General features: G+C 41.3%; 55 protein-coding genes and 1 tRNA gene (1 of these 56 only partly in view). 45 read left to right on the top strand and 11 right to left on the bottom strand.

Features of this window, described 5'->3' with window-relative positions:
• The 4 genes from K1X66_02465 to K1X66_02450 form a co-directional block, all read left to right on the top strand.
• A partial coding sequence (locus tag K1X66_02465; GenBank protein MBX7157239.1) for a hypothetical protein occupies positions 1-407 on the top strand: 407 nt, incomplete at its 5' end.
• A 3-nt stretch (positions 408-410) separates the two neighbouring features.
• Positions 411-1,166, top strand: coding sequence for a hypothetical protein (locus tag K1X66_02460; protein ID MBX7157238.1), 756 nt, complete (start codon positions 411-413; stop codon positions 1,164-1,166).
• A gap of 7 nt (positions 1,167-1,173) precedes the next feature.
• On the top strand, positions 1,174-1,653 hold the full coding sequence (locus K1X66_02455) for a hypothetical protein (protein MBX7157237.1): 480 nt from the start codon (positions 1,174-1,176) through the stop codon (positions 1,651-1,653).
• Positions 1,644-1,880, top strand: a complete 237-nt coding sequence (locus K1X66_02450; protein MBX7157236.1) for a hypothetical protein — start codon at positions 1,644-1,646, stop codon at positions 1,878-1,880. The genes K1X66_02455 and K1X66_02450 overlap by 10 nt, the downstream gene beginning before the upstream one ends.
• 683 nt (positions 1,881-2,563) lie before the next feature.
• Here the strand turns inward: K1X66_02450 and K1X66_02445 are convergent.
• Complete coding sequence (locus tag K1X66_02445) at positions 2,564-4,069, bottom strand: terminase family protein (protein MBX7157235.1); 1,506 nt, start codon at positions 4,067-4,069, stop codon at positions 2,564-2,566.
• Positions 3,990-4,544, bottom strand: a complete 555-nt coding sequence (locus K1X66_02440; GenBank protein ID MBX7157234.1) for a hypothetical protein — start codon at positions 4,542-4,544, stop codon at positions 3,990-3,992. The genes K1X66_02445 and K1X66_02440 overlap by 80 nt, the downstream gene beginning before the upstream one ends.
• An 82-nt stretch (positions 4,545-4,626) precedes the next feature.
• Between K1X66_02440 and K1X66_02435 the strand changes: the two genes are divergently transcribed.
• The 25 genes from K1X66_02435 (at position 4,627) to K1X66_02315 (ending at position 29,209) form a co-directional block, all read left to right on the top strand.
• Complete coding sequence (locus tag K1X66_02435; GenBank protein ID MBX7157233.1) at positions 4,627-5,058, top strand: hypothetical protein; 432 nt, start codon at positions 4,627-4,629, stop codon at positions 5,056-5,058.
• A gap of 25 nt (positions 5,059-5,083) precedes the next feature.
• A complete protein-coding gene (locus tag K1X66_02430) occupies positions 5,084-5,866 on the top strand; it encodes a hypothetical protein (GenBank protein ID MBX7157232.1) in 783 nt (260 codons plus the stop codon).
• Positions 5,863-6,330 carry a hypothetical protein gene (locus tag K1X66_02425; GenBank protein ID MBX7157231.1) on the top strand — a complete coding sequence of 156 codons (468 nt, stop codon included), beginning with the start codon at positions 5,863-5,865 and terminating at the stop codon, positions 6,328-6,330. Before K1X66_02430 ends, K1X66_02425 begins: the two co-directional genes overlap by 4 nt.
• 111 nt (positions 6,331-6,441) lie before the next feature.
• Positions 6,442-7,578, top strand: coding sequence for a hypothetical protein (locus tag K1X66_02420; protein MBX7157230.1), 1,137 nt, complete (start codon positions 6,442-6,444; stop codon positions 7,576-7,578).
• 3 nt (positions 7,579-7,581) lie between these two features.
• Entirely contained in the window at positions 7,582-7,920 is a 339-nt protein-coding gene (locus tag K1X66_02415; protein MBX7157229.1) for a hypothetical protein, read from the top strand.
• Position 7,921: 1 nt separating this feature from the next.
• Positions 7,922-8,860: an Ig domain-containing protein gene (locus K1X66_02410; GenBank protein ID MBX7157228.1), complete on the top strand. Its 939-nt coding sequence runs from the start codon at positions 7,922-7,924 to the stop codon at positions 8,858-8,860.
• Between the two features lie 6 nt (positions 8,861-8,866).
• Positions 8,867-10,249, top strand: a complete 1,383-nt coding sequence (locus K1X66_02405; protein MBX7157227.1) for a hypothetical protein — start codon at positions 8,867-8,869, stop codon at positions 10,247-10,249.
• Positions 10,246-10,581 (top strand): hypothetical protein, encoded by a 336-nt coding sequence (locus tag K1X66_02400; protein ID MBX7157226.1) that lies wholly within the window; start codon positions 10,246-10,248, stop codon positions 10,579-10,581. Before K1X66_02405 ends, K1X66_02400 begins: the two co-directional genes overlap by 4 nt.
• An 8-nt stretch (positions 10,582-10,589) precedes the next feature.
• A complete protein-coding gene (locus tag K1X66_02395) occupies positions 10,590-10,796 on the top strand; it encodes a hypothetical protein (protein ID MBX7157225.1) in 207 nt (68 codons plus the stop codon).
• Positions 10,793-11,143 carry a hypothetical protein gene (locus tag K1X66_02390; GenBank protein MBX7157224.1) on the top strand — a complete coding sequence of 117 codons (351 nt, stop codon included), beginning with the start codon at positions 10,793-10,795 and terminating at the stop codon, positions 11,141-11,143. The genes K1X66_02395 and K1X66_02390 overlap by 4 nt, the downstream gene beginning before the upstream one ends.
• Positions 11,136-12,086, top strand: a complete 951-nt coding sequence (locus K1X66_02385) for a hypothetical protein (protein ID MBX7157223.1) — start codon at positions 11,136-11,138, stop codon at positions 12,084-12,086. Before K1X66_02390 ends, K1X66_02385 begins: the two co-directional genes overlap by 8 nt.
• Entirely contained in the window at positions 12,067-14,064 is a 1,998-nt protein-coding gene (locus K1X66_02380) for a hypothetical protein (protein ID MBX7157222.1), read from the top strand. Before K1X66_02385 ends, K1X66_02380 begins: the two co-directional genes overlap by 20 nt.
• Before the next feature lie 213 nt (positions 14,065-14,277).
• Positions 14,278-15,108 carry a hypothetical protein gene (locus K1X66_02375; GenBank protein ID MBX7157221.1) on the top strand — a complete coding sequence of 277 codons (831 nt, stop codon included), beginning with the start codon at positions 14,278-14,280 and terminating at the stop codon, positions 15,106-15,108.
• A 20-nt stretch (positions 15,109-15,128) separates the two neighbouring features.
• Positions 15,129-16,487 (top strand): DUF5309 domain-containing protein, encoded by a 1,359-nt coding sequence (locus K1X66_02370; protein ID MBX7157220.1) that lies wholly within the window; start codon positions 15,129-15,131, stop codon positions 16,485-16,487.
• A gap of 3 nt (positions 16,488-16,490) precedes the next feature.
• Positions 16,491-16,817, top strand: coding sequence for a hypothetical protein (locus K1X66_02365; protein MBX7157219.1), 327 nt, complete (start codon positions 16,491-16,493; stop codon positions 16,815-16,817).
• Between the two features lie 5 nt (positions 16,818-16,822).
• Positions 16,823-17,020, top strand: coding sequence for a hypothetical protein (locus K1X66_02360; GenBank protein ID MBX7157218.1), 198 nt, complete (start codon positions 16,823-16,825; stop codon positions 17,018-17,020).
• 45 nt (positions 17,021-17,065) lie between these two features.
• Positions 17,066-17,842: a hypothetical protein gene (locus K1X66_02355; protein MBX7157217.1), complete on the top strand. Its 777-nt coding sequence runs from the start codon at positions 17,066-17,068 to the stop codon at positions 17,840-17,842.
• A gap of 2 nt (positions 17,843-17,844) precedes the next feature.
• Positions 17,845-18,819 carry a hypothetical protein gene (locus tag K1X66_02350; protein MBX7157216.1) on the top strand — a complete coding sequence of 325 codons (975 nt, stop codon included), beginning with the start codon at positions 17,845-17,847 and terminating at the stop codon, positions 18,817-18,819.
• A 1-nt stretch (position 18,820) separates the two neighbouring features.
• A complete protein-coding gene (locus K1X66_02345) occupies positions 18,821-19,006 on the top strand; it encodes a hypothetical protein (GenBank protein ID MBX7157215.1) in 186 nt (61 codons plus the stop codon).
• Position 19,007: 1 nt separating this feature from the next.
• Positions 19,008-20,780, top strand: a complete 1,773-nt coding sequence (locus K1X66_02340) for a hypothetical protein (GenBank protein ID MBX7157214.1) — start codon at positions 19,008-19,010, stop codon at positions 20,778-20,780.
• Positions 20,780-21,244 (top strand): hypothetical protein, encoded by a 465-nt coding sequence (locus K1X66_02335; protein MBX7157213.1) that lies wholly within the window; start codon positions 20,780-20,782, stop codon positions 21,242-21,244. Before K1X66_02340 ends, K1X66_02335 begins: the two co-directional genes overlap by 1 nt.
• A 21-nt stretch (positions 21,245-21,265) precedes the next feature.
• A complete protein-coding gene (locus tag K1X66_02330) occupies positions 21,266-22,201 on the top strand; it encodes a hypothetical protein (protein ID MBX7157212.1) in 936 nt (311 codons plus the stop codon).
• A 2-nt stretch (positions 22,202-22,203) separates the two neighbouring features.
• Positions 22,204-23,265 (top strand): hypothetical protein, encoded by a 1,062-nt coding sequence (locus K1X66_02325; protein ID MBX7157211.1) that lies wholly within the window; start codon positions 22,204-22,206, stop codon positions 23,263-23,265.
• Position 23,266: 1 nt separating this feature from the next.
• Positions 23,267-23,629 carry a hypothetical protein gene (locus tag K1X66_02320; protein MBX7157210.1) on the top strand — a complete coding sequence of 121 codons (363 nt, stop codon included), beginning with the start codon at positions 23,267-23,269 and terminating at the stop codon, positions 23,627-23,629.
• A 3-nt stretch (positions 23,630-23,632) separates the two neighbouring features.
• Positions 23,633-29,209: a PLxRFG domain-containing protein gene (locus tag K1X66_02315; protein ID MBX7157209.1), complete on the top strand. Its 5,577-nt coding sequence runs from the start codon at positions 23,633-23,635 to the stop codon at positions 29,207-29,209.
• A 22-nt stretch (positions 29,210-29,231) separates the two neighbouring features.
• On the opposite strand, the gene K1X66_02310 is transcribed toward K1X66_02315, so the two are convergent.
• A complete protein-coding gene (locus K1X66_02310) occupies positions 29,232-29,696 on the bottom strand; it encodes a hypothetical protein (protein ID MBX7157208.1) in 465 nt (154 codons plus the stop codon).
• Positions 29,697-29,794: 98 nt separating this feature from the next.
• Between K1X66_02310 and K1X66_02305 the strand changes: the two genes are divergently transcribed.
• Entirely contained in the window at positions 29,795-29,968 is a 174-nt protein-coding gene (locus K1X66_02305) for a hypothetical protein (GenBank protein MBX7157207.1), read from the top strand.
• Positions 29,969-30,275: 307 nt separating this feature from the next.
• On the opposite strand, the gene K1X66_02300 is transcribed toward K1X66_02305, so the two are convergent.
• On the bottom strand, positions 30,276-30,707 hold the full coding sequence (locus tag K1X66_02300; protein ID MBX7157206.1) for a hypothetical protein: 432 nt from the start codon (positions 30,705-30,707) through the stop codon (positions 30,276-30,278).
• A 290-nt stretch (positions 30,708-30,997) separates the two neighbouring features.
• Between K1X66_02300 and K1X66_02295 the strand changes: the two genes are divergently transcribed.
• From K1X66_02295 to K1X66_02270, 6 genes are all read left to right on the top strand, one after another.
• Positions 30,998-31,180 carry a hypothetical protein gene (locus tag K1X66_02295; protein ID MBX7157205.1) on the top strand — a complete coding sequence of 61 codons (183 nt, stop codon included), beginning with the start codon at positions 30,998-31,000 and terminating at the stop codon, positions 31,178-31,180.
• A 484-nt stretch (positions 31,181-31,664) separates the two neighbouring features.
• Entirely contained in the window at positions 31,665-31,931 is a 267-nt protein-coding gene (locus tag K1X66_02290; protein MBX7157204.1) for a hypothetical protein, read from the top strand.
• 27 nt (positions 31,932-31,958) lie between these two features.
• Positions 31,959-32,834, top strand: a complete 876-nt coding sequence (locus K1X66_02285; GenBank protein MBX7157203.1) for an ATP-binding protein — start codon at positions 31,959-31,961, stop codon at positions 32,832-32,834.
• Positions 32,835-32,837: 3 nt separating this feature from the next.
• A complete protein-coding gene (locus K1X66_02280) occupies positions 32,838-33,287 on the top strand; it encodes a hypothetical protein (GenBank protein ID MBX7157202.1) in 450 nt (149 codons plus the stop codon).
• A gap of 1 nt (position 33,288) precedes the next feature.
• Entirely contained in the window at positions 33,289-33,657 is a 369-nt protein-coding gene (locus tag K1X66_02275) for a hypothetical protein (protein MBX7157201.1), read from the top strand.
• A 4-nt stretch (positions 33,658-33,661) separates the two neighbouring features.
• On the top strand, positions 33,662-33,883 hold the full coding sequence (locus K1X66_02270; GenBank protein MBX7157200.1) for a hypothetical protein: 222 nt from the start codon (positions 33,662-33,664) through the stop codon (positions 33,881-33,883).
• 2 nt (positions 33,884-33,885) lie between these two features.
• Here K1X66_02270 and K1X66_02265 read toward each other — a convergent pair whose 3' ends face one another.
• Positions 33,886-34,983, bottom strand: coding sequence for a site-specific integrase (locus K1X66_02265; GenBank protein ID MBX7157199.1), 1,098 nt, complete (start codon positions 34,981-34,983; stop codon positions 33,886-33,888).
• An 86-nt stretch (positions 34,984-35,069) separates the two neighbouring features.
• Positions 35,070-35,143 (bottom strand) — tRNA-Arg (locus K1X66_02260).
• A gap of 144 nt (positions 35,144-35,287) precedes the next feature.
• Between K1X66_02260 and K1X66_02255 the strand changes: the two genes are divergently transcribed.
• The 7 genes from K1X66_02255 to serA are packed head-to-tail and all read left to right on the top strand — an operon-like array spanning position 35,288 to position 43,008.
• The gene (locus tag K1X66_02255) at positions 35,288-36,223 is read left to right on the top strand and encodes a TerC family protein (protein ID MBX7157198.1); all 936 of its coding nucleotides are present in this window, start codon (positions 35,288-35,290) and stop codon (positions 36,221-36,223) included.
• A gap of 8 nt (positions 36,224-36,231) precedes the next feature.
• Positions 36,232-36,867 (top strand): exopolysaccharide biosynthesis protein, encoded by a 636-nt coding sequence (locus K1X66_02250; protein ID MBX7157197.1) that lies wholly within the window; start codon positions 36,232-36,234, stop codon positions 36,865-36,867.
• Positions 36,868-36,879: 12 nt separating this feature from the next.
• Entirely contained in the window at positions 36,880-37,986 is a 1,107-nt protein-coding gene (gene dusB, locus K1X66_02245) for a tRNA dihydrouridine synthase DusB (protein MBX7157196.1), read from the top strand.
• 51 nt (positions 37,987-38,037) lie between these two features.
• Complete coding sequence (gene leuS / locus K1X66_02240) at positions 38,038-40,530, top strand: leucine--tRNA ligase (GenBank protein ID MBX7157195.1); 2,493 nt, start codon at positions 38,038-38,040, stop codon at positions 40,528-40,530.
• Between the two features lie 58 nt (positions 40,531-40,588).
• On the top strand, positions 40,589-41,029 hold the full coding sequence (locus tag K1X66_02235) for a universal stress protein (GenBank protein MBX7157194.1): 441 nt from the start codon (positions 40,589-40,591) through the stop codon (positions 41,027-41,029).
• A 4-nt stretch (positions 41,030-41,033) separates the two neighbouring features.
• A complete protein-coding gene (locus tag K1X66_02230) occupies positions 41,034-41,405 on the top strand; it encodes an NADH-quinone oxidoreductase subunit A (protein ID MBX7157193.1) in 372 nt (123 codons plus the stop codon).
• Positions 41,406-41,412: 7 nt separating this feature from the next.
• Positions 41,413-43,008, top strand: coding sequence for a phosphoglycerate dehydrogenase (serA, locus tag K1X66_02225; protein ID MBX7157192.1), 1,596 nt, complete (start codon positions 41,413-41,415; stop codon positions 43,006-43,008).
• On the opposite strand, the gene K1X66_02220 is transcribed toward serA, so the two are convergent.
• The 5 genes from K1X66_02220 to K1X66_02200 all read right to left on the bottom strand — a co-directional run bounded on the left by K1X66_02220 (position 43,003) and on the right by K1X66_02200 (position 47,357).
• Positions 43,003-44,085, bottom strand: a complete 1,083-nt coding sequence (locus K1X66_02220; protein MBX7157191.1) for an ABC transporter ATP-binding protein — start codon at positions 44,083-44,085, stop codon at positions 43,003-43,005. The two genes, serA and K1X66_02220, sit on opposite strands and share 6 nt — an antisense overlap.
• Before the next feature lie 2 nt (positions 44,086-44,087).
• On the bottom strand, positions 44,088-44,846 hold the full coding sequence (locus K1X66_02215) for an ABC transporter permease (GenBank protein MBX7157190.1): 759 nt from the start codon (positions 44,844-44,846) through the stop codon (positions 44,088-44,090).
• The gene (locus tag K1X66_02210; GenBank protein ID MBX7157189.1) at positions 44,843-45,709 is read right to left on the bottom strand and encodes an ABC transporter permease; all 867 of its coding nucleotides are present in this window, start codon (positions 45,707-45,709) and stop codon (positions 44,843-44,845) included. The genes K1X66_02215 and K1X66_02210 overlap by 4 nt, the downstream gene beginning before the upstream one ends.
• 24 nt (positions 45,710-45,733) lie before the next feature.
• On the bottom strand, positions 45,734-46,783 hold the full coding sequence (locus K1X66_02205; protein ID MBX7157188.1) for an ABC transporter substrate-binding protein: 1,050 nt from the start codon (positions 46,781-46,783) through the stop codon (positions 45,734-45,736).
• Positions 46,784-46,931: 148 nt separating this feature from the next.
• On the bottom strand, positions 46,932-47,357 hold the full coding sequence (locus tag K1X66_02200; protein ID MBX7157187.1) for an EamA family transporter: 426 nt from the start codon (positions 47,355-47,357) through the stop codon (positions 46,932-46,934).
• A 119-nt stretch (positions 47,358-47,476) separates the two neighbouring features.
• Between K1X66_02200 and K1X66_02195 the strand changes: the two genes are divergently transcribed.
• Entirely contained in the window at positions 47,477-48,253 is a 777-nt protein-coding gene (locus K1X66_02195; GenBank protein MBX7157186.1) for a dienelactone hydrolase family protein, read from the top strand.
• Positions 48,250-49,076: the start of an ATP-dependent DNA helicase gene (locus K1X66_02190; GenBank protein ID MBX7157185.1), read on the top strand. It continues 1,186 nt past the right edge of the window; only the first 827 of its 2,013 coding nucleotides appear in the window; it begins with the start codon at positions 48,250-48,252; the stop codon falls past the right edge of the window. The genes K1X66_02195 and K1X66_02190 overlap by 4 nt, the downstream gene beginning before the upstream one ends.

Genomic DNA, 49,076 nt, shown 5'->3' with positions numbered 1-49,076 from the left:
CTCCAAAACCCAAAGAAAACCCACAGGAAACCCACGGGTTACCCACGGCTAACCCAGGCGAAACCGATAAGATAGGATATGATAAGGAGGATAAGGAAGATAAGATAAATCCCCCTTACCCCCTTAAAGCCGATGACGTGCCTATCCCGAAGGAGTTGGACGATCCGGTTTTTAAGGATTCTTGGAAAGATTGGCTTGAGTTTCGCAAATCAAAGCGAAAGCCCGTGTCAATCAAGGCCGCACAAGCTCAATTAAACGACTTTGTGCAGTGGGGAAAAACCGCAGCGATTGAATCAATAAAGCATTCGATCAAAAGCGATTATCAAGGTCTATTCCAGCCTGGTTCTAGGAACGGAAACCAACGAAGGAAAGCGGCCACCGCCGAAGAACATGCGAATGGATGGTGACATATGAGCGAAGTAATGGATGAAACAAAAGTGATTTGCGCTTCGGAGAAAGATTTGATTAAACTTTTTAATCGGGTTGAAGAAGTTTGCTCAAACTGCAAGAGCTCTTTCAAAACTTATCGTCTTCCCAACGCAAAAGAGCTTCTGGCTTCGAAATATGAGTCCGACTATGTCATCCCACCAGATTGGTGTTATGATTGCGTAAACGAGCATTTAAAGCGCAAAGAAGAGAAAAGCTTGCTAAATTCAAGATTGCTAGAATTTGATAGGAAGTGCCCTTTTAAAAACACTGACTTTAAAAAGTTGCCAGATCAAGACGCGGCCAGAAAGGCTTTTTCTCATGATTGGAATGGCGATCGTGGCCTAATGCTTCACGGCCCAACGGGGAGCGGCAAGTCTAGGACGGCCTGGCCTTGTTTGGAGAAAGCCATTACGCAAGGATTAGGTTTCTTTTTTGTGGACAATTCGATCCTGAAAATGATTGTCCTGAATCCATACGATAATACACATCTTAAAGACAAATGCTTTACCTCTGATTTACTGTTTTGGGATGACTACGGTAATGACTCCGATAGTCCAGGAGTTGAAGATTTAGTGTGGGACATCACAAAGTATCGCAACGAGCGCGGGAAAAAGATGCTGATCACAACGCAATACACGTCTGATACTTTGGCAGCAAAGTTTCGCTCTCCAGAACGTGGGCTGTCGATAGTTAGGAGATTGAAGGAATCCTGTGTGGAGGTTAATTTTAATAAATAAGGAGCTTATGTTATCGAGATATAGTGAGTCAAATTTCAGAAGATTTGAACCGTGGCTAAAACAAGCCGCTTTTGGCATGCCTGTTAAGATTGTTACGGACCCTTTGAAGCCTGAAAGTTTTGCTTCTGGCCTGCGTTATGCGGTTAAAGGTTATTACAAATATCAATGGGAGACTACACCGGAAGTCAGGTTGCTGTTGGAGCGATGGTCTAAAATCAGGATTCATCCAGACGAGCAAACCGTTACGATAGCTGATTTAAATTATAATAGAGATTCAAGGCCAGTTGGTCGACTGATATCGGATTGGGTAATTGATAATCCAGATAGATTAACCGTCGAGGCCATTATGGCGCTTTCAAGTAAGTGTAATCTTCCTATGAAGGTTAAACTGCGCGGGGCTCAAGTATCACTAATCAATGAATTGGCACAAAATTTCGATGTGAATTTTGCGGAAGAAGAAAATGGTGATGTGGTGATATGGGATTGAATTGGGTTAGGGAAAGTGAGGCAAAGCAAATCTTGAGAGATGCTTTAAAGAGGCCACTAAAATTCAAAAAGAAAAATGGTATTATTAATGTTTTTGCTCAAACCCCGTTGGGGGATTGGCGACAGATTGCTAGAGGCGATTCGTGGTCTACCATTCTTGTTGGATTAAAAGATTTTAGTGATGAAATTTCGGCCGGTCTATTAAGATATTTGGCTGACAAGATATAATTGTTTGTTTGCCAATCGGTTTTTTTGGTGAAAGTTGTTTTAGTTTGGGTTTTTTGGTAAAAATTAATAGGTTTTTAAAATAAAATGAAATTTTAAGGTTGTCTAAAAATCATCAACTTACTGTTCTGAAACCAATTCAAATTTTCAATAAGGACAAACAAATTATCAGATTGCTACAGCGATCGGAATAAGTATGAAGCGTTGACTCGGACGAGGAATGTGATAAGCTATCCTGTGGAATCAGAAAGCTGAACTAAATTTAGAGCTTCGTATAAGTTTTACTAAATTCAGCACGATGATTTTCAGAAGAAAAAAGGTCGATGAAAATTGTGAATAACTTTCATTCGATAAACACTGCAAAATGTCAGTGTTGCAAGTATCTCATTTTCATGTAATTATAAATTTACTTATTATGCCGTCTATTATATAAAGTTATAAACATGATTGTTATAAGTAATTAATTATAAAATACTTATATTTTCCACTTTGCCAACCAACTGTTTTTATTATCACATTTATTTTAAAGTATTGTTTTATAATCATAGTTGAAATTGTTAATCAAAAAGAGGTAAGGTAATGTTGCTTCAAGGGGCTAAAAGGCTGCATAAAATAAGCTTTTTCCAAAAGGGATACCTTCCCCAGCGGTCGGGTTATTAACGCTTATATGAGCATTCCGATTAAAATCAAAATAAGTCGAGGGAAAGCTCCGCCTTCTCAAAAGACATTTCTGGAATATCCACAACCCTATTAGTAGAGGGGTCAATGTAATCAAGGTTTTCAAGACAAAGCCTATAAAAACACTCCATCATGTGATCGTCCTTGTCGACTGGCTTATTATCCTTGTCCCAACAGTAGCGGTTGATCTCCCATATAAATCGTCTCAAGCTTGGTGATATGTAAATGTTATTATCTTTTTTGAGCTCTTCTTTGACTTTTAGGATGCCTCGACCTAAATCCTTCGGTGCTTTACTTACCATAATGTCATTGGCTAAAAATTGTTGGGCCATAGTGGAGCCAGTGATAGGGTCGTTAATGTAAGCCATTGGATCAATCCTTGTTCTTGCGACAAAATAACCATGACAAATTTCTTTAATGATTTTGCAAAGCTCATCTATGGTGCAGTGGAAAAATACCTCATCATAAAAAAACTTTTGACCGAAAGGGCTAACTGCGCAAAACAAAACAGCATGGGGCGTTTGAGGATGTGGGTCTATCGCGCAATAAATTGTGTAATTTTCGGGGGGCTTATTATAATCTTTCCAGTCTTTAGGAATTGATGTTAAAATATGCTTTTGAGAATCAAACTCTTTGTAAATTAAACCCGATAAGTGAAGGGGAATGCCGAGAAGGCGACATTGTTTTTCGTCATCGTTCAAGCCGCTCTCGTATTCAGCAATCGCTGCTGGAGTAAGGTAGGGATTTTCATAAATAGTGGCAGAAATAGCCCAAAGCCTTTCCCTATCGCCGTCTTTAATAATTGCGGATGCAGCTTTCATGTCGTCTGGGAAAAACATGTCGTTTATCCAGAATTCTTCTAATGGCGTTAAAGTAAACCACGCCGAACCGTCACGATCAATCAGTCCGCGACTTGACGCATTCCATTGCTCTTTAGAACACGGCTCATCTACATGGATTGCGTCCCAATCTGAAGATTCAGCGCCTTGAGGATTTGTTTTAAAAGCTTGAACAGTGTCGAAAGTAATAGAGCTTCCATTTTCACATTCGATCCATGTAATAAAACCTGAATGATTCCGTTTATGTTTTTTAATAAAACCACGGGGAAGATATTTATAAAGCTTGCCTGGATTAGCAGGGGAGTCATTTGTGAAAACCTCTCCAACCTTTTCCCATTCCGTAGTGATAACCAAAATCTTAACTGGTCTGCCTTGCGGTATTCCAGCCATCCTTGCTGGGTCACCTTCCTTATACCAAGGTCGATACCCTAAAAGCCATGCGCAATCCTCGGCAACTCCCGCGGTTGATTTGCCGTTTCGATTCGATGCTCTGTATAGCCTTCGTTTAAAATTTCCGGCTCGATGAAAAGCGTCTTGTTTTGCATGTGGCTTGTAAAATAAAAGATTAAACTTTTGAATGAGGCTAAGTTTATCTTCAAGTGCCTTCGCTAGTTCCTGCTTCAAGAGTGAGAGTTCTTCCTCCTGCAGGCTGTTGGTGTCCAATATTTGCTCCATTGCTTAATTCATTAATTCTTTTTGTTATCATCTCGATTTTGGCGTCAACTTTAGTAACCTCTTGGAAAGTGAACTTGTGCTCGTTAGTTTTCTCAACCTTTTGGGCTGCCTTACCAAAATGTCGGTCTATCAAATCCATAGCGCACGACATTTGAACCTTTTCCGAGCTAGCGCTATCTCGTAATTCAACCACTTTCATAATTGAATTAATGGCTTCATTTGCGAGCAACTTCTTTACTTTGGTTGATCCCTCTTCCTTTAATTCATCCAATAGGGCCTTTCGGAACCACTCCTGTCGAGTTACTTGGCTAACCCATGATTCCTTATAGTTCGTTTTTTTGGCGATCTCCTTATTGGATAGTCCTTGGGCTTTTAAATACAGCATAATTCTGTGCTCTGGCTTTTCGGATTTTATTTCAACATTAGGACGTCTTTGATTGTGAAGAGATCGAGGCTCGGTCAAGGAATCTTGCATAATTTACTTTAACATTAAAGTTATTACTTGACAAATGAAAATAATGATTTATCGTTAAAGTAACAACTTTTTAAGGGGGAAAATGAAACAAATTTTTAAATTAAAATTCTTATTTTTATCTATTGTCTTAACTTTAACGAACCATTGCTTTGCCCAAATTACGCCTATCGAGAACGGCAAACTATTGAGTGACCTTGATGCTAATAGCTACAGTATTTCTAGTTTGAGTGGGCTCTCTTTCCAAGAATATATTGGAAAAGTAAATGCCAGTGGGCTTCTCACTTTGCCAAGTCGCGCCGCATTCTTTGTTAACACAACCAATCTCCTGGTAACAGTGACTAATGGCGTGGCTGGCAAGCTTTACGTGATTCGAGCAAATGCAGCGTTCACAATTTCTAACAACCCTCCGTATATTTTAATTACGGATGGATCGACCAACAATTTAGACCTTTCAGTAAATGATGTTGTTTTAGGTTATGCAACGAGTAGCACAAACCTAACCATCATTCGCTAGGGGCTGATTTTTTGGGTGGGAAATTGTGAATCCTGGACTAGAGTATTATCGCGCACTTGGCGAGCCAGCAACTGGCACGATCAAGATGCTAAATATAAAGCCATCGTTGGGCGACACAGTGACAATAGATGGCACTGTGTTTACTTATGGCACTGATTTTAATGGTGATTCTGAAGTCCAGCGCGCCAGGCAATTAACGGTTGCTGTCAATGCCGATAGAAATGAACTTTCGATTGTTAACGCATTAGCCAACCCAATCAAAAAATTCTATGCCATTTATATTGGCAATACGGTTTACCTAATCGCATCAGTGCCAGGCACTGATTACAACGGAACAGTTATCAGCACCAGTAACACTGATTCGTTCTCGGTAACTAATTTTAGTGGTGGAACAAATAAGGTTTTGCAAGCTCAAATTCAAGAGCCAATCAATGTAATAGTTCAAGAGCCATTACAGGTTCAATTTGGTCAACCTATTGACGTTAATGTCTTGCAAGAACCCGTTAATAATTCGACCACGAAGTGTTTATTTACCAGTGGCACCAAGACAATCGCAATGCCTGGAACACCGGAGCCATTATCGGGAATTTCTTTTTTAGTGCAAAGCGTTGAGATTCAAGCTCAGTTTTTCAAAGTAGCCAATGCCAACAATGTTTATATAGGTATAAATGGTGATGTAAAACGAATTGTTGAGCCTGGAGACTCATACACATTGGAGGCCCCTCCTGGTAAAAAAATTGATCTTAATGATATCTACCTCGATGTAGATAACGGTTCAGATGGGGTTTTTTACTTGGCAATTCTATGAATGGGTTTGGGAGAATTTTGGGATTCAGAAAAACGGCTTCTCCAAAACTACTGGTTTTAGCAAGCTACGCTTTTTCTGGCTCATTGTTGAGTGGAGACAACAATCTTATTTTTCCAGATGAAGATTTAGATGTTAATGGAAATTTTGATTCTGTTCTCGGAGTTTTTACGTCGACTAAGGATGCTTATTATAATTTTTCTTCACGACTCACTTTTCAATCGGCAGCCGTTGGAGATCAGGAGGTTTTAAAATTAATTCATCAAGGAACGACAATTTTTGATTATGCGGAAGAACTAGCTGAGGGTGCTTACACTTATTCTTTAACGATTGATCGAACCCTTCGAGTGGGTGTGGGTGGTCGAGTTAATCTGGTTTTTACGCATACTTCGGCAATAGGAGCTCCAACACTAATCGTAGGAAAGCAATATTCATGGCTAGAAATTACACAGATTCCAATTCCGTAAAAAAAGAAAAAGGTTCTGATAAAGAAAACGATTCTTATTGCGGAAATAATTACCAATTCCAGAAAAATTTCATGGAAGACAAAATGAAAGACATGATTAAGGAGGCTAACAATGTGGGGAATCGGACGCAGACCCAAAGCCCGCTCGATTAAAACTGCAAACGGATCGGGATTAAGCGAAGGAGATCTTCTAAGTCGCAACCCAAGTCCCAAGCTAGACATCGACAATTTAGACGCTGCTGCTGCATTAGACCCAGCAGATAAAGTCCCTATTTCTCAGGGAGGACTTGAGAAAGTAACTAACCTTCAAGATTTATCCACACTCTTTAATTTGATGGCCGGCACTACTATTGCGACTAATCGAATTACGTGGGTTGACGATGTAAACGGAAACGATGGCACTGGAACTCCAGGAGTGTTTGGGCAGGCATTTAAAACATTGGGGGCCGCAAGAACAGCAACGTCAGTTGGTGATTTTATTTATGTTTTACCTGGAAATTACGCCGCAACTGGATTAGGCAATAAACAACTCACATGGTATTTTTTTACAGGCGCAACCGTTACAGGTGATGGAATCTTTGATGATGGACCTTACACAGTTCGAGGTCATGGTATATTTGTTCCATCAAATAATGCAAATGCGTCGATTGATATTACAGCAGAAGAAGTTTATTTTCAGGCTAAAGAGATTAGAAATTTTGAAATTTCTGGAAGTGCCCTAGTGTTCTTGGAGTGTCAAACGCTTAATTGTTCCCGTTTTTCTGGTGGCAGTTCATTTATTGATTCACAATTTATTTATTCCAATAGTGGCTTTGGCGGGCCTATTGCATTTCCTAATAATGCCGGAGGCAAGCATTATATTCGTGCGAATGTTATTGATGGCAGCGGTGGAACATCGATTGTTTCAGGAACCGGTGGAACTTACTTGGCAACAATCGACGCCTTGGTTCTTTCTGGTGATTTGGCAGGAAGTAATATTGCTTTTTCTTCAATCACGCATGCCTCTGGCACGTTAACTGTTAGGAATGCTCGCATAGAGTCCTTGGACAATGACGCAATTACAGTTAATGGAGATGGGTTGCGACTTCAAAATATAACTGTTGTGGCAGATGCTGGCTTTAATTCAATCAATTCAGCTGCCCCTCAAGATGTCCTGATTTTAACCGATTGTGTTCAAAACCTGGCTGAAGGCGCCGATATCACTTTCATCGGTCCAGGAACCATGAGCACAGAGCCACTACTTACATAATCTATGGCCACCTACCTAAAAAAACCTGCTGTTGATGTTTTGGATGTTCCAATTATAGGTTACGTCGAAACTCCTACTGTTGACATTTTCCCAATCAATATTAATCCTAATAATATTCCATCTGATCTTGTTTCTTTGCGTGCTCAGATTATTGGAGCTGGTGATGTAACTTTGACACTTCTTTTAACCGGTTTTCCTGTGGCTGGCGCAACCAATATTGTTATTAACGATACAGAGCAAGTTTTTCCAATTAACGTAACGCTAGGCGCTTTGGATACGCTCGATTTAGATATTACCGTGGTTAATGCGCCAGCGGTTAAACTTTTTGTAACGGTGGAATAGTATGGGTAAAGATAATTGCAACTGCTCACCCTCCGGCAAAGGAACGCCGCTTCAATTTAAATTAGGCAAGCACGCGGAAGAACATTTGGCGTGTGGTTGCGATCCGATTCCTTGGGACAAAGTGCATGGATGGGGCGAGAAAAAAGATTTACCAGAACCTTCCAAGTGCAATAAAGGCTACTTTTTCTTGGTTTTAGAAGATGGAAAACTTCCATTACTCTACCTTTCCGATGGCGAGAAATGGATTCCAGTTAACCCACTTAATAATTTAGACCCAAACATTCCAGTTATCACCAGCCCGAATCAAATTTCTGGACCCGTTAATCAAGCTTTAGTTTATCAGATTACGGCGACCAATGATCCTGATAAATTTGGTGCGGTCAATATTCCGCCAGGCATGGCATTCAATGCTGATACTGGAGTTATTTCTGGTGTCCCGAATACTCCAGGTGTCTGGGGTGTTCAGCTCTCAGCCACGAATTCGTATGGAACCGGAGTTGGCGTTGTCTTAATTACTATTACAGGCGGCAACGATGCGCCTGTTATACAGCCTCCTGTTAATGCTGGCGGAAAAGTGGGATCGCCTTTTGGCTTTGGAATGACTGCGACTGGCGGTTCGCCTATTACATTTACTTTCCTTGATCCACTTCCCCCTGGTTTAGCGGGTGATGCCTCTGGACTCATTCTAGGTGTTCCTTCGCAGAAAGGAATTTTCATTGTTAACGTCCAAGCCGATAGCCCATTTGGTAGCGATCAAAAGGCTATCGCTATTACTATCGAGGAGGGGCAACAACTTTTTGGGCTTTGCATTTGGATTTTACCACCACCTCCAGCGGTTAATTCGCCTGGCGATATTGGGATGAGATCATTTGATCCGAACTATTCTTATGAGTGTATTGCACCTAATTTATGGAGGAGAAAACCTCACACCACTTGGTAACGCCTTATGACAGAGAATGATTTTATTTTTAATCAGGCCAATGCTAACGGGCAGCTAATTGAAATTCTTTTAAAAGGGATTCCTAACGGGTTTGTGGCGTTTGACGAAAATGGTAAGTGGAAAATTTTCCCAACCGTTCCTTTCAATATTCATCTCCTTGATCCTTATTCTTCTCCACTTGAAGATCAAGATGAGTTTGCGGTGTGGGATTTTTCCAACACAGAAATGCGCAAGATTACGTGGGCGCAACTCAAACTTGAAATTTTGGATTTGATTGAAGACGGCCCAGGCTTTCGCGCATTCAAATCTGACCAAGTAGCTGTTCCACCAGAGACATCGACAAAGATTATTTTTGATACTCAAGTTTTTGACACAAAAGACAATTACGATCCCGTTACGGGTAGGTTTACTGCCCCTTTTCCTGGGGTATTCAGATTTCGTGCGCAACTTATTTACGAGGGCTTAAATATTCCAAACGTTGCTCAGCTTACTCTCGTTAAGAACGGCACGACTGATATGGCAGTTCAGATTGGAGGAATTTTAAATTCAAATGCGCAAAATACCACAATCGAAGTTGAGGGCACATTTGAATTGGACGCCTTAGATTATATTGAAGTTTTCACAGAGCATTTGGCAAACGTGGATCAAACGGCTGGCGATGGGCTTGGCGGGGTTACGTGTGTTTTTGAAGGCAATATTATTACCAGCGTTGTCATGCCACCCGTAGGCTATGCTTTTATTCAGAAGGATGGTGAACCAGTTGATCCGCCTCGCCATACCTTTAATGTTTTTCACCCTATTCAAGCTGTTGACGATAATGTTAATAATCGAACTGATATCAAAATGCACGAGCCGTTTGTGGCGGGAGGGGTGGCTGGTGCTTACGATCAAATTCAATATGATAAATTTGGTCGAATAACCGGGGTGGTTCCTGGAGCTCCACCTGCTATTGGAGGATGCTCTTTTATAGCGGTTAGTGGATCGGTTCCTAATCTACAAATAGCACCTGCAGGCTCTTCTTCATTTTTTAGGAATTTTACTATTACTCATCAAAGTCCGGCCAATGTTTTTATTTCTAATCCCAACGGGGATTATTTCTTGGCTCCGTTTACCGGCGTTTATTTATTAAATGCAGAGGCTGACGATTCAAGTAATAACGACCAGCGTTATCAAATCGAGCTGGTTTCAAGTAACGGAATTTCTTACGGCCCAAGAGGGCAAGAGGCCAATTCAAATACAAAATTTGCTGGCGCCATTGGTATTTTAGTGGTGCTTTTAGCGGCTGGTCAAACATGCCAAGTTCGAATTGTTAATCGCACTGGCCAACCCATTCAGCAATCAGTCATCACTATGCGCCAGTTTTCGGGGGCATTATTGCATCAATTATGAAAATTTTAACGTCTCTTAAAGATCATAAGGCAGCGCTAGGTTTTATAGGTGAGCTTGTGTGGCGATCGATCAATACTATTCTGCTATTAATTATAACTTCTGCGATATTTTGGCTGGATAGTCGATACGTTAAAGTTGAGGCATTAAACGAATTTAAAAAACAAATAGCCATCTACCAAGAAGATTACAAAAAAGAAAATAATCGACGTTTCGAAAAAATTGACGAAGTCATGGTCAACTTAAGTAAGCTTTTATCGATCGCTGAACTTCGTTTGCAATACCTGGAAAAGAACAATGAAAAAATGGAAAGAAAACTAGAACAGAGAAAGTGAGTTAAATTATGAAAGCGTTTATAGCAAGACTTATACGTCATGGACTAACGGTGCTTTGCGGTTGGTTCATGGCTCATGGAGTTATCGATCAAGCAGGGGCTTTAAAAATAACTGATGGCTCTGAAGTTTTGGCCGGAATAGCATGTGGATTATTTGCCTTACTTTTATCTTATTTAAAAGACAAAGGTATTTTTAACTTTTTCAAAACTAAATGAGCAGCATAAGTGCCGGACTAAGTCTTGCTGATACAGTCGCAAAAATTGGTTTAGAGGTCATTAACAAAAACAAATATGAACTCGTTGAGGAAGAGCGAAAAAAAGCCCAAGCAGAAATTCTTAAATTTGCTGAAGCTTTGGATGGTAATGATAATGACGGGGCTAGGCTTATGGCTGACAGCTTGCGCCAAATCCGTGTCGACTTACCCCTCGATCTGGCCAAGCGATTACGAGATGGGAAAATCATCCTCGGAGACAAATTCAGTTTGCTCGGGGCCTATGCCGCATCAAGAGAAAGAGAATTTTATCAGCGCGCACTAGAAATAGTTTTATTGAAAGATGAATAACTCAACCGCTCAATACCAAGGCATGGGGCAACCCGCTTCGCCCGATTTTATTGAGCGACTTTTTGGCGCCGGTGTAGAACCCAGAAAAAGAATCCCGCGTCCCGATCTTTCATCAGAGCAGGCTTACATAGAACAAAATTTTTCAAATCCTAATAATCCATTAGGCGAAGATTCTTCTGCGCCTAGAGCGCTTCCATCGGTTCCTGTGTTCAAATCAGTTCCATTACCAAAACCCGAAACTCAGCCTGAAATTCAAAAGCAAGTTAGGCCAGAAGGCGCAGAGGTTTTTGTGTCGCAAACCAATCCTGTCAAAAAAGAGGCCGCACAACTTTTTATGCCAGGAGACAATGTTCTTTCAAGCTATACCAATCAACTAAATAAAGTTTCTCTCAGGCCGAGCGAAAATCAGGCGTCGGAATTAGAGGGATTTAAAAAGTTTTATCAGAAAAATAAAAGTCGCTATGAGGCAGTGGCTGAGAAAGCCAATATGCCACCAGAATTAATTGCGGCGCTTCATTGGCGAGAAAGTAACGGAAATTTTGGAACTTATCTTCACCAAGGCGATCCTTTAGGGAGACCTGCAGTTCATATCCCAAACAACATTCCAATCTTTAATGAATGGGAGCCGGCCGCAGTGCACGCATTAAACTTAAAGCAAGCGCTGCGCGATAAATTTGGAATCGAACGAGGAACAAAAGACCTAGATAAACTGGCTGCTTTTGCTGAATATTACAATGGCCTTGGCTATAGGAAAAAGGGGTTGCCTAGTCCTTACGTTTTATCGGGAACCAATCTTTATCAAAAAGGCAAATACGTGGCCGATGGAAAGTTTGATCCAAACGCAGTTGATAAGCAACTTGGTGTTTTACTGATGATTAAAGCTTTACAAGAAATGTCACAACAAAATCAGGGAGGAGAAAGCTATGCTGGATTACGTAAGTGATGATCTCTCAAAAAAGGAAGTCTCTGATTTTCATAACGCGATTCTCAAAAAGTGCACAGACTTGGTAAGGCTTTCTCGCAACCACATGTGCCGTTATTATAACACATGGGAAGCGAGAGATTGTGCTTATCGAGGAGAGCGAGTTCCAGACAAGGAAGACAAGAAGGCGGCAGATCGAGGCGAGCCAACTAAAATGGTTGTGCCAATGGTTTATGCTCAGGTCCAAACTTTTGTCGCTTTTATGCTTTCGCTTTACAACCAAAAACGATACTTGTTTGAGTTGACGGGATTTGGCCCAGATGATGATCGAGCTGCGAAAATTGGCGAGGCGCTACTTTCTCGCGATCTTAATTATAATTTATTTTTCGCGAAACTTTACCAATTTCTTTTGGACTTATCAAAATACGGTGTTGCTGTTTTTAAGCATTATTGGGACAAGGAAACCCAGACCACATACAAAAAGGTAACAGAGCCAGGAATAGGGCTTTTAGGTCTTCAAATTACCAAGGATAAAGAAACTTTGAAAAAGGTGGAAGGCACCCGTTACTTGGGCAATAAGATTTTAAATATTTCGCCATTTCATTTTTTTCCCGATCCCAGACTTCCATTAACCCGATTTAAAGAAGGTGAATTTGTGGCAAGTGAGGATGAATTTTCTCGAACCTATCTTCATCAAAAAGAGAAGGACGGATTTTACAAAGGCGTAAAATATATTCCTGAATTTCAGGCTAATGACGCAGATCAATCTTTTTATCGTAACAGCTTTCAAAAAAATATTAACACAGGATTAAGTCAGGCTCCACAAAAGCAAAATATTATTTTAACAGAAGTGCAACTCGATTTAATTCCTTCCGAATTTAATGTTAATGGGAAGCCTTTGGGTGAAGAAAATTATCCGGTTAGATATTTAGTTGTCTACGCAAATGGAAGTCGCGTGATCCGATGTGAGCCATTGGAATATATGCATGGCGAATTCACCTACGAAGTCGCTCAGTTTTCTCCCGATCAACACAATTTAGTGAATGAATGTATTACCGAGATGATAACTCATTTACAGGATGTTGTTACATGGTTTTACAATTCTCATATCACTAACGTCAGAAAATCAATTCAAAACCAGTTTCTTATTGATCCCTCTGGAATTGAAATGGAGGATGTTAAAAATAGAAAACATTACATTCGGCTTAAGCCGGCCGCCAGAGGAATTGGTGTTGAAAATTTCATAAAACAGCTGGAGGTTAGGGATGTTACAGGAAGGCACATTCAGGATGCCTCCCAGTTGCAGGGGCTTTCTCAGTTTGTTACTGGCATTAACGAAAATATGCTTGGTCAATTTTCTGGGGGAAGGCGCTCAGCACAAGAAGCCAGAGCAGTTAACTCCTCTGCCGCAAATCGCATGAAGATGATTGCTCGCCTAATTTATGATACTTGCCTGATGCCACTTGCTCGCAACATGCTCTCTAATCTTCGCGATGGATTAGATGAAAAAACTTATGTAAGAATTTTCAGGGGCATTGCCGGGGTTCCAACTCCTAACCTACAAGAATACAATCGTTTTGTTCCGGTTGATAAGGCGGATTTAATTGGCAATTTTGATTTTGAAATTTTTGACGGAACTCTTCCAAGTGAGAAATCTTCCACAGCAGAAACCATGTCTGAATTACTGCAAGCTGTTATTTCAAACCCAGAATCCGCCAGCATGCTTGGATTTGATCCTAAAAAGCTTTTGATTGAGATCGCGGAATTGAAAAATATTCGTTATCCAGAAAACTTCATGATTCCGACAACACCGGAAAGTGTGTTGAATCAGCCAGGTATTCTGGATGCTCTCACTCAAATTCCACCAGATCAATTAATTCAAATTATTCAAAACTATGGACAAAATAGAGCTGGACAAACACCTGCGCCAGTCGGCCAGCCGATTGGAGGAACTCAACCCGAAGGAGCGCCTCAGCTCCTTGAAGGGCTTATTACATAATGTTCCATTCAACTATTTATTGGAGATTTTAAAAGAAACCGCTGGACAATTCCAAAATTTATGCGATAATATGAAATTGGGTGATATTGGCTCTCTTCTCGAAAGAGAAAGACTAATTGGCATAATAAAGGGGCTGCAGGCGTTGGATAGACTTTATTGTTCCGAAGTTTCAGGAATTTCCGAGTCAATATCCGAAAAGGAACAAACAACGCCATGAACGATACTGAAAATGCAGCCACAGCATTAGCTGATCCGACCTCTAATTTAGATAACGCCGCTTCTATTTATAATGAAGCTTCCAATGAATCTGTTGAATCAACTTCTAAAACCGATGTTTCTCAGAATGATTCTCAAAATTATCAAGCTCCATTACCAACTGCCAATCCTTCTCCATCTGCTTCTTTTAAAAAGGAAGATGTAAAAGAAATTATTGCTGGAGTTCTGAATGAATTTCAGTCGAAAAATGGATCAACACATGAGCCAGCGCCATTAACCCAAGAAGAGTTTGATAAACTTTTTAAGGTCTACCGACCAGATGCCACAGTCATTCAGCGTATTTTAGGTGGCGGAGAAGAAGCGGTTAAGGCTCTTCACGAAATTGTTCAGGGGACTCATGGTCAATCTTTGGCCATGTCGGAATATTTATTGAATCAAAAACTTAGGGATACTTTTGGACAAGTTGAGCCATTTATTCAATGGGCGCAGGAACAGCAATTAGCTGCCTATAAATCAGAATTTTTTGAAAAATATCCTGATCTGAAAAATCATGAAAATTTACTTCTTCAGATTAAGGACAGCCTTGAAAAACAGGGCTACAGAGGAAACAAAGAACAAGTTTTTGAAAAGCTTTCTACAAAAGCCAGGGAAATCCTGGACTCGGTGAAGAAGAAGATGGGCGAGAGTGGAAATAACAACACCAACCCAACTCCGAACAACCAGTCACGCATGACCCCGCTCATGGGCGGAGGGCGCAGTGCGGCAGCCACGGGAGAAAATAACCATCTTTCTGATACTCAGAAGGTGGCCAAATCACTTTTTGGCTAGGAGGTATTTAATTATGAAAAATGCCTATATTAGGATTGCTCGGCAGCGAGCATTTTGCCAATGAAAGATTCACCAATATTCGACGTGAAGTCTTTTACACTTATCCAAATGGAGCGGCTCCGCTAACAGGGATTCTCTCCTTATTAAAACAAGAAAAGGTCAACGACCCTGAATTCAAATGGTATGAAAAAAGGTTCCGCACTTTCCAAACGAAAACCACGCAAAACAACCAAGCCCCGCCAAACGGTCCTTTCTTGGATGCGGCAGGCGCTGTTGCGTTGCCGGACGGCACTACGCTTTTAACTAATACGCTTTATCGCGTTGAAGTTATTCCAGGCGGCACAGACCAATTTCGTGTTGGTAACGTTATTGACATTCAAAACGTCCCTAACCAAGCTGGCACTGCCTTCTATGATATTAAAGGAATTATCACCTTAATTGATGCGGCAAATAACCAAATTCAATTTAGGCCATTAGAACAATATGACGCAATTTCGAACGACATTGATGCTAATGATAAGGATGTTCTTGATATTGGTTCAGCCCATCAGGAGGCTGCTGTTGGATCATCTCTGGCTCCCTATAATTTGCCGGTGCAATTCTTTAATGCGACGCAAATATTTAGAACCTCGTTCTCAATTTCTGGAACGGCGTTAAAAACTTCTGCCAAATTTGATGAAACAGGCCCTTACAAAGATAAAGCCAAGGAAGCCTCTCTAACTCACTTAGTTGAAATTGAGCGCACTCAGCTGTTTGGTGTTTACTCGAAAACGGTTGATCCAAATACCAGCTTGGTCACTTATACAACTCGAGGTATTTTAGGTTACTTAAGAGACTGGGAGAAGGGAACTGTTTATGGTAATAGCCCAACGCCTATCACGCTAGATTCCGATGACCAGAAACGCATCATTGAAAATGCTGGCGGTCAATTATCGGAAAAAAGCTATGACGGTTATTTGGAGCGCGTGTTCCGATTTGTAAACAATGTAGCTAATGAAAAATTAGTTTTGTGTGGAACAGGATTCTTGAACGTCGTTAACCAGCTTTATAAGAGCAAGTCGGTGCTTAACTCTGATCTTCCTATGGCTGATACCTATGGAATGAATGTTGTTAAACATGTAACGCCATTTGGAACTCTCTATTACAAAACGCATCCTTTATTCAGCGCTGATAGTAAACTTCGATATAGCGCGCTGATTCTGGATGTTAATAACATGGTTTACACCTATCTCGATGGGCGCGACACAAACTTATTAAGAAATCGCCAACCTAACGATGCAGATTATCGAAAAGACGAATGGTTGACAGACTGCGGCTTGGAACTTCGTTTTCCAGAATCGCACATGTTCATTAAAAACGTTATGGATTACGCACCATAATTTATGGCTAACGTTACACAAGATGATGTAGTCGTTAACAATAGCTATGAGCTTGGCACTCGCAGTGAGAAATTTGTTGGCAAATTTATTGAAGCCGCGATTACTCTAAACGGTGCCGGCTCCGGCCTTGTTGATGAAAAAATACCAGCAGAAGTTTTGGGACTGACTAAAATTTGGGAAGTTTCAAATGGGCTTTTGGATGATGGGGGAACCTCGATTATAGTCGCGGCTCCCAATGCTGACGGAAGTGAAATCTTGTTAAGAGACGACAGCACAAATGCCGCGTTTTCTTATACGGGAGAACTTAAAATTAACGTGAGAGGATATTAATATATATGGATAATTACTACACAGATAATTTGCCGGATATGGCGGTAACCACCAAATCAGGCAAAGACGTTAAAGAAACCATGATTTTGACTGGTGAAGCTAGCGACAGCTTACACGGTAAAAATGAGGTTAAAGAATATAAGACAAAAGATTGTCCTAAAGGCCCTGGTAAAACCGGTGGCATGAATAGTTTCAGCGTTTAGCTTATGGCGGGGCATGGCCTAAAAACCATGCCCCTTTAGGAAACCATGACTATTACTCAATTTAAAAAAGTGGTTTCTGGCTATATGCTAAGGCAGAAGGAGTCCTTCATTTATGATGAGGAAGACGTCCTTCTTTTTGCTATTAATAACGCAAAGCTATTTGCACAGAGAACACATAATTTTGAAATGGCTGTTACAACGATTCGAGTTGTAATGACGCCTTCTGGTATTGATTTGAATGCGGCGCCGATTGCATGGACGGCTCCAAATTTTTACAAAAACAGTAAAGTAAAGACAGTTAAAAGGGCTTACTTGAAATGCGGAGCTTCTGTGGTTAAAGACCCGTGCTCTTGTAAGTCAGACCCATTTTATCCTATTGAGGTTATTTCAAAGGCTGCCTTAATTAACAAGTTGAGAAGGATGGATAATCTCAGTCCTATTTATTGGGATGAAAAATGTGATTATAGTAGAACACTTCCGAATTGCCCAACATTAATCTGTCAGGCTTCTCACGCTTTTCTTTATCCTCAGCCAACGCATGAGGTTGATTTGGTTTTAGATATTGTGCAATGGCTTCCCGACTACAACGAAGTAGCACAGGAAAATGAAGAGTGTAATACGGATGCTCACGCAACAGACTTTTTCTTGGAATACTGCAAAGATTTTATGCTTTTTAGAAGCATTTCGGAATTGAACTTTTTTATCAAGGATGATGAACGAGTTGCCATTTCTCAAAAAAAATTAGATGAAGCGTGGCAATCTGTAATTAAGTGGGACGGAGAATTGGTTGATGGGGCATCCTATGATTTGGAGGGTGATTAATTATGGCTTACGATGCGGTTGATAACTTAAACGATTTAGACGCAACAAGGCCCGATGGGGCCACAGAAACAGGCAGTATTCTGGATGATGTAGACCGTGAAACGCGAAGAGTTTTTAAAAGCGTTATTCAAAAATCGCACACCGATGACGGCACAATTAAAGATGACACGATCACCGGAAGCATGGTGAAGGATAATGCTTTAACAACACAAAAATATGCAGACGACTCAGTTAATGCTTCCAAGATTAATGTAGATGTTGCTGGGGTGGGGCTAAAACAGAATCCGAACGGATCACTAAGCCCAGATGTGGATGATGCAACTATTGAAGTATCGGGAAATTCCTTGCAGGTTAAATCCATACCTGGAAGTAAATTGACAGACGCCAGTGTTAATTACACGAAGTTGGCGGCTGCTGGAGGGAATGCTTATTTATTAATTTATAATCAAGCAGCTCTACAGTGGCAGGCTCATGCTTTGTCAGGTGATATATCAGTTAGTGAAACTGGAGCGGTAACAGTTAATAATAGTCCTGCGTTAAATTTACCTACGGCAATTCTAGCCGAGACTGTAACGGGGGGATTAACTCAAAACACATGGAACACGCGCGATTTAAATTTAACTGTTTTAGCAAATGCTTTCATGACTCCGTCTGCTTCTGGATTCAAGCTAAACGAGGGCGACTATATTATTGTTGCCCAAGCTGCAGGCAATAAAGTTGATGATAATCAACTAAGACTTTTTAATTCAACGCAAAATACAACAGTTTTGAGCGGTCTCGCGGCGCAAGCGTCGGTGGCCAGCACAATCGCATCTATCGCAACACTTCAAGGCAAAATTACTGTAAGCGATAGTAACGATGTTTATTTACTGCAACATAATTGCACCACGACGAATGGCGCTGATGGCCGAGGAATTGTTCCTGGATTTGCTGGGGCTCAGCCGATGGTGGCCAGTATAATGATAATTCAAGTTTAATATGGCATCCTCATTAGATTTTAAGAATCGGCCTAATGCTGCAAACGGCGTTAATCGAACTCTTGAACCATTTCAGAACGATGGGTCAGCATGGTTTTACACTCTTAACATGAGACATCGCGAAGGCATCCTAACCCAAATTCAGCGAAAGGTTATTTTAAAAACTTTAGTCCCACAAAATCCTTAATATGGCAGGCGACATTACAGCACTACTTCCGATCCGAGCCGATCAAGTTGGTCCAGGAGGATTTGTTGCTTTGTCGGAACACTACGCCATTTTATCTCTGGGAGAATCCAGTATCCACCTTGTCGAGAATTCAACCCCAATTTTCCAAGGCAACGGAGATGAAGCTCATCGAAAACTTTTAATTGGCGGAAATTATACAGGTCCGGCACCCCTTACTTTTATTGTTGAGATAGTTACTGCAGGAAGCGACATTATTTTCACCGATCCAGATACCCACATTATTCAAACGCCTTCGCAGGCCGCCACCTTCCGTTATAGTATTGATAACGGAAATAATTGGGTCGGCCCTATTCCAGTAAAAGAACGGGAATTTGTTTCTCTGATTTATGGGGCTCAAATTACTTTTGATAAAAAATTTGGTTACAGTCCTGGCGCTCGTTGGACATTCACTTTTAACTATACCAATTTCAATTCTACTCGTTATTCCAGATGGGCTTCAAAACCTTGGCAAGAAGGACACTTTTTTACTAATCGTGATAACGCGCTGCGTTATACCAACGGACGACAAGTTTACAATTTTCATAATAGCGTTAACGCACTGCCTGCCGGTTCTTATTTAGAAGAATTCTACCAGCATATCATTATTGGAAAGCCCGTCATTAACGGCGCCGAATATCCTCATCGTGTGATGTGGAGCGATGTTCATAATTTTCTTGAGTTTAATGAGAAGCCTCAGACAGAAGCTTCTTATTATGACTTCGATGTCACTGATGATCTTCACCCAGAGTCAATGGGTGTAACAGGAATAAAGAAGTTGCGCGACTTATGTCTGGTTTACACCAATCGTTCGATTAGTGGAATTTCATATGTTGGTCTTCCTCAGGTGATGAACAAGAAAGAGTTAATTACTGAAATCGGCTGTGCCTATCCTTATACGCTTATTGGCTATAACCAAGAGCATATCTTCTGGTCGGAAGAAAATTGCTGGAGTTACAATGGAGAAACTCCTCCAGTTCCAATAGGTGATGCAATAAAAGATTTTCTTTTCGATGATTTAAATAATGACCCAATCCTTCGCTATCGCATGTGGGCCTATTTCAATCGCCCTTATGGAGAGCTTTGGTTTGTTTATTGCTCAAAGCGAAGTATGGAGGATTTTGACATGGCTGTGGTCTACAATATCATGGAAAAAAAATGGTATATTTCAGAAGTCGAAGGAATTCAATCCGCCATTTATCATTCTTGGATTAAAGACGTTAATGTCATCGACCAGTTAAATAAAAATATTGATGACTATGATATACCCATTGACCAGCTTGGAGAAGAGGGAGAATTTAATTTAATTAATCTTTATGGCCGAAATAATTTGGAAATCTTAAGGGACGAAGTCCCCAATGACGGAGATGAAGTTTTACTGGATCAATCACTGCCTGTTCTTGAATCCAACGACTTAGTCTATGGCGATTTAGAGTTTATTAAAGAATGCGGCACAATGGTCATCCACGCCAATTATAGGGATTGGGATGGTTACCCAGGAATTTCAGTGGAGGTTTCCAGTCGAGACAATTTAGCGGAAGCGCCAGTTTTTCAGTCAGCCGGAATATGGCATAAAAAACTTCCCGAGAAACGCCACAGCTTCCCAAGAATATCAGGAAGAGTTTTAAGATTCCGTTTTAAATTTACGGAGTATCCTGATGTTAATGGTTGGAGAAATATGACATTTATAACATACGGAGAAAATGTGCGGCAAAGAAATGGGAGCATTGAACGCTGATGAATAGGATCATTCGATTAAATTCTCTTCAGGGAGTTTTGGATTATTGGCCTTTTTTCCGGGAAGGATTAGAGGCTTTAAGGGATCCACAAAAAGCTAATTTGAATGACACCGAAGAAGAGTTTTTTAGAATTTTAATGCACTGCGTCAGCAAGCCCGCAAGTGAAACCTTGTGTTTGGTAGTGGTTTCTAAAAAAGGTTATCCATTGGCTTTTGGAGTTTCTTTTGCCGTGATGCCATTTTGGAAAAACGAAAAATTCCTTTGGCTTTATGCAGCCTACTCTAACGGAAAAAACGATAGAGCTGTGCAAGACATGTATGAATATTGCATGAAATGGTCTCGAGAAAATAAGTTCAAAGAAGTTCAGACCTGCACGGGCAGGGTCACAGGAGCGGCTTTGAAATGGTTTAGAAAAAAGGGGTTTCGATTAAAACACTATTCGTTTTCGCAAGGGGTTTTATGAAAGGAATGAAAGGTTAATAATATGGGTGGTGGTGGATCATACGGCGGCGCAAGCACCGATACAACGACAGATTCAACGCAAAAGGGGACGAATCTTCAACAATATACCAATACGGGATGGTTGAAGGATATTATCGATCCTGGAGGCGCAAATTCAGGGCCAACGAAATCGGTTATCGAATGGGCAGAACCCGTGATGAAATACAAGGACAGCAATCCTGGTTATGCTGGCGCAAAAAAAGTGGCGGAAACTTTAAAGCCGCTTGACGGGTCTTACGAAAACAATACTCGTGCGCTTTATAATGATCGGGTGGAGCGAGCTTTGGCCACAGCAAGGACAGGATCGGAAAATGTTTTAGCGCCATTGAATCGCGGGAAATCGTTTCGCGAAGCCGATGTTTTAGAGCAAGCTAATCGTGAGCGAGAAAAAGAAATTAGAGATTGGCGAGTGACAGATTCTAATGTGCTTGGTGATTTTATTACGCGACTCGTTGGTGATAATGCCTATAAAGCAGGAAGCTTATTAAATAATTATAACATGAACATGGCTGGCGCAGCGCCAGGACTTGCTCAGGCACTTTCACCTCACAAGGCTGACACGAACAACCGAAATACCGGCAAGGGTTCTCAGCAGTCAACCGCTTATTCATTTGGCGCGGGCATCAATCTGTGCTGCTTTATCTTCCTTGAAATTTATAATGGTAAATTGCCTTGGTTTGTTCGCACCTGTCGGGATGTGTTTGTCACTGAAAAACGACGACGAGGCTATATCCGAATGTCGGATTGGCTCGTGCCTCAGATGAGAGAAAAAATTTGGGTAAAAAATTTAGTAAATCTTTTTATGGTAAAACCAATGACCTCTTGGGGGGCATGGGCCGTGGGATTAAATCGTTACGGATGGATGTTTAAGCCAGTGTGTAAATTCTGGTTTAAAATCTGGGATAAAATGGGAGAATAATTATGGCAGACCTTTTTCAACCTCAATATGGATTTTCGGACTCAATCGCAGCAGGCTATGTTAATAACAAAGCCAGAGCTAAAGCTTTAGAGGAAAACTCGCGCCAATTCGACTTGAGTCATCTTATTGATAGGGCTCGGACAGGGATTGAAGATCGGCGCGTTGGATTGGGAGAACAAGAATTTTCCGATAGAATGAATCAGCGCGGCGAAACAAAAAATTATCTCAGTGAAATCGGAAAACCGATTCAATCTAATTCCGATATTGGAATGGCCGATATTTTGCAAAATAAAAATCGGGAAGGTGAATTTGATCGAACCCTAAAATTAAATGACAGAAATTTTCAACAGCAAAAGGAATTAGAAGCTGGGAGAGCGGGCGGCGCTCGCGACGACTCAGATCGTTATCGTGCTTTGGGTGACGCATTGAACCGCGGAACTCTCGGATTGTCACCCGACGAAGAGCAGGAAGTTGTTTCAAGAATGGTAAAAGGCGATTTAAATTCAGTTTATGAATATCTTCAAGGAAAGGCCCTAGGCAAAAAGGCGCAAGGCTATATGAATCAAATTGCAGCAAGGGAAGCCATGGCGGCAGGTTCCGCTCCTCGTCCGACATCAGAGGCAGTTAATGCGTTAAAGCAACAATTTCCCGATGCTATTGTTCAACCAGGCGGAGGCGGTGCTTATATGGTTCAGGATGTGAAAACCGGAGCTAGATCATACGTTGATAGTCGCGGCAATGCCATTTCTGATCCCGGGCTTATGGGGTTTGGAATTTTACCAAAAGCCGTCGGCGAGGCAAAAAGAGAGTTTAAGGATATATCCAATGTCGTTGGTAAGCTTGGCCAATTCTTTATGGGCAAACCCCAGCCGAATACAGAACCCGCTCAACCGCAAAACACACCACTAAGTAACGAGCAGGTATTGGCCAGATTAGGAGAGTCTCTTAGTCCGCAGCAGCTTAATGAATTCATGAGCTTTTATCAAAATCAGGCCAATGGGGATCAAGCGGCCGCACAGAAATTAATGGTAAACGATTTAATTAACTTAATGAGGAGACAATAATATGGGAGGGATGTTAGGAGGTTTAGGTGGAGTTTCAGGGCAAGACCCGTCCACGCTGCAACAAATGGAAGTAAAGAGAATGACGGAGGAGCAACAAAATAAGGGAGATAATTTATTTTCAAATTTAGTTGATCCAATGGATCCATCAAATTATGGAACGCCAGAAACAACCACTGGATATCGCATTTCACCACAGAATCCACAGACGCCTGCACCCGCGCCTATAGAACCGCCAAGGTCAAATAGCCAAGCATCCCCTTTAGAAGGGGCCACTCAAACTGCGCGATCTTTATTTGAGCGAGAGGAAGAGAGAAAAAGACGAGAACAAGAACAACGAGCTAATCAACGCAATGGATCATTTTAGATTATGCCTACTTTGTTGGAGTCGCCCTTTGATCTGAATCGGCCGCTTCCCTACGACAAAATTCGTGAGGAGCACGAAAATGCCAAGCGGTCGATTCCCCGTTTTTCCAATATGTCATTGGAAGAATACTCTCGTTTCATGAATGATGCGACAGGATCAAATCGCTATCAACAGGGGATTAATAACAGTCTTGTTAAAAGAGCATCCTACGGGATAGATCAAGCCTTGGAAGCCACGGGTGTTCCAGGGGTTGCAGAATCATTTGGTCGAGGAATCGGAAGGTTGGTTGCGCCTCAATATGAAGAGGAGCTTGGCCAAACCGCTAAAGAAATTCCTCGCACGCTCGCAGTGGGTGCAGCAGGCACAGCTTTAGGTGGCCCTATTGGAGGAGCCGCAGCATTAGGGGCGGACGCTGCCGCTAGAACTTACACTGACACGGACTCCATTGGGGCTTCACTTATATCGGGTGGTGTGGCGGCTGCACTGCCAGCAGTCGGAAAATTTGGAGAGGGTGTCGCTGGCAAAACCATTACTAAATCACTTTTTGCTAAAAAGCTGGCCGATGGGGTTATTAGCAGTCGAAAAGCTTTTATCCCTGTGGAAAGAGGGATTGAATACTTAGCAGGGCAAGCCGCTCAACAGGGCGCTCAGGAGATTGGGACTCAAGCACAATCTTTAGCGCAAGGTGAAGGCTTTCAACCCATCACCATTGGGTCGCTGGCGAAAAACGCTATCATGAATCTCCCTTACGCTTTCATGGATATTCCCTATCTCGTGAAAGGTCCAAAAGTGGACGGTAAAAGAATTGGAATTTCAGAAGGAGAAGTTCAACGAATTCGCGAAGCCGAGGCGCGCCGATCCCAGATTGAGCAAGAACCCGTAGAAGCAGAAGCCGCACCTGCAACTTCTGATGTTACAGAAAGAGCCATAGTTCCGACCATAATATCCGCACATGACAAAACCGGAACTGGATTAACCACAACCAGACCCATTGATGTTTGGGCTGCGCCGTCGCCACCTGATACAAGAGAGATTGTGCCAACTGTTATTGAGGGATGGGATAGAAACTTTTCTGGATTGGCTATCAGACCAGAAGGTTCAGTTGCCGAGCAAAACAACACAGTTAATAGTCATTTACTTAATTGGGCGTCCAACCAAAAACTTTTAACTGACACAGCCAAAGAAAAAGGGCTTGAGCCTGGACCGGTTGAGCCAGAGATTAACCGACGAATTCAAGAAAATTTAGACCAAGGCAAAAGTCCAGAAGAGGCGATAGATTTGGCTGTGAATTCTGGCGCACCAGTTACTAAACCACGAACAAGTTCTGAAACTGGAACGCCAGATGCAGAAACACTATCTGCTCAAGTTGATCCTGTTAAACGCTTAGAGCAAGTTACTGGTCAAAAACCGGAAGAAGCCAAAGCGGCTTATGATAGCATTCAAAATAATCCCTATGCTAAGGCTGCACTAGATAAGGAGTTAAACGATCCCCTTCCTCAGTTAAATCAGCAGCGATGGTTTGCGCGTTATTTTTCCGAGCAAGGATTTAGAGATCAAGCCTTGGCTGATCGTGTGGCTTTCACTGATAGATTATTAAATGGTTTTTCAAATCAAAGTGTCATCGCGACGATAAGCGATGAAACGAAGCGCGGAATTTTTGCTGCCCTGAACTCAGAAGAGGGTGTTATTGGGTTAAATAAAAGCCAGGCAGTTAAGGGAGAATTTGCAGAACCGTTTAACCTCTTCGAGAAATTCTTCGTTCTGGGTCATGAAGCTTTTCATGCTACATTTGATTCCTATAAAAGAGGGGTTCTTGATCCTAAACGAAACGAAATTTTAAAACAAACTTTCGACGCAGTTGAAGACATTCCGCTTGAGTTGAGAAAAACTTACCTGAAAGACGCACTTGATATATTAGTGCCTCAAGGAGTTCGTTCTAAAAATAGTCAGATTAAGCAATATCTTGAACACATTTCAGATTCTTCTTCAAAAGATAGCGAAGAGTTTCTTTCCACCTTTTCTAGTTTATTAGCGCTCGGCACAGCTTCACCCAAACGCTCGGAAACTATGATGAAGGATTTCAAGGATATGCTTCGTTTTTCCGATCCTCACATAGCAGAATTCGGCTCTATGATTTATCGTGATTTAGCTGAAGCTATGCCAGCTATTTCTTCATTTTATAAAATTTCAAATCCAGACACTAAACTTTCAATCGCTGGAAAACAGGTTGGAGTTGGAGATTTGCTTGAACAAGTTGGCGGAAATTTAAAACAGATTTTAAAAACTCGTGAAGAAATAGCAAGCGCCATTGCAAGGGCTGGGGAAATTGAAAGTAGTATCACCCCGTCAGGAGTAGCCGCTAAATGGCAAGAGGTTTGGGGCGATAAAATTAATACTGATTACAAACAAGCCAGCAAATCAATCGACAGTATTCTAAAAAATGATTTAAACTCGATTGGCATTAAATCTTTTGATGCTCCAACCTTCAACAAAGCAGTTCAGGATTTTAGAAAGAAAATTGGCTTTGACCCAGTGGAAGAAACTAAAGACTATCGAACTTATATCGGCTATAGGCCAAAAGCGCTTGAGATGTTCATGTCTGCCTTTCAATTTGCAGAACGCCATCCTATCGCGCGACCAATTATTAACACGGTTTTCAACTTCCGATCCTACGCACAGGACGCAGCTAATGCACTTGTGACGCCTTTCATGATTGATGTTAAGAGTGGCAAAGAGGTTAGATTGGATTCTAAAAATTCGGTGATAAGAACTGTTCAGACTAATAGCAAAGTTAAAGAGGCGCTAAACAAAATTTTCCTTTGGCAAAATGAAAATGAAAAAGTGATGGATGACGCCGAGATTGATAAGCGTCTTGCAAGCTTCGATGCAAATACGAGAAACGCCGCAAAAATGTTTCACTCCATTACTCAAGATGTGATGCCCAAGGTTTCTCAAGTTTTGGTGAGGGGATTAAAGAGTTCGATGGATTCTATCACTTCTCATATTTTAATGAATCAAGATGCCACACTGAAATCTCGAGATGCTGGTGATCTTGGAAGTAGACTCACAGACAGCATTATTAAGCAGAAAAGCGCTAATCCTGCTGAGGCAGAATTGGCGAATCAAGAAATGATGCAATGGAAGGCACAATTAGGAGAGGGGCGAGTAAGTGAGATTGAAAGATCATTGGAGCCGGTCATTAAAAAATTTCAAGAAACCTCGGAGCGAATTTCTGAAAAGCCTTGGTTTACGCCAGAAACAAGAAATGATCCTTGGATAGTTTTATTTAGAAGTCGTCAAGAGGATGGCAAATTAAAATCTGGAAGTATCGGCGCAAAAAACGAAAAAGAGGCGCTGGATGTTTTGAATAGATTGAAGCAGGAAGGTAAAATTGATGTTCGAATTTCAGATCGGTATGCCTCTCGTGAAGAATTTGGTGGAGCAAGTCGAGATGTTGTTGAGTCATTTCAAAAATTTGAACAGGCTGCCTTTGACGCAATTAAAAATAAAGTAAGCGACGAGACATTTGAAGAATTTTCTAAGAACTTTTCTCCTGGCACAGCAGCTCTTCGAGAAATTTCTGCGCGGCGCTATGGCGGACATTTAAGCCGAAGAAAATTAGCAGAAGGCCGAGAGTCATTGGACTTTGTCGACGGCATCATGAATTATATTTATGGAGCTGCAACGGGCGCGGCTCGCCAAAAAACTCGTGAAGAAGTTTCGCTTTTACTTCGCGATCCCAAGCTTACTGAGGCAGATGCTCAAGGCAATATGAAGCGATTATTAAATCAATACGCTTACTCTGTCATTAATGCCACCCCAGATAGTCCTGCTGCTCGCACAATTAAAAATTTAATTTTCCACACTTATTTAGGCGGCAATGTTTCCTCGTTATTGGTTGAAGGCAGTCAAGGTATGTTAAGCCTGGCGCCCTGGTTGACAGAGCAAGGCGCTGGAATTGGCGGTAGCTATCGCTTAATGAAAGATGCTGCTGCAGAAATCGCCAAATGGTCGACAGGTAAAAAGGTAGATGCCGAACTGGCTGAGGCTTGGAAACGAGCGGAGGAAACTAAAGAAATTAGCACTGGAATTTTAGAGCAATTTAACGAACTTGGAAACGATGCAACATTAATGAATATTCGTCGACTTGGAGAAGATCGTAAAGGTCTTTATAAGGTTGGTGATATGTTGGCTAGTCCGTTTTATGCTTACGCCAAGGGCGCGCGCTTTCTTTATTCTCAAGCTTCCAATATAAACTCGCGCCTGGCTTTTACTGCTGGATATAAGCTTGCTAGATCAAGGGGAATGGATAGCGCAGAGGCTTACGATTACGGCGTGCGCACAGTTCGGGCAACCATGTTTGCTGGAGGGCAGGCAGGACGGCCTCTTTTCTTTAGTCATCTTGGTAAAGCGTCATCGCCTGTTGGCGTTCTTTACTCTCTGCAACATTACACCGTTTCGATGTTCTCCATGATGGGAAGAATGTTGTCTGACAGTTTAGGAAGAAATCCTGAGCTATCAGCAGAGCAAGTTAAAAATTCTCGTAAGGCGTTAGGTCAGATGCTGGCAACACAAGCTGTCATGGCTGGTGCGCTGGGACTGCCTGGAGCAGGAGCGGCTATCGGTGTCCTGCAACAGATTTTCCCAAATCTTAATTTAGAAGAAGACATGCGCAAGATGGTGGCGTCTCTAGCTGGTGAGGACGATGAGATGGGGAATTTCTTGGCTGACATGGCTTTAAAGGGGCCGCTTACAGCCTTGACCGGTATTGATGTTTCAGGTCGCTTCGGGCTGGGAAACGTTTTGGGCATTGATAATATGAATGGCATTACCCCAGAGGCGGCTTTTGGTCCAGCGGGTTCCATGATTGGAGATTGGTTCGGCGCCGTGAGCCAAGGCGCTCAAGGGAATTACTTGGATGCGTTTCAAAAAGTGGTTCCAAACGCCTTTCGTCAAGCAATAGGAATGGCTCGCAACGATTGGTCGTTGGTGGATGGTGCAGGGAAAAAAGTTCTGGAAGTGTCTGATGCAGATAAAATTTTGTTAGCTTTAGGTTTTCGCCCAAGAGAAATATCAGCTAAAAAAGAACAGATCCGATTACAGAAGCGATCCGAGAAAATTCAATCTCGTCAACTGCAAAGCTTTTATCGAGATATGGCCGACCTTCTTCAAGACGGCAAGGTTGAAGATGTTCGAACGGCACTACTCGAACGTGAAAATCAAGACCCTTATTTTAAGGCAAAAGTTGCCCTGCCTCGAATTACTGAGATTGTTCAAGAAAGACAAACCCCCGTCGATCCATTGCGACTAGGAACAAAGGTTACTGCACGACAAAGAGAGGAATTAGCACGAACCTTCCCAACCATGCCTCGAACAAAAGAGGTTGACAGACTCATGGAAAGAAAACAGCTTGAGCGTTCCGTGGGAATTCGAGGAGCTGGCACGATCTCGCCAAACGAAATTTCTCGTGCAAGAATGATCGACCAAATTATCGCCAGAAATCCTGGAATATCATATTCAACCGCAGTGCAAATGTTGGACAGAGAATTTAGGCGAAGAATGGAAGCTTTAAATCAATAACCTCGAATTCGAAGCAATTAACTTATTTGATTCGACTTAAGTAAAATGTGAAATCAAGTTTCTCGGATGGTGAACTGATTGAGCAATTTACCATGTTTTCTTTTTTAGAAATCTTCCCGCTGCCAGTTAGTAAGGTAGTAACTACTACTGTGTTAGTTTGTGGATCAATGAAACTATATTCCTCTTTACCGGATAGCGTCAGAGTTCCTTTTTGAAGTGTTCCAGTAAGCCTATAATAAGTGTCTCCGCTATCAATGCTTCCTCCCTTGGTGACAAAGGCAATCACTTGATCGTTAGATATTACATGAACATAAATTCTGCTTGCACTATAAATCTCTCTCGGCGCTAATCCGCTAATGTTAGTGCTAAAACTGACTCCTTCATAGATCCGCTTTGGCTCAGATTTCGGTATGGACTCAGACAGTCCGGCGAACACAAAAGAAAAAAACAGTCCAATTAAAAATAATTTTAATTTTGTTTTCATCATAAAATCAAGGCTAACAGCTTTTAGTTAAAAGGCAACTATGGAAATTTAAAAGTGTCTTGACGGGCAATACCATAATTTACATTGTAATGCTTAAATTTATGCCAAATCGACCTGACGTCAATAAAAAGCAAAAAACAATCAAAATCCACAAGAAACAGTTGGAGTGGGCATTGAAACGTGCCAAGCAGTTGGGCTTTGATAATTTTTCAGATTTTTTGCGTTACCTTCTTTCTCAAGAAGAGTCTAAAGAAAAAAATGAAAATATTTTTTGAGGTGAATGTTATTGAATTAATATATTATATTATTCATCACAAATAAATCTCGTTACCACATTGGGGACACATAATATTTAGATTCTTTAAATTTTTTGGTGAATAGTTTTCATCCGGCTCCATTTCACCAACTAAATTTAGCCACCAGAAAACCCATTGATCCGGGTGTGGGCGCACCCCAATAAGCGCTTGCGCGTTTAACTCCATTGAGGATGGAGTCCCCCAAAATGTCCTATGAACTACAGGCAGATCATGACGTGCTGGTTGATTATTCAGCACATCCTCGATAAAATGTTTGCGAGCGGTTTTAGGATCGTAGATTGGCATTGTCTGCTAATGGGATGTCTTTGGGTAAATCAACCTTATTGGTGGTGCACCAATCCGTTATGAAATTAAATTGTGCTTTTGTAATCTTCTTTGAGAAAAACCACTGGTTAAAGGCTAATGCGCACCAGCCTCTTTTATTAATCAAATCAAAAGGAGAACAATTACAAAGTTTTATAGAATAAATACCATGACCCATAGATGGAACATGATAAACCTTGCCTTTTGGATTTAACCATAAATTTTGAAATCCAGATTCCACTGGGGCTATAGTATTACTGCCAAAACTAAGGACTTCAATAATTTTTTTTTCTAACCATGTACTAAGGGTTAATTTCTGGATTTTGGCCAAAACCTTGAGAAGCCTATCTAGTTCTTTATAACTTTTAAAAGAGATTGTTTTGTCCCGCTTCATGTAAGATCACCCAAATAAATTTAACCTAAAAAGGTAGACCTTTCAATGTAAGAGTTTGAATGTTAAATATTTCAGAGGTCTACCTTTTTTTGCTTTGATAAAAAACAAAAAAGTTTATTTTTTGAAAAAAATTTACGACATGGAAGTAATAAGTGACATAAAAATTCCAAAAAAAACTTTTTTGGATATTGAAAAAATTGCGGAAGCTAACAATAAAACTATTTCTGAAATCATAGTAATTTTTCTTGAAAATTATTTGACTTTTTATCAAAGCGGTGTTATACACCCATATGCCGAATCAACGTTCACGAGAAAAAGTTCAAATCGGAGGGTATATTCCTAAAAAATTGAAAAAAGAAATTGAATTAATTGCTCGCACGGAAAGCAAATCTTTGACAGAAATCATTGAGTCTATTCTAAAAAAGGAGGTTAAAATTTATGAAAAAACAAAAAAACTCCCTCACGAAAAATAATTTTTATTTTTTTTGTTGACGAGGTGTCTAACACCTGCTAGGTTACTTAACGCATGAGAAAACAAGATCATATCTCCGCTTGGGTAAATCGTGATCTTGGAGCATCAATAAAAAAAATTGCAAATAAGGAAAAAAAGACAGTGACAGAAATATTGAAAATTTTTTTGTGCCGAGGTGTTAGACACCCAATTTTGCATTCCAAGCAGGGGAAAAGGAAACTCTAGCCAAGAAGAGAATATGAGCGGGCAACACCAAACAGTTACTAGACACTCGCAACGAAGGCCGGGGGCGGATATTGGATCGCCCGTTCCTTGGCATTTGCTCTCGGCCTTGTTGCTTTGGAGAAAATTATGAGAATTAAATTTCCATTAACACTCTTTGGCATGAATGAATTTATCCTACTTAGGAATTCTCGAAGAAGAAAACTAAGGGCTGTAGCAATCTTTGTTATCGGATTAATTATTGGTCAATTAATAACAAAATTATGAAACTCACCGTTGAAGTCTACAGCGAAAAACTTGGCGAAATATTAGATTGCGAAGTTCGTATAGAATTTAGCGACAACCCCGACAAATTGTTGGGTGAAGAGCAATTAATGGATTTTGAAATTTTGGCTCTCTACAACAAAAAGGGGAAACCAATTCGGATTAAATATATAAAAGAGGAAGACGCCATTCAAGCGGCTTGCTTGGAAATTCAATTTCAAAGATACGTAGACGGAAGAAATAATGATTATATTGAGATGTCATAGTTAAAAAAACAAAAAACCAGGAGAAATATGTCAAAACTGAAAGCAAAAAATCCACAGACGGCAGAACCGCGCAAGCCGCAAATGGTTATATATGGGCCAAGCGGAGTAGGCAAAACTTGGTTTAGCCTATCGTTCCCCTTGGTTTACTACATTGATACAGAAGGTGGAGCCTCGCGCGCTCACTACATGGAACGACTAAAAAGATCTGGAGGCAGCTACTTGGGGCCGGAGGAGGGTGCAAATGACTTTAACACGATCATTGAACAGTTTAAGGCACTTTCAACTGAGAAACACCAATATAAGACTGTTGTTGTTGACTCAATCACAAAGCCGTTCCTGACATCTATCGCCAATGAAGGAGAGCGGTTAGGAGATAAGAATGCTTTCGGCGCTGATAAAAAACCAGCTATCCAATTTATGAGACGATTAATCGCGGCGGTGCACCGCCTAGATATGAATGTTATTTTTGTTGCTCACGAAAAAGCGGAGTGGGGACAAGACGGAAGCGGACAGCGCGTTGAGGTTGGAAAGGTTGCCGACACATACGACAAGTTAATTTACGAGCTTGATCTTGCCTTGCAGATAAGCAAACGCGGGCCACAGCGTTTAGCCACGATAAAGAAGTCAAGATTGATTGGGTTTCCAGAAGCAGAGCAGTTTAAATTGGATTACCCAGAATTTGCCGAGCGTTACGGAAAAGACATTATCGAAAAGGATGTGTCACAAATTGTCTTGGCTAGCGCCGAGCAAGTAGCCGAAATCATTCGTCTTGTTGATCTATTAAAAATTGACAAAGAAACCACTGAAAAGTGGCTTGAAAAAGCTAACGCAGAAAATTTCAGTGAGTTTAACACCGAACAAGCAAATAAAATCATCGAATCATTAAAATCTAAAATTAAATAATCTATGAAATTCACACCCAAAAAAGAAAGCGAAATTAGCGGCGGATTCAAACCGTTGCCATCAGGAACATATCCATTCACCGTTTTAGAATCTGATATCCAGTTTTCAAAATCTAAAAAGAATGCTGGCAAAGAAATGGTAAAACTAAAACTAAATGTGCATGGGCCCGATTTTGATAAACACGTTTATGACTACTTTGCTGAATGGTTTAGTGAGTGGAAGCTAAAACATTTTTGCGATACCGCTGGGCTTTCATCCTCATACGAAGCTGGCGAAATTAATCCGAATGAGAATGCCTATCAAGGCAGAACTGGTTACGTAAAAATCGGAATCGAAACAAATGAGGAAACAGGCGAAGAGCGCAACCATGTCGTAGATTATATCGTCACTGCACAGGATAATAAATCAACCAATCCAGCAAAAGAAGAAGAGTTAGATGATATCCCATTCTAAAATGAAAACCAAAATCGAAAAACGCTTTCTGGAGTGTCGTTTAAGTAACAAAGACCTCATCAGAGCCGCAGAAGAAATTTCTTCTTGCAGAAACGAACTCCAAAAAATGAAGTTTATTAAAAAAGAACTTCTTAAGAAATATTCCAAGCAAATTAAACAACTGGAAAAAAGGTCAACGGAACTTTCTGATTTAATTATTTGCAAGGTTGAGGATCGGGAAATTGAGTGTGCGGTAAAATTCCACGAGCCGTTTCTTCAAAAGAAATCTATTTATCGAAATGATACTGGAGAGCTTGTTGGTATTGAAGAAATGACGCTAGAGGAGTGTCAGGAGGAGATGGAGTTTAATAAGAAATTAGTGGAGGTATAAAAATATGACACTTGCAAAATTATTAAAAGTAGCAGCACTAGGCCCTAGGCTTCTTGCCAACGAAGATGCCGAGCTATATGTGGCTGGCGGGACAAATCTTAAAGAGTTGTGCAAGATGGGATTAAAACCAGCTAAAGAACGCAGGGGATACATTTGCTACGATAAGAACGATCTCGATGAATATATCGACATTGCGAAAGAGAAAAACTGGGAAATTAAAAAGTAAAATTATTTTTTATGCAAATACTCGGTCTTGTTTTTGGCTGGAATAAAGTGTGCATAATTAGTTTCTGCAACATTGACCGTGTCGCCCAGGTATTTAGCTACGTCAAAGAGAGATACCTTTTCGTGAGAAAGCAAAAGACTAGCAAAAGTGTGTCTCATAGTATGCGTAGTAATTTTTTCTCCTTCGGAATCTTTCAAGCAAGTAGATTTAATATATTCTTCAAAAGGTCTCCTAAAATCATAGCGATAAACAGCTTCACCATAACCAACCTTTGGCTGCAAAGCAAAATCAAGAGGATTATGTTTCTTAAGATATTTTTTGAGAAAATTAGTAAACTTTTTAGTCAGAGGAACTATTCTTTCTTTTTTATTTTTAATTCTAAAAGGTTTTTCTCCTTTTCTAAGTCTAGGCGGGGCAAGTGCCTGCTTGACTTTCACATAGGGGATTTTCTCATCAAGAAAAAACCAGTCCCTCCTAGCACAAATAATTTCCTCTTTTCTGAATCCAGTATCGAAGCCACAAAAAAGAATAAAGGTAAGATCATCATTGGGAGAATTATCGTAAATAAAATCCCTCGTTTTTCTGGAGCAATAAGAAATTCTGGCGCTTTTGGAACCAGAGCCAATTTTAATTCCTTCAAACGGGCTGTTTATACAAATTTTTTCTACTTTAACACACCAAGTAAAAAAAGATTTAACAGCCCTAAGACAAATGTCGGCAGAGGTTGTTCCAACTTTACCAGCAAGATGCGCTTTAAACTTTTTTATCAAAACTGGATTAACCAAACTTGGATCAACGTTTTTAGAAAAGTTTCCAAAACTCTTAAGCGAGCTTCTCGCCCAGCGTTCAGAATTGTCGGAATAGTTAACAGTTTCTTTTTTGTAATTAATAAACTTTTCAATAGCTTGAATGAAATCGTTGTCAGCTTCTTTAAATGGACTGGCTTTGAATGCTCTAACTATTTCAATCGCCTTAGCCAGATCATTGGTTTGAGTGGCCAAATATTTTTGGCGGCCATTAACACGATATTTCCACGTGTAATTAAGATTCTTACCTCTTTGGTAAAGTCCGGCTATTTCTTTGTCTCTAATGCGTTTCATACATGTAACCAAAATCATGTAACCAAAACGGCCTTAAGTTCAAGTAAATTTCAGCAAACTTATGGAATCTACCTCGTAAAAGAAATCGCGCCCAGATGGATTCGAACCATCGACCCGCTGCTTAGAAGGCAGCTGCTCTAGTCCCCTGAGCTATGGGCGCTTAATTCTAGAATAACGAGTCATACGTGATGGGTAAAGTGTAAAGGGGGTCGGTCAAAGATCGATCCGCCATGGTGGATAAAGTGAGATTTACGCATAGCGCTGGTAGTTTTATTTTTTTGTGCTAGCGTAACATGCTTGCTCTATGGAAACTCCCCTTAGTTTTTGGATTGCGTTCAACGCTGGAATATTAATTTTACTTTTGTTGGATCTTTTTGTTTTTCATCGGAGCGCGCATGAAGTAAGTTTCCGCGAGTCTTTGCTGTGGAGTATTGTTTGGATCGCGCTTTCTATGGCGTTTTGCGCTTTTGTCTGGCATTGGAAAGGAGCAGACAAAGGTTTGGAATTTTTTACGGGTTACCTGATTGAATATTCCTTGAGTGTAGATAATATTTTTATTTTTGTTCTCATTTTTACACATTTTAAAGTTCCACGGGAGTATCAGCATACTGTTTTATTTTGGGGTGTCTTAGGGGCCTTGATTATGCGTGGGATTATGATCGGGGTGGGCGTGGTGCTGGTTCAACGATTTCATTGGGTGATGTATGTTTTTGGTGCGTTTTTAGTGATTACGGGATTACGTATGTTTTTTCAAAAGGAAGATGATGATGCGCACTTGGAAAATATTTGGATTTTTCGTTGGGCAAAAAAAGTTTTTCCATTCACTAATACTTATGAGGGAAAACATTTTGTTGTTCATAAAAATGGTCAACGATTTTTTACTCCATTAATGTTGGTTTTGATCATGGTAGAATCGACTGATTTGATTTTTGCTTTGGATTCGATTCCTGCAATTTTTTCGATTACGAAAGATCCATTTATTGTTTACACATCCAATGTTTGCGCCGTTTTAGGGTTGCGCTCACTTTATTTCTTGCTGGCGAGCTTTATGCAGAAATTCATTTTCTTAAAAGCAGGTTTGGCAGTGGTTTTGAGTTTTGTGGGAGTTAAAATGTTAATTGCTGATTTTTATGAGATTCCCACCATTATTTCTTTAAGTGTGATTGGTGCGGTTTTAATTACTGCTGTCGTGACTTCGGTGTTTGTTTCGCGTTGGATAGAAAATAAGAAGCGCGATTGAGATATCTCATGCCTTTTTCAAAAACAATCATCAGAGAGGGTAGACTCAGTCGCGATTTAAAAAAAATTCTAGAAAAAGCTGAAGGCCAACCACTAACCGTTGGACAATTGCGGCAAATTTTGAAAGGTCGTGGTTTTGCGCTGTTGATTATCTTATTCGCGCTGCCTTTTACGGTGCCGATTTCTATTCCGGGATTATCCACTCCGTTTGGGTTGGCGATTGCATTTTTGGGATTTCGTATGGCTTTAGGCAAACGACCTTGGTTGCCGCAACGAGTGCAACGTGCTTACATTTCTTATGCCACTTTGGAAAAAATCGTCAGCAGAGCAATTCGAGTCGCTACTTTTTTGGAAAAGATGGTGAAACCGCGGCTGCGTTGGATGCGTTATCTCGGGCTAGCTCGAATTATCGGTATAGTCATTGCTTTTAATGGGCTCATGCTTTGTTTGCCTTTGCCCGTTCCTTTTACGAATACGATTCCCGCTCTGGCCATTATTTTACTAACTTTAGGGCGAGTAGAAAGGGATGGCATTTTTACCTTGGCAGGTTTTTTTGTGACTTTGTTGGGGATTGGCTATATTATTTTTTGGGTTAATTTAGGAAAACTCGGTTGGGAAGAGTTGGTAAAATATTGGCCCTTTTAAGATTTTAATAAAATGCAGTTGGGTAATTTAAAATTAGAAAGCGCTTTTTTTCTATCGCCCTTGGCGGGTTATACGAATTTGCCGTTTCGACGAATCATTCGCGAAATTGGCGGCGTAGGTCTTTGCACGACAGAGTTAGTCAATGCGCGCTCGCTTCTAGAAAAAAATCCTAGAGCTTTTAAGTATATTGAAAGTTGCATGGAAGATAAACCTTTGGCCGTTCAGCTTTTTGGTTCGGTTGTGGAAGAAATGCGCGATGCGGCGATTTACTTGGAATCGATCGGAATCCATTCGGTGGATGTGAACATGGGTTGTCCTGTTAATAAAGTCTGTAAAACGGGTGGCGGTTCTTCGATGATGCGAGATTATCATGCCACTGCAGAGCTAGTGGGGCAAATGGTAGGGGCTGTTAAAATTCCTGTTACTTGCAAAATGCGTCTGGGTTGGGATGAGGAATCCATTACCGCACCGGATTTAGCGAAAGCCTTGGCGGATGTAGGAGTCGCAGCGATTTTTGTGCATGGTCGTACGCGAGAGCAAGGTTTTAAAGGTAGAGTTAATTTAGATGGGATTCGTCGTGTTGTGGAAGCTGTGCCGGAAATTCCGGTGATTGGCAATGGTGATGTGACAACACCGGAAGCTGCTAAAAAAATGGTGGGGACGACAGGTTGCACAGGGATTAGCATTGGTCGCGGCGCTTTTTATAACCCTTGGATTTTTCGAGACATTCAATTTTATTTTGAAACAGGGCAAGAGCCTGCGGAAAAAAGTTTTGATGAGCGCATTAAAATTGTTCGGCGCCATTTGGATTTGATGGTGGCATTTTTTGGAGAGGAATTGGGATGCAAAATGTTTCGAAAAGTGGGACCGTGGTATGCCAAACAGTTTGGACCTAACGCACTATTTAACGAGCGCATTACCCGTTTAAGTTCGCACGAAGAGCTAGAAGAAATTCTTTTTGTTTATCAACAATGGCGAAAACAGTTTTTGGATGATTCTGGCAATTTATTACCCCCGTTTCAGCCGCGATCACTGTCTTCTTCATTTTTAGAATCGGAAAAGCCGGTTTTGAAACGGGATCACATTCCCGTACCCGCGGGACCGGTGGAGTTGTGGTGATAAAATCCTTGGCTAATTATTTAAAGAAATTAGCCTGCTGTGTCATAAATTATGGAAACCATTCGAACCACCCAGCGAAAAGCTTATCCTTTTCATCAGATCGAACCTAAATGGCAACACTATTGGCTAGATAATAAAACCTTTCGCGCGGTGGATCCGGGTGAGCCGGGCAGTGAAAAACCGAAATATTATATTTTAGATATGTTTCCTTATCCTTCGGGCGCTGGTTTGCATGTGGGGCATCCTGAAGGTTATACCGCGACGGATATTTTAGCGCGCTACAAACGCATGCAGGGTTTTAATGTTTTGCATCCAATTGGTTGGGATGCGTTTGGCTTGCCCACGGAGCGTTACGCGATTCAAACGGGTGTGCATCCGCGTGAGGCGACTGAACGGAATGTCGCAACGTTCAAGCGACAAATTCAATCTCTTGGTTTTTCTTACGATTGGGATCGTGAAATCAACACGACCGATTCGCATTACTTTAAATGGACGCAATGGATTTTTCTTCAACTTTATAAAAAGGGTTTGGCTTACGTGGCGGATGCGCCGGTGTGGTTTTGTCCTGCGATGGGCACGGGACTTTCGAATGAAGAAATTATTCAAACCCCCGAAGGACCACGATCGGAACGAGGCAATCATCCAGTAGAAAAAAGAATATTGCGACAGTGGATGCTCAAAATCACAGCTTATGCTGAACGTTTATTGAATGATTTGGAATTGGTCGAGTGGCCGGAAAATATCAAAGAAATGCAACGCAACTGGATTGGGCGAAGCGAAGGCGCTGAAGTAGTTTTTAAAACGGAATCCGGTGAAGCCATTACTGTATTTACGACCCGACCCGACACATTATTTGGCGCGACTTATCTTGTTTTGGCTCCCGAACATTCTTTGGTTTCGCAAATCACAACATCGGATCAAAAGAAGGCGGTAGAAAATTATTGTCGAATCGCCTCGCAAAAAAGTGATTTAGAACGCACGGATTTAGCAAAAGAAAAAACGGGTGTGTTTACCGGAGCTTACGCGTTCAATCCGGTTTATTCGGCTGATGATCCTAAAGCAAAAATTCCGATTTGGATTGCCGATTATGTACTCGCAACTTATGGCACTGGCGCAATTATGGCCGTGCCAGCGCATGATGAGCGAGATCACCAATTTGCCACTCGATTTCATTTGCCTGTAGTTCAAGTCGTCAAAGCTCCGACTAACTATAACGAAAAATGTTACACGGGTGATGGACAAGCGATTCATTCAGGAGAATTTAATGGTTTATCCACCGCAGAATTTAAAAAGAAAATAACTCAATGGCTTGAAGAAAAAAGTTTCGGAAAGAAAAAAGTGAATTACAAATTGCGCGATTGGCTTTTTTCGCGACAACTTTATTGGGGTGAGCCCTTTCCGATTGTGTGGCGCGGAGAAAATCATGAGCCGGTTGCGGAAACAGATTTGCCTGTTTTGCCTCCCGATTTGACCGATTTTAAACCTACGCCAGATGGAAAGCCGCCGCTGACACGAGCAAATGATTGGGTGAATCTGTCGAATGGCGGGAAGCGCGAAACCAATGTGATGCCGAATTGGGCAGGTTCGTGTTGGTATTATTTACGTTATATCGATCCGAAAAATGACACGACATTTTGTCAGCCAGTAAAAGAAGAATATTGGATGGGGAAACATGGGGTCGATCTTTATATTGGGGGGGCTGAGCATGCAGTTTTGCATCTGCTTTATGCGCGGTTTTGGCATAAGGTGCTATTTGATTTGGGACACGTTTCTACACCGGAACCGTTTCATCGTTTGATTAACCAAGGATTAATTTTAGGCGAAGATGGACAAAAAATGTCGAAGAGTCGCGGTAATGTGATTAATCCCGACGACGTGGTGGCAGAGTTTGGCGCGGATAGTTTCCGACTTTATGAAATGTTTATGGGGCCTTTGGAACAAAGCAAACCATGGTCGATGCAAGGTATTCGCGGTGTGTATAATTTTTTGGCGCGCGTGTGGCGTTTGTTTGTGGAGGAAAAAGAAGACGCGTATAAGTTGGCTGGATCGATTCAAGATGGAGTGCCCTCGCTTGAAGCCAATAAACTTTTGCATCAAACCATAAAAAGAGTGACTGAAGATATCGAGAATATGCGATTTAACACCGCGATTTCCGCACTCATGGAATGGGTAAATGAAACGATGAAAAGGGTGGCAGGCGCTCAGTTTTTAACTAAGGAAAGCGCAGAAATTTTTGTGAAGTTGCTAGCGCCTTTAGCGCCTCATTTAGCGGAAGAATTATGGGTGTTATTAGGACATTCGAAAACTTTGGCTTATGAAAGTTGGCCGCAATTTGATGCCCAATTTCTGGTGGAAGACGAAGTGGAAATGGTCGTGCAAATCAATGGGAAAGTGCGAGCAAAGTTGACAGTAGCTGTTTCTCTTGACGAAGAAAAATTAAAACAAACGGTTTTGGATTCGGAATCCATCAAAAAAATATTAGGGGGTCAGCTGATTAAAAAATGGATTATTGTGCGAGGCAAACTCGTGAATTTAGTGGTTTAAATCGAATAAGATAATCAAAAAAACTTGTGGAGCGACTGGAAAGGAGTAAATAGAGAATATGTCTATGAAAAACCCTGCTCAATTTAATAAAATTTTAGTTCCCTTAGACTTTTCGCCCACTTCACAAAAAGCGTTAAATCGCGCAATAGCTTTGGCTCAGCAATCGAAGGCTTCCTTGATTTTGATCCATGTGGTGACGTTTACCATGGTGGCAGGCGCCGAACAGTTTACCGCGATTGATTGGTATCAACGTTTGCAAGATGAAGCGAAGAAAAGTTTGAAAAAAATTCAAAATAAAATTCCTGCATCGGTTCGTTCGGAAATTATATTGGATACTGGCAATCCTTTCGATCTGATTTGTCGCGCGGCAAAAAAGAAAAATGCTGATCTTATTGTGATTTCTACACACGGTTTTTCTGGGTTGAAGCATGTGCTGCTAGGTAGCACGGCGGAACGCGTGATTCGTCACGCCCCATGTCCTGTCTTAGTAGTGCGATAAATTCATGGTTAGCGACTATTTTCCGCTTCTGATTCAAATTTTTGTTGCGATTGCTTTTGCTGGTGGCGCATTAGTGGCACCGCTTCTATTAGGCAAAAAAATTAAACACACCCAAGCCAAAGACATGCCTTACGAGTGCGGCATGAATCCCATTAGTCCATCCAATCCCCGTTTTTCTGTAAAATTTTATTTGGTGGCGATGCTTTTTATTGTTTTTGATATTGAAATTGTTTTTCTTTATCCGTGGGCGCTGGTTTTTAAAGAGATGACAACCGAGATTTGGAGCGTGCTCGGAGCCATGCTGTTATTCCAGGGCGTTTTGTTGGTTGGCTTTTTGTATGAATTAAAAAAAGGCGCGCTCGATTGGAAGCGTTAAGCATTTTATGACGGCACCTTATCGTGTTTTTGTGGCAGAACCCGTTTCTGAACGCGGTTTGGAAGTTTTGAAACAAAGCGGCCAAATTGAAGTCATTGAAGCGAAAAATGTTTCGGCTGAAAAGCTTACTGGTGTTCTTGCTGAAATGGATGGGTTAATTGTTCGCAGTGCGACGCAAGTGAATGCGGATTTTCTTAAAAAAACGCCTAAATTAAAAGTGATTGGGCGCGCGGGGGTAGGCGTGGATAATGTCGACGTCGATGCGGCGACTGAGCGGGGCATGTTGGTTATGAACACGCCAGGGGGTAATACGATTTCAACGGCGGAACATGCGCTTTCGTTACTTTTTTCTTTAGCGCGACATATTCCTCAAGCCCATGCGTCGATGAAAGCGGGCAAGTGGGATCGCAAATCATTTCAAGGCACGGAACTCTACGGTAAAACGCTAGGGATTATCGGCATGGGACGCATTGGCGGTGAGGTTGCCCGACGCGCGATTGCTTTGGGTATGCGCGTGAAAGTGTTTGATCCTTATATGTCACTGAGCCGGGCGAAAAGTTTGCAGGTTGAGCTTTGCGAAAAAGTGGAGCAACTTTTGCCGGAAGCCGATTTTATTACTTTACATTCTCCTTTAACGCCTGAGACCAAAAATATTTTAAATGCAAAAACTTTGACTCTTTGTAAAAAAGGTGTGCGCATCGTGAACTGCGCGCGCGGTGGATTGGTTGAGGAAGAAGCTTTAGCAGAGGCGCTCAAGAATGGGCAAGTGGGGGGGGCCGCATTGGATGTTTACGAAGTGGAACCGCCTCCTGGCGATTGGCCATTACGAGAAATTCCTAATCTCATTCTTTCCCCGCATCTGGGAGCTTCCACAGCCGAAGCGCAGGAAAATGTGGGTGTTGAAATTGCTGAGCAAATTACCGATTTTTTATTGAACGGTGTTGTGCGAAATTCCGTAAATCTTCCTAGTGTCGACGCCAAAACGATGGAGGTGTTGCGACCTTATTTATTGCTTGGAAGAAAATTAGGTTCTCTGCTCTCCCAGGTCGGACCGAAACGCGCGGAACAATTAACCATTCGCTATTATGGTCCCATTACCGATTATACGGTAGCTCCTGTGACACGTGCGATATTGGAAGGTTTTCTTAAGCAGGCTGCGGGGAGTGAAATGAATCAAATTAATGTCACGAAATTTGCACAAACCTTAGGATTGAAATTTAACGAGATTAAAGCGCATGAAGCTTGTGATTATGCTGAACTAGTAGAGGTGGAAGCGCGAACGGGTGAAGAAGCGGTTTCTGTAGCGGCTACCTTTTTCGGGCAAAATCCGCGTCTGGTTCGTTTTAATGACGGCGCGATTGAAAGTGGTACGGATGGAGTTCTTTTCTTCATGGAAAACAAGGATCGACCTGGCATTGTTGGATGGATCGGAACGTTAATGGGTAAATATCATGTCAACATCGCCAATATGGCCCTCAGCCGAAACAAACCCGGCGGCCGTGCGTTAACCATTTTGCAACTCGATAGCGCACCATCTGAAGAAGCGCTCAAGGAAATTCGTCAGGAAAAGGATATTTATTCAGTTAAATTAGCCCAATTATGAGTTCTCCAAAAGATAAATTCTGGCATTGTCAGAATTCCAAGAAATGAAAACATTTGCTTTTTCGGCATGAAGTATTGCGCCACGTTGACGAATTTCTAAAACCCGAAAAAGTCCTAGTGAGGTTTTAATTAAATATTCTGTAGTAGCTCCGAGATAATGGGATTGAATGATTTGGCCGGATAATGAGTTAGGAGATTCTTGAGAAGTAATCTGAATGTTTTCAGGTCGAACCATCAATTGTGCTGGAGTTTCTAAAGGCATGGCGGTAGTCAAATGACCTTGAAAATTTAAAGAATCCGTTTGAACGGTTCCGTAGAAGTTTTGAATTTTTTTTAGTTTGCCTGTGATAAAATTAGTTTTTCCAATAAATTTAGCTACATAAGCGTTGGCGGGCTGCTCATAAATTTCTACTGGCGTTCCAACTTGCAAAAGAAAACCGTTTTGCATAACCGCCAGTCGGTCGGAAAGCACGAGCGCTTCTTCTTGGTCGTGAGTTACGTAAAGAAAAGTGATGCGTGTTTCACGCTGAAGTTGTTTAAGGTTTTCTCGCAATTCCTGACGTATTTTGGCATCCAATGCTGAAAGTGGTTCATCTAAAAGTAAAACGGCTGGACGATCGACAATAGCCCGAGCTAAAGCCACGCGTTGTTGTTGACCTCCGGAAAGTTGAGACGGTTTGCGTTGAGCAAAAGTGCTCAGGCCCACTAATTGTAAGGCTTCATCCACTTTTTGTTTTTGTTCAGCGACGCTAAAGCGTTTGATATCGAGGGCAAAAGCAACATTATCGCGGACGGTGAGATGAGGAAAAAGCGCATAATCTTGAAAAACAGTATGAACATTGCGTCGATAAGCCGGAAATCGCGTCACATTTTTTTTCCCAATCCAAATTTCTCCATCATCGGGCTTTTCAAAACCTCCGATGAGTCTGAGTAAAGTTGTTTTTCCTGAACCAGATGCACCTAGAAGCGTGAAAAATTCGCCAGATTTAATTTCGAGATTGATATTATCCGCACCACGCGTGTTTGCGTAAAATTTTTTTACGTTGCGAAGTGAAATGGTGCTAGAATCTAGAGACATAATTATTCTTTAGAAAAACGTTGACTGAAAATGACTAGAGCACAAGAAAGGATCAAAATCATGGTAACGGTAGCATTAATTTCTGGCGTCATACCGAAGCGTAATCGTGCCCAAATTTCAGTAGGAAGGGTGTTTTGTTGACCAGTAAGAAAAAGCGTTACGATAATTTCATCAAAACTTAAAGTGAAAGCCAAAAGGGCTCCGGCAATGATGGCGGATCGCATCGAAGGGAAAAGCACTTTTTGAAAAGTTTGGCGCGGATTAGCGCCGAGATCTGCAGCAGCTTCCTCCAAGTTTTTAGGTAAACGTGCAAGACGTGAAGCAACTGTATTAAAAACTATTGGAAATCCGAAAGTGGTGTGTCCAATAATCACGGTCATCAGACCCAAAGGAAGACCAATGGTAGCAAAAAAACTTAACATGGCTACGCCTGTGATAATGCCTGGTAATAAAATGGGTAAAATAACTGTGGCACGAAATGCGGTTCGCCCGAAGAATGGGTAACGCTGAACTGCTAATGCCCCTAAAGTGCCAAGGATTGAGGCTAATGCGGTTGCGGTGAAAGCAATTTTTAAACTATTCGCGAGTCCCGCTTTTAATCGATCATCCTGCAAGGCTTCGTGATACCAGTTAAAGGTCCAGCCGGAAATCGGAAGGGAAAGAATTTCGCTTTGGCTAAAACTAAAAAGAATAATCACTGCAATAGGCAAATACATGAAAAGGTAAACCAACGTGGTATAAAAACCCAAAACCCATTTCATAAATTTTCGAGTGCTCCTTTTTTGGAAAGAAAACTCATGAGAAAAAATAAAATAATTAATAAAACCGTTGCAAAAGCTGCGCCCAAAGGCCAATTATCGGCAACACCGAATTGTGAAGCAACAATGTTCCCTGCAAGGATATCGCCTGCACCGCCGACCATCAAAGGAGTAATGTAATCACCAATCGTTAAACTGAAGACGGAAAGACCGCCAGCTAAAAGACCAGGTAAAATTAAGGGGAGAATCACGCGTCGTAATGCTATCCAACCTGACGCGCCCAAATCGGCAGCTGCCTCCAAAAGGCGTTTAGGTAATCGTTCAAATGCGCCAATTAAAGGCAAAGCCATAAATGGGAGCCAAATATAACAGAGCGTTAGTGTCATGGAGAATTGGTTATAGAGAAAAAGTGTGGTGGGTTCTTGGAGAAAATGAAATTGGGTAAGAAAACTATTGAGCACGCCATTATAACCTAAAATAATGCGCCATGCAAAAATGCGAACAAGATAACTAGACCACAAAGGTAGTAAGAGCAAAATCATTGCGATATTTTTGAAACGGCCCGTGTAAAGCGCGATAAAATATGCTGCGGGTAGTGCAATTATTGCATTGATTAGAGTGACTAAAGTAGCAATCCGAAACGTGCGAAAAAGTGTGTTGCGATAGCCGGGATTGGAAAAAATTTCGATAAAATTTTCTAAAGTAAAAGTGCGCACCACTCGCACGTAATCATGATGCAAAAAAGCATACACCAAAAGCAACAGAAGAGGAATAAGGTAAAAGAAAGCTAACCAGGAAAATGCAGGAGAGAAAGTGATCCAGAAGGAAGCATCTCGCGGCCGTTTTACAATTTCCGCTTTAACCATGCTTTTACGAGAATTTAAGAAAGATTATTGACCGCGAAATTCGTTCCAAAGCGCGGTCCACTCATCATAATTTTTGACTGTTTCCCAAAAATAGATTTTATTGCGGTAGCTTTCCATATCGTTGATATGGTAGTCGGCTTTTTCTTGAGTCGAAAGCAACGGCACAATAGCTTTGGAAACAGGCCAGTATTGAGAAACTTCCACAAGTTTTTTCTGAGGCTCACCTTCGAGCATGTAATTCATGAATTGGTGCGCAATTTTCGTGTGGGGCGAACCTTTTATAATCATCCAAGAATCGGACCATCCGGTGGTGCCTTCTTCAGGAATTGTGGCGCCCACAGGAAAACCTGCTTTTTTAAGTTGAGCCACTGTGACTGCCCAGCCCCAAGCCATAGCGATTTCTTTGTTAAGAAAAAGTTGAGAAAGTTCGCCTTGACTTGTCCAGAATTTGCGAATTTGTGGGCGCAGAGCCATGAGGTGAGGTTTCAGTTTTTGTAAGTCGGCCTGAGTGAGTTGAAAGAGATCCGTTTTACGACCATTCCAGAGGGCAATATCGGCTAAAAAAATAGCATAGTCATTAATCGAAATTTTATTTTGATATTTTTTGTCATAAAAAATTTTCCAAGATTGGGGTGGTTCTTTAATCGCGGAGGCATCATAAATTAAAAAATCAGGTCCCCATGCAATCGAAACTCCATAAGGTTTGCCATCAAAGGTATTATAAGCTGGCTTTTGAAATAGAGGAAAAAGATTGGAGTAATTAGGGACTGAATTAAGGTCAAGTGGTTCGATGAGTCCGGCATCGTAGAGGCGTCGAGTGAGATCACCTGAAGCCGTTACCATATCATAGGTTTTGTTGCCACCCGCTTTAATTTTAGCGAACATTTCATCAGATGATCCAGCATAAGTGGCGGCGATTTTGTAACCGGTTTTAGCTTCGAAACCTTTGACGAAGGATTCGTCCATATAACCTTCCCAACCGATAATGCGTAGGGTTTTATCTTCTGCGTGTAAAAAAGTGGTTAAACTAAGAATGAAAAACAACAACCAGTTCGTGCGAATTTTCATAAGCATTTCCTTTTTTCTTAAAGTTGAATTAAATTGGATGGAAGAGACTTTTTTTGTCCAAAAAATCGAGAGGAGGTTCTCAATCACAACTTCATTTTAGCTATGTCGTTTCGGAAGTGCAAGGTGTAATTTTATGGGTGAGGCAATTCTAAAATTATTTTTTTAGCAAAATTAAGCTAATAATGGAGAGAACAATTCCCGTTAAGCGTGGCCATGAAATAGCTTCTTTAAAAAAAAGAATGCCGATGATTGCCATTAAAGTTGCGCCGCCTGCTAATATTGTTGGCACAGCGGAAAGCGGACCGCCTTTTTGAAAAAGTAAAAAGAAAAACACGGTTCCAGCTCCTACGCAAATACCCGTTAGCACTGAATAAAAGATACCTACTCCGCTTGAGGTTTGACTCCAATTGCCCGAACCCCATAGAAAAAGAAGATAAACCAAAATGGTTATTGTAGCTGTTGCTTCGACAAGAAAACTGCCAAATCCATCGCCAATGCGGTTGGAAGCCATTTTTGTAAAGACTTGATGTAGACCATATAAAATGGCGGCGCTGATAGCATACCAAAACCACTGACTTATCTGTTGGTCTTTTTCCATTTTTAATATTGAATTAACAAAAGTGAAGTCAAAGTCAAACCATGACATTTCTTGTTTCTAATTCACTAGACATCGTGAGTTGATGATCTAATTTTAAATCAATGAAAGCTCCGTTTCTTTTTATTTTCTTTTTTTTAACCGTTTCCAGTTATTCAGAACTCATCAAAAAGAATATCGCTTATGAAGAAGGCGGCACAAAAATGGAAGGTTATTTGGTGTATGATGATGCGCAGAGATCGAAGCGTCCGGGAATTTTGGTATTGCATGATTGGATGGGAATTGGAGAGTTTAGCAAGAAGAAGGCAGAGCAATTGGCGGATTTGGGTTATGTAGCATTTGCGGCAGATATTTATGGTATAAAAAACCGACCTGAAAATGCAAAGGAAGCGGGTGCGATTTCCGGTCAATTAAAAGCGGATCGGCAACTGCTTCGTTCGCGGGTTTTGGCTGCGTTAAAAGTTTTGCAAAACCAGTCTGAAGTGGACAGTGATAGGATGGCAGCGATTGGTTATTGTTTTGGAGGAACAACGGTTTTGGAATTAGCGCGTAGTGGCGCGAATGTGGCAGGTGTGGTTTCGTTTCATGGAGGTTTGGATTCTCCTGTGCCGAGTGACGCAAAACAGATTAAGAGTAAGGTTTTAGTATTGCACGGTGCGGATGATCCATTAGTTTCAGCGGATGAAGTGGCTGCATTTCAAAAAGAGATGCGTGATGCAAAGGTGGATTGGCAGATGGTCAGTTATGGTAATGCAGGCCATGCATTTACTTATCCTAAAGCCGCTAGTTATGGCATCGAAGGTGTGGCTTATGATGAATTAGCCGATAAAAGATCGTGGAAAGCGATGAAAGTATTTTTTAAAGAATTGTTTCAGAAATGATCGCTCCTCTAGAAGCTTTCCAATCCAGTTTTATTTCTGAAATTGAAACTTTTTTCGGAAAAGAAGGCGCTTTGTCGCGGGCTAGTAATTTTGAATATCGTCTCCAGCAACAGCAGATGGCAGTGGCGATTGCGGAGGCGTTAGAAAATCATGAGCATTTATTAGTGGAGGCTGGGACAGGAGTGGGGAAAAGTTTAGCCTACTTGATCCCGTCTCTTTTTTATGCTTTGCAAAATCAGAAAAAATTAATCCTTAGCACGCACACGATTAATTTGCAGGAGCAGCTTTTTCATAAAGATTTGCCTGTTGCCAAGAAATTATTGAAACAAGATTTCACTTATACGTTGTTGAAAGGTCGGCAAAATTATTTGTGTCCGAGACGATTGGATCGCGTGATGCGTATGGCGGGCGAGTTGTTTGCGACTAGTGAGGTGGCGGAGTTGGAGCGGCTTTATGAATGGTCAAAAGTGACGAGGGACGGTAGCTTGGCCGATTTAAATCCTGAGCCAGATGCGAGGGTGTGGAGTTTGGTACAGAGTGAGCGTCACGTTTGCACTTCGAAGTTATGTTCGCCAGAAAGTTGTTTTTATCAACAGGCGCGTGCGTCGGTTTTGAAAGCGGACGTGGTGATCGTTAATCATCCGCTTTTTTTTACTTTGGTTGGGGATCGTGAGTATGACGCGGAAGAAACGGGTTATTTGTTTGCGCATGATTTTATTGTTTTTGATGAGGCGCACACGCTGGAACAAGTTGCGGCTAAACATATTGGTTATGGGTTTTCTGAAGCGGGTTTGCGAATCGCATTGCATCGACTTTATAATCC

Source organism: Verrucomicrobiia bacterium (assembly GCA_019694135.1).
Lineage (GTDB): Bacteria > Verrucomicrobiota > Verrucomicrobiia > JADLBR01 > JAIBCM01 > JAIBCM01.
Note: the sequence above shows the minus strand (reverse complement) of the source record. Positions and strands in the feature narration are given on the sequence as shown.

Excerpts from the sequence above, each read along its gene's own strand:
- K1X66_02460 (MBX7157238.1), top strand. The coding sequence starts at position 411 with ATGAGCGAAGTAATGGATGAAACAAAAGTGATTTGCGCTTCGGAGAAA.
- K1X66_02455 (MBX7157237.1), top strand. The coding sequence starts at position 1,174 with ATGTTATCGAGATATAGTGAGTCAAATTTCAGAAGATTTGAACCGTGG.
- K1X66_02450 (MBX7157236.1), top strand. The coding sequence starts at position 1,644 with ATGGGATTGAATTGGGTTAGGGAAAGTGAGGCAAAGCAAATCTTGAGA.
- K1X66_02445 (MBX7157235.1), bottom strand. The coding sequence starts at position 4,069 with ATGGAGCAAATATTGGACACCAACAGCCTGCAGGAGGAAGAACTCTCA.
- K1X66_02440 (MBX7157234.1), bottom strand. The coding sequence starts at position 4,544 with ATGCAAGATTCCTTGACCGAGCCTCGATCTCTTCACAATCAAAGACGT.
- K1X66_02435 (MBX7157233.1), top strand. The coding sequence starts at position 4,627 with ATGAAACAAATTTTTAAATTAAAATTCTTATTTTTATCTATTGTCTTA.
- K1X66_02425 (MBX7157231.1), top strand. The coding sequence starts at position 5,863 with ATGAATGGGTTTGGGAGAATTTTGGGATTCAGAAAAACGGCTTCTCCA.
- K1X66_02420 (MBX7157230.1), top strand. The coding sequence starts at position 6,442 with ATGTGGGGAATCGGACGCAGACCCAAAGCCCGCTCGATTAAAACTGCA.
- K1X66_02415 (MBX7157229.1), top strand. The coding sequence starts at position 7,582 with ATGGCCACCTACCTAAAAAAACCTGCTGTTGATGTTTTGGATGTTCCA.
- K1X66_02410 (MBX7157228.1), top strand. The coding sequence starts at position 7,922 with ATGGGTAAAGATAATTGCAACTGCTCACCCTCCGGCAAAGGAACGCCG.
- K1X66_02405 (MBX7157227.1), top strand. The coding sequence starts at position 8,867 with ATGACAGAGAATGATTTTATTTTTAATCAGGCCAATGCTAACGGGCAG.
- K1X66_02400 (MBX7157226.1), top strand. The coding sequence starts at position 10,246 with ATGAAAATTTTAACGTCTCTTAAAGATCATAAGGCAGCGCTAGGTTTT.
- K1X66_02395 (MBX7157225.1), top strand. The coding sequence starts at position 10,590 with ATGAAAGCGTTTATAGCAAGACTTATACGTCATGGACTAACGGTGCTT.
- K1X66_02390 (MBX7157224.1), top strand. The coding sequence starts at position 10,793 with ATGAGCAGCATAAGTGCCGGACTAAGTCTTGCTGATACAGTCGCAAAA.
- K1X66_02385 (MBX7157223.1), top strand. The coding sequence starts at position 11,136 with ATGAATAACTCAACCGCTCAATACCAAGGCATGGGGCAACCCGCTTCG.
- K1X66_02380 (MBX7157222.1), top strand. The coding sequence starts at position 12,067 with ATGCTGGATTACGTAAGTGATGATCTCTCAAAAAAGGAAGTCTCTGAT.
- K1X66_02375 (MBX7157221.1), top strand. The coding sequence starts at position 14,278 with ATGAACGATACTGAAAATGCAGCCACAGCATTAGCTGATCCGACCTCT.
- K1X66_02370 (MBX7157220.1), top strand. The coding sequence starts at position 15,129 with ATGCCTATATTAGGATTGCTCGGCAGCGAGCATTTTGCCAATGAAAGA.
- K1X66_02365 (MBX7157219.1), top strand. The coding sequence starts at position 16,491 with ATGGCTAACGTTACACAAGATGATGTAGTCGTTAACAATAGCTATGAG.
- K1X66_02360 (MBX7157218.1), top strand. The coding sequence starts at position 16,823 with ATGGATAATTACTACACAGATAATTTGCCGGATATGGCGGTAACCACC.
- K1X66_02355 (MBX7157217.1), top strand. The coding sequence starts at position 17,066 with ATGACTATTACTCAATTTAAAAAAGTGGTTTCTGGCTATATGCTAAGG.
- K1X66_02350 (MBX7157216.1), top strand. The coding sequence starts at position 17,845 with ATGGCTTACGATGCGGTTGATAACTTAAACGATTTAGACGCAACAAGG.
- K1X66_02345 (MBX7157215.1), top strand. The coding sequence starts at position 18,821 with ATGGCATCCTCATTAGATTTTAAGAATCGGCCTAATGCTGCAAACGGC.
- K1X66_02340 (MBX7157214.1), top strand. The coding sequence starts at position 19,008 with ATGGCAGGCGACATTACAGCACTACTTCCGATCCGAGCCGATCAAGTT.
- K1X66_02335 (MBX7157213.1), top strand. The coding sequence starts at position 20,780 with ATGAATAGGATCATTCGATTAAATTCTCTTCAGGGAGTTTTGGATTAT.
- K1X66_02330 (MBX7157212.1), top strand. The coding sequence starts at position 21,266 with ATGGGTGGTGGTGGATCATACGGCGGCGCAAGCACCGATACAACGACA.
- K1X66_02325 (MBX7157211.1), top strand. The coding sequence starts at position 22,204 with ATGGCAGACCTTTTTCAACCTCAATATGGATTTTCGGACTCAATCGCA.
- K1X66_02320 (MBX7157210.1), top strand. The coding sequence starts at position 23,267 with ATGGGAGGGATGTTAGGAGGTTTAGGTGGAGTTTCAGGGCAAGACCCG.
- K1X66_02315 (MBX7157209.1), top strand. The coding sequence starts at position 23,633 with ATGCCTACTTTGTTGGAGTCGCCCTTTGATCTGAATCGGCCGCTTCCC.
- K1X66_02310 (MBX7157208.1), bottom strand. The coding sequence starts at position 29,696 with ATGATGAAAACAAAATTAAAATTATTTTTAATTGGACTGTTTTTTTCT.
- K1X66_02305 (MBX7157207.1), top strand. The coding sequence starts at position 29,795 with ATGCCAAATCGACCTGACGTCAATAAAAAGCAAAAAACAATCAAAATC.
- K1X66_02300 (MBX7157206.1), bottom strand. The coding sequence starts at position 30,707 with ATGAAGCGGGACAAAACAATCTCTTTTAAAAGTTATAAAGAACTAGAT.
- K1X66_02295 (MBX7157205.1), top strand. The coding sequence starts at position 30,998 with ATGCCGAATCAACGTTCACGAGAAAAAGTTCAAATCGGAGGGTATATT.
- K1X66_02290 (MBX7157204.1), top strand. The coding sequence starts at position 31,665 with ATGAAACTCACCGTTGAAGTCTACAGCGAAAAACTTGGCGAAATATTA.
- K1X66_02285 (MBX7157203.1), top strand. The coding sequence starts at position 31,959 with ATGTCAAAACTGAAAGCAAAAAATCCACAGACGGCAGAACCGCGCAAG.
- K1X66_02280 (MBX7157202.1), top strand. The coding sequence starts at position 32,838 with ATGAAATTCACACCCAAAAAAGAAAGCGAAATTAGCGGCGGATTCAAA.
- K1X66_02275 (MBX7157201.1), top strand. The coding sequence starts at position 33,289 with ATGAAAACCAAAATCGAAAAACGCTTTCTGGAGTGTCGTTTAAGTAAC.
- K1X66_02270 (MBX7157200.1), top strand. The coding sequence starts at position 33,662 with ATGACACTTGCAAAATTATTAAAAGTAGCAGCACTAGGCCCTAGGCTT.
- K1X66_02265 (MBX7157199.1), bottom strand. The coding sequence starts at position 34,983 with ATGAAACGCATTAGAGACAAAGAAATAGCCGGACTTTACCAAAGAGGT.
- K1X66_02255 (MBX7157198.1), top strand. The coding sequence starts at position 35,288 with ATGGAAACTCCCCTTAGTTTTTGGATTGCGTTCAACGCTGGAATATTA.
- K1X66_02250 (MBX7157197.1), top strand. The coding sequence starts at position 36,232 with ATGCCTTTTTCAAAAACAATCATCAGAGAGGGTAGACTCAGTCGCGAT.
- dusB (MBX7157196.1), top strand. The coding sequence starts at position 36,880 with ATGCAGTTGGGTAATTTAAAATTAGAAAGCGCTTTTTTTCTATCGCCC.
- leuS (MBX7157195.1), top strand. The coding sequence starts at position 38,038 with ATGGAAACCATTCGAACCACCCAGCGAAAAGCTTATCCTTTTCATCAG.
- K1X66_02235 (MBX7157194.1), top strand. The coding sequence starts at position 40,589 with ATGTCTATGAAAAACCCTGCTCAATTTAATAAAATTTTAGTTCCCTTA.
- K1X66_02230 (MBX7157193.1), top strand. The coding sequence starts at position 41,034 with ATGGTTAGCGACTATTTTCCGCTTCTGATTCAAATTTTTGTTGCGATT.
- serA (MBX7157192.1), top strand. The coding sequence starts at position 41,413 with ATGACGGCACCTTATCGTGTTTTTGTGGCAGAACCCGTTTCTGAACGC.
- K1X66_02220 (MBX7157191.1), bottom strand. The coding sequence starts at position 44,085 with ATGTCTCTAGATTCTAGCACCATTTCACTTCGCAACGTAAAAAAATTT.
- K1X66_02215 (MBX7157190.1), bottom strand. The coding sequence starts at position 44,846 with ATGAAATGGGTTTTGGGTTTTTATACCACGTTGGTTTACCTTTTCATG.
- K1X66_02210 (MBX7157189.1), bottom strand. The coding sequence starts at position 45,709 with ATGGTTAAAGCGGAAATTGTAAAACGGCCGCGAGATGCTTCCTTCTGG.
- K1X66_02205 (MBX7157188.1), bottom strand. The coding sequence starts at position 46,783 with ATGCTTATGAAAATTCGCACGAACTGGTTGTTGTTTTTCATTCTTAGT.
- K1X66_02195 (MBX7157186.1), top strand. The coding sequence starts at position 47,477 with ATGAAAGCTCCGTTTCTTTTTATTTTCTTTTTTTTAACCGTTTCCAGT.